Annotated in this window: 71 protein-coding genes (1 of these 71 running past the window's edge); 60 read left to right on the forward strand and 11 right to left on the reverse strand. The window is 41.9% G+C overall.

The features are described 5' to 3' along the window. The 14 genes from PHE37_RS03130 to PHE37_RS03195 form a co-directional block, all read left to right on the forward strand. A partial coding sequence (locus PHE37_RS03130; RefSeq protein WP_300008194.1) for a cbb3-type cytochrome c oxidase subunit I occupies positions 1-329 on the forward strand: 329 nt, incomplete at its 5' end. A gap of 14 nt (positions 330-343) precedes the next feature. Next, on the forward strand, positions 344-1,036 hold the full coding sequence (ccoO, locus tag PHE37_RS03135) for a cytochrome-c oxidase, cbb3-type subunit II (RefSeq protein ID WP_300008196.1): 693 nt from the start codon (positions 344-346) through the stop codon (positions 1,034-1,036). A 10-nt stretch (positions 1,037-1,046) separates the two neighbouring features. Beyond that, positions 1,047-1,250 carry a cytochrome c oxidase, cbb3-type, CcoQ subunit gene (locus tag PHE37_RS03140; protein ID WP_300008198.1) on the forward strand — a complete coding sequence of 68 codons (204 nt, stop codon included), beginning with the start codon at positions 1,047-1,049 and terminating at the stop codon, positions 1,248-1,250. A gap of 9 nt (positions 1,251-1,259) precedes the next feature. Further along, positions 1,260-2,189, forward strand: coding sequence for a c-type cytochrome (locus PHE37_RS03145; RefSeq protein WP_300008201.1), 930 nt, complete (start codon positions 1,260-1,262; stop codon positions 2,187-2,189). 11 nt (positions 2,190-2,200) lie between these two features. Then, positions 2,201-2,407, forward strand: a complete 207-nt coding sequence (locus PHE37_RS03150; RefSeq protein WP_300008203.1) for a DUF4006 family protein — start codon at positions 2,201-2,203, stop codon at positions 2,405-2,407. Between the two features lie 10 nt (positions 2,408-2,417). Next, entirely contained in the window at positions 2,418-2,519 is a 102-nt protein-coding gene (locus PHE37_RS03155; RefSeq protein WP_299997600.1) for a hypothetical protein, read from the forward strand. A gap of 9 nt (positions 2,520-2,528) precedes the next feature. Beyond that, positions 2,529-3,230, forward strand: a complete 702-nt coding sequence (locus PHE37_RS03160) for a 3-dehydroquinate dehydratase (RefSeq protein WP_299997597.1) — start codon at positions 2,529-2,531, stop codon at positions 3,228-3,230. Beyond that, on the forward strand, positions 3,223-3,729 hold the full coding sequence (locus tag PHE37_RS03165; RefSeq protein WP_299997594.1) for a FixH family protein: 507 nt from the start codon (positions 3,223-3,225) through the stop codon (positions 3,727-3,729). The genes PHE37_RS03160 and PHE37_RS03165 overlap by 8 nt, the downstream gene beginning before the upstream one ends. A gap of 139 nt (positions 3,730-3,868) precedes the next feature. Next, complete coding sequence (locus tag PHE37_RS03170) at positions 3,869-6,211, forward strand: PD-(D/E)XK nuclease family protein (protein WP_299997591.1); 2,343 nt, start codon at positions 3,869-3,871, stop codon at positions 6,209-6,211. Then, positions 6,201-8,903: a RecB-like helicase gene (locus PHE37_RS03175; RefSeq protein WP_299997588.1), complete on the forward strand. Its 2,703-nt coding sequence runs from the start codon at positions 6,201-6,203 to the stop codon at positions 8,901-8,903. The genes PHE37_RS03170 and PHE37_RS03175 overlap by 11 nt, the downstream gene beginning before the upstream one ends. Positions 8,904-8,984: 81 nt before the next feature. Next, positions 8,985-9,407 carry a 50S ribosomal protein L13 gene (rplM, locus tag PHE37_RS03180; protein WP_300008205.1) on the forward strand — a complete coding sequence of 141 codons (423 nt, stop codon included), beginning with the start codon at positions 8,985-8,987 and terminating at the stop codon, positions 9,405-9,407. A gap of 9 nt (positions 9,408-9,416) precedes the next feature. Continuing rightward, positions 9,417-9,806: a 30S ribosomal protein S9 gene (gene rpsI, locus PHE37_RS03185; protein WP_294893969.1), complete on the forward strand. Its 390-nt coding sequence runs from the start codon at positions 9,417-9,419 to the stop codon at positions 9,804-9,806. A 144-nt stretch (positions 9,807-9,950) separates the two neighbouring features. Then, entirely contained in the window at positions 9,951-11,552 is a 1,602-nt protein-coding gene (locus PHE37_RS03190) for a phosphoethanolamine--lipid A transferase (protein WP_299997217.1), read from the forward strand. Next, positions 11,539-12,246, forward strand: a complete 708-nt coding sequence (locus tag PHE37_RS03195; protein ID WP_299997219.1) for a phosphatase PAP2 family protein — start codon at positions 11,539-11,541, stop codon at positions 12,244-12,246. The genes PHE37_RS03190 and PHE37_RS03195 overlap by 14 nt, the downstream gene beginning before the upstream one ends. On the opposite strand, the gene PHE37_RS03200 is transcribed toward PHE37_RS03195, so the two are convergent. Genes PHE37_RS03200 through PHE37_RS03210 form a run of 3 tightly spaced genes read right to left on the reverse strand, consistent with a single transcriptional unit; the run spans position 12,233 to position 15,121 of the window. Beyond that, positions 12,233-13,738, reverse strand: coding sequence for an HD domain-containing phosphohydrolase (locus tag PHE37_RS03200; RefSeq protein WP_299997221.1), 1,506 nt, complete (start codon positions 13,736-13,738; stop codon positions 12,233-12,235). The two genes, PHE37_RS03195 and PHE37_RS03200, sit on opposite strands and share 14 nt — an antisense overlap. Next, entirely contained in the window at positions 13,728-14,129 is a 402-nt protein-coding gene (locus PHE37_RS03205; protein ID WP_299997223.1) for a hypothetical protein, read from the reverse strand. The genes PHE37_RS03200 and PHE37_RS03205 overlap by 11 nt, the downstream gene beginning before the upstream one ends. Next, positions 14,129-15,121, reverse strand: coding sequence for a hypothetical protein (locus PHE37_RS03210; protein ID WP_299997225.1), 993 nt, complete (start codon positions 15,119-15,121; stop codon positions 14,129-14,131). Before PHE37_RS03210 ends, PHE37_RS03205 begins: the two co-directional genes overlap by 1 nt. 106 nt (positions 15,122-15,227) lie before the next feature. Between PHE37_RS03210 and PHE37_RS03215 the strand changes: the two genes are divergently transcribed. The 11 genes from PHE37_RS03215 (at position 15,228) to PHE37_RS03265 (ending at position 23,174) form a co-directional block, all read left to right on the forward strand. Further along, a complete protein-coding gene (locus tag PHE37_RS03215; RefSeq protein WP_299997227.1) occupies positions 15,228-16,727 on the forward strand; it encodes a peptide-binding protein in 1,500 nt (499 codons plus the stop codon). Then, positions 16,724-17,368: an HAD family hydrolase gene (locus tag PHE37_RS03220; RefSeq protein ID WP_299997230.1), complete on the forward strand. Its 645-nt coding sequence runs from the start codon at positions 16,724-16,726 to the stop codon at positions 17,366-17,368. The genes PHE37_RS03215 and PHE37_RS03220 overlap by 4 nt, the downstream gene beginning before the upstream one ends. A 122-nt stretch (positions 17,369-17,490) precedes the next feature. Further along, positions 17,491-18,048, forward strand: coding sequence for a pyruvate flavodoxin oxidoreductase subunit gamma (locus tag PHE37_RS03225; protein WP_299997233.1), 558 nt, complete (start codon positions 17,491-17,493; stop codon positions 18,046-18,048). Positions 18,049-18,058: 10 nt separating this feature from the next. Continuing rightward, entirely contained in the window at positions 18,059-18,472 is a 414-nt protein-coding gene (locus PHE37_RS03230) for a 4Fe-4S dicluster-binding protein (RefSeq protein WP_300008208.1), read from the forward strand. Further along, the gene (locus tag PHE37_RS03235) at positions 18,472-19,692 is read left to right on the forward strand and encodes a 2-oxoacid:ferredoxin oxidoreductase subunit alpha (RefSeq protein WP_300008210.1); all 1,221 of its coding nucleotides are present in this window, start codon (positions 18,472-18,474) and stop codon (positions 19,690-19,692) included. The genes PHE37_RS03230 and PHE37_RS03235 overlap by 1 nt, the downstream gene beginning before the upstream one ends. A gap of 9 nt (positions 19,693-19,701) precedes the next feature. Beyond that, complete coding sequence (locus PHE37_RS03240; protein WP_299996174.1) at positions 19,702-20,658, forward strand: thiamine pyrophosphate-dependent enzyme; 957 nt, start codon at positions 19,702-19,704, stop codon at positions 20,656-20,658. A 127-nt stretch (positions 20,659-20,785) separates the two neighbouring features. Next, a complete protein-coding gene (locus PHE37_RS03245) occupies positions 20,786-20,980 on the forward strand; it encodes a hypothetical protein (RefSeq protein WP_299996176.1) in 195 nt (64 codons plus the stop codon). 87 nt (positions 20,981-21,067) lie between these two features. Further along, positions 21,068-21,598: a DUF2202 domain-containing protein gene (locus tag PHE37_RS03250; RefSeq protein ID WP_299996178.1), complete on the forward strand. Its 531-nt coding sequence runs from the start codon at positions 21,068-21,070 to the stop codon at positions 21,596-21,598. A gap of 174 nt (positions 21,599-21,772) precedes the next feature. After that, a complete protein-coding gene (gene luxS / locus PHE37_RS03255) occupies positions 21,773-22,276 on the forward strand; it encodes an S-ribosylhomocysteine lyase (protein ID WP_299996181.1) in 504 nt (167 codons plus the stop codon). A gap of 2 nt (positions 22,277-22,278) precedes the next feature. Further along, positions 22,279-22,581, forward strand: coding sequence for a hypothetical protein (locus PHE37_RS03260; protein WP_299996183.1), 303 nt, complete (start codon positions 22,279-22,281; stop codon positions 22,579-22,581). A 107-nt stretch (positions 22,582-22,688) separates the two neighbouring features. Beyond that, complete coding sequence (locus PHE37_RS03265; RefSeq protein ID WP_299996186.1) at positions 22,689-23,174, forward strand: hypothetical protein; 486 nt, start codon at positions 22,689-22,691, stop codon at positions 23,172-23,174. A gap of 106 nt (positions 23,175-23,280) precedes the next feature. Here PHE37_RS03265 and PHE37_RS03270 read toward each other — a convergent pair whose 3' ends face one another. Together PHE37_RS03270 and PHE37_RS03275 are read right to left on the reverse strand one after the other, a co-directional pair. Then, on the reverse strand, positions 23,281-23,688 hold the full coding sequence (locus PHE37_RS03270) for a hypothetical protein (RefSeq protein ID WP_299996188.1): 408 nt from the start codon (positions 23,686-23,688) through the stop codon (positions 23,281-23,283). Positions 23,689-23,719: 31 nt separating this feature from the next. After that, on the reverse strand, positions 23,720-23,977 hold the full coding sequence (locus PHE37_RS03275; protein WP_299996191.1) for a hypothetical protein: 258 nt from the start codon (positions 23,975-23,977) through the stop codon (positions 23,720-23,722). A gap of 197 nt (positions 23,978-24,174) precedes the next feature. Between PHE37_RS03275 and PHE37_RS03280 the strand changes: the two genes are divergently transcribed. Together PHE37_RS03280 and PHE37_RS03285 are read left to right on the forward strand one after the other, a co-directional pair. Then, positions 24,175-24,822, forward strand: coding sequence for a MarC family protein (locus PHE37_RS03280; RefSeq protein WP_299996194.1), 648 nt, complete (start codon positions 24,175-24,177; stop codon positions 24,820-24,822). A 37-nt stretch (positions 24,823-24,859) separates the two neighbouring features. Next, entirely contained in the window at positions 24,860-25,609 is a 750-nt protein-coding gene (locus tag PHE37_RS03285) for an MnmC family methyltransferase (protein ID WP_299996196.1), read from the forward strand. Here the strand turns inward: PHE37_RS03285 and PHE37_RS03290 are convergent. From PHE37_RS03290 to PHE37_RS03305, 4 genes are all read right to left on the reverse strand, one after another. Next, on the reverse strand, positions 25,584-25,895 hold the full coding sequence (locus PHE37_RS03290) for a hypothetical protein (protein ID WP_299996199.1): 312 nt from the start codon (positions 25,893-25,895) through the stop codon (positions 25,584-25,586). The two genes, PHE37_RS03285 and PHE37_RS03290, sit on opposite strands and share 26 nt — an antisense overlap. 5 nt (positions 25,896-25,900) lie before the next feature. After that, complete coding sequence (locus PHE37_RS03295) at positions 25,901-26,515, reverse strand: riboflavin synthase (protein ID WP_299996202.1); 615 nt, start codon at positions 26,513-26,515, stop codon at positions 25,901-25,903. 104 nt (positions 26,516-26,619) lie between these two features. Next, on the reverse strand, positions 26,620-27,303 hold the full coding sequence (locus tag PHE37_RS03300; RefSeq protein WP_299996205.1) for a tetratricopeptide repeat protein: 684 nt from the start codon (positions 27,301-27,303) through the stop codon (positions 26,620-26,622). A gap of 42 nt (positions 27,304-27,345) precedes the next feature. Next, on the reverse strand, positions 27,346-27,543 hold the full coding sequence (locus PHE37_RS03305) for a hypothetical protein (RefSeq protein WP_299996208.1): 198 nt from the start codon (positions 27,541-27,543) through the stop codon (positions 27,346-27,348). Positions 27,544-27,660: 117 nt separating this feature from the next. Between PHE37_RS03305 and mnmG the strand changes: the two genes are divergently transcribed. The 11 genes from mnmG (at position 27,661) to PHE37_RS03360 (ending at position 38,436) form a co-directional block, all read left to right on the forward strand. Further along, positions 27,661-29,535, forward strand: coding sequence for a tRNA uridine-5-carboxymethylaminomethyl(34) synthesis enzyme MnmG (gene mnmG, locus PHE37_RS03310; protein WP_299996209.1), 1,875 nt, complete (start codon positions 27,661-27,663; stop codon positions 29,533-29,535). 11 nt (positions 29,536-29,546) lie between these two features. Further along, positions 29,547-30,416 carry a hypothetical protein gene (locus tag PHE37_RS03315; protein ID WP_299996212.1) on the forward strand — a complete coding sequence of 290 codons (870 nt, stop codon included), beginning with the start codon at positions 29,547-29,549 and terminating at the stop codon, positions 30,414-30,416. A gap of 60 nt (positions 30,417-30,476) precedes the next feature. Further along, positions 30,477-30,977 (forward strand): Rieske 2Fe-2S domain-containing protein, encoded by a 501-nt coding sequence (locus PHE37_RS03320; RefSeq protein WP_299996215.1) that lies wholly within the window; start codon positions 30,477-30,479, stop codon positions 30,975-30,977. A gap of 10 nt (positions 30,978-30,987) precedes the next feature. Next, complete coding sequence (locus PHE37_RS03325) at positions 30,988-32,238, forward strand: cytochrome bc complex cytochrome b subunit (protein WP_299996218.1); 1,251 nt, start codon at positions 30,988-30,990, stop codon at positions 32,236-32,238. Next, positions 32,238-33,116, forward strand: a complete 879-nt coding sequence (locus tag PHE37_RS03330; protein ID WP_299996220.1) for a c-type cytochrome — start codon at positions 32,238-32,240, stop codon at positions 33,114-33,116. The genes PHE37_RS03325 and PHE37_RS03330 overlap by 1 nt, the downstream gene beginning before the upstream one ends. 25 nt (positions 33,117-33,141) lie before the next feature. Then, positions 33,142-33,537, forward strand: coding sequence for a hypothetical protein (locus tag PHE37_RS03335; protein ID WP_299996223.1), 396 nt, complete (start codon positions 33,142-33,144; stop codon positions 33,535-33,537). A gap of 116 nt (positions 33,538-33,653) precedes the next feature. Next, complete coding sequence (moaA, locus tag PHE37_RS03340; protein ID WP_299996409.1) at positions 33,654-34,619, forward strand: GTP 3',8-cyclase MoaA; 966 nt, start codon at positions 33,654-33,656, stop codon at positions 34,617-34,619. A 1-nt stretch (position 34,620) separates the two neighbouring features. Beyond that, positions 34,621-35,379, forward strand: a complete 759-nt coding sequence (locus PHE37_RS03345) for a 7-carboxy-7-deazaguanine synthase QueE (RefSeq protein WP_299996411.1) — start codon at positions 34,621-34,623, stop codon at positions 35,377-35,379. Positions 35,380-35,636: 257 nt separating this feature from the next. Next, positions 35,637-36,560, forward strand: a complete 924-nt coding sequence (locus PHE37_RS03350; protein WP_299996413.1) for a hypothetical protein — start codon at positions 35,637-35,639, stop codon at positions 36,558-36,560. Positions 36,561-36,562: 2 nt separating this feature from the next. Continuing rightward, entirely contained in the window at positions 36,563-36,790 is a 228-nt protein-coding gene (locus PHE37_RS03355; protein ID WP_299996415.1) for an ABC-three component system middle component 6, read from the forward strand. Further along, positions 36,787-38,436, forward strand: coding sequence for a DUF2326 domain-containing protein (locus tag PHE37_RS03360; RefSeq protein ID WP_299996417.1), 1,650 nt, complete (start codon positions 36,787-36,789; stop codon positions 38,434-38,436). The genes PHE37_RS03355 and PHE37_RS03360 overlap by 4 nt, the downstream gene beginning before the upstream one ends. A gap of 51 nt (positions 38,437-38,487) precedes the next feature. Here the strand turns inward: PHE37_RS03360 and PHE37_RS03365 are convergent, their stop codons facing one another. Continuing rightward, complete coding sequence (locus tag PHE37_RS03365; protein WP_299996420.1) at positions 38,488-39,759, reverse strand: hypothetical protein; 1,272 nt, start codon at positions 39,757-39,759, stop codon at positions 38,488-38,490. Positions 39,760-40,338: 579 nt separating this feature from the next. On the opposite strand from PHE37_RS03365, the gene PHE37_RS03370 reads away from it, so the two are divergent. Next, positions 40,339-40,920: a 6-carboxytetrahydropterin synthase gene (locus tag PHE37_RS03370; protein ID WP_299996422.1), complete on the forward strand. Its 582-nt coding sequence runs from the start codon at positions 40,339-40,341 to the stop codon at positions 40,918-40,920. On the opposite strand, the gene glp is transcribed toward PHE37_RS03370, so the two are convergent. Beyond that, complete coding sequence (gene glp / locus PHE37_RS03375; protein WP_299996425.1) at positions 40,917-42,134, reverse strand: gephyrin-like molybdotransferase Glp; 1,218 nt, start codon at positions 42,132-42,134, stop codon at positions 40,917-40,919. The two genes, PHE37_RS03370 and glp, sit on opposite strands and share 4 nt — an antisense overlap. A gap of 67 nt (positions 42,135-42,201) precedes the next feature. On the opposite strand from glp, the gene PHE37_RS03380 reads away from it, so the two are divergent. The 21 genes from PHE37_RS03380 to PHE37_RS03480 form a co-directional block, all read left to right on the forward strand. Next, the gene (locus PHE37_RS03380; protein ID WP_299996428.1) at positions 42,202-42,612 is read left to right on the forward strand and encodes a hypothetical protein; all 411 of its coding nucleotides are present in this window, start codon (positions 42,202-42,204) and stop codon (positions 42,610-42,612) included. Then, on the forward strand, positions 42,609-43,277 hold the full coding sequence (locus PHE37_RS03385) for a 16S rRNA (uracil(1498)-N(3))-methyltransferase (protein WP_299996430.1): 669 nt from the start codon (positions 42,609-42,611) through the stop codon (positions 43,275-43,277). Before PHE37_RS03380 ends, PHE37_RS03385 begins: the two co-directional genes overlap by 4 nt. Positions 43,278-43,380: 103 nt before the next feature. Continuing rightward, entirely contained in the window at positions 43,381-43,584 is a 204-nt protein-coding gene (gene rpmE, locus PHE37_RS03390; RefSeq protein ID WP_299996433.1) for a 50S ribosomal protein L31, read from the forward strand. Between the two features lie 42 nt (positions 43,585-43,626). Continuing rightward, on the forward strand, positions 43,627-44,430 hold the full coding sequence (rsmI, locus tag PHE37_RS03395) for a 16S rRNA (cytidine(1402)-2'-O)-methyltransferase (RefSeq protein WP_299996436.1): 804 nt from the start codon (positions 43,627-43,629) through the stop codon (positions 44,428-44,430). Between the two features lie 19 nt (positions 44,431-44,449). Then, positions 44,450-45,127, forward strand: coding sequence for a 23S rRNA (guanosine(2251)-2'-O)-methyltransferase RlmB (gene rlmB, locus PHE37_RS03400; protein WP_299996439.1), 678 nt, complete (start codon positions 44,450-44,452; stop codon positions 45,125-45,127). Further along, positions 45,124-45,930, forward strand: a complete 807-nt coding sequence (locus PHE37_RS03405; RefSeq protein ID WP_299996442.1) for a hypothetical protein — start codon at positions 45,124-45,126, stop codon at positions 45,928-45,930. The genes rlmB and PHE37_RS03405 overlap by 4 nt, the downstream gene beginning before the upstream one ends. Positions 45,931-45,940: 10 nt before the next feature. Next, positions 45,941-46,570, forward strand: coding sequence for a hypothetical protein (locus PHE37_RS03410; RefSeq protein WP_299996445.1), 630 nt, complete (start codon positions 45,941-45,943; stop codon positions 46,568-46,570). A gap of 71 nt (positions 46,571-46,641) precedes the next feature. After that, the gene (locus PHE37_RS03415; protein ID WP_299997882.1) at positions 46,642-47,865 is read left to right on the forward strand and encodes an LL-diaminopimelate aminotransferase; all 1,224 of its coding nucleotides are present in this window, start codon (positions 46,642-46,644) and stop codon (positions 47,863-47,865) included. After that, complete coding sequence (locus tag PHE37_RS03420) at positions 47,862-49,121, forward strand: homoserine dehydrogenase (protein WP_299997879.1); 1,260 nt, start codon at positions 47,862-47,864, stop codon at positions 49,119-49,121. The genes PHE37_RS03415 and PHE37_RS03420 overlap by 4 nt, the downstream gene beginning before the upstream one ends. Before the next feature lie 196 nt (positions 49,122-49,317). Beyond that, positions 49,318-49,431, forward strand: a complete 114-nt coding sequence (gene rpmJ, locus PHE37_RS03425) for a 50S ribosomal protein L36 (RefSeq protein WP_013461154.1) — start codon at positions 49,318-49,320, stop codon at positions 49,429-49,431. Between the two features lie 2 nt (positions 49,432-49,433). Further along, positions 49,434-49,805 carry a 30S ribosomal protein S13 gene (gene rpsM / locus PHE37_RS03430; protein ID WP_013461153.1) on the forward strand — a complete coding sequence of 124 codons (372 nt, stop codon included), beginning with the start codon at positions 49,434-49,436 and terminating at the stop codon, positions 49,803-49,805. Positions 49,806-49,816: 11 nt separating this feature from the next. Beyond that, complete coding sequence (gene rpsK / locus PHE37_RS03435; RefSeq protein WP_015654589.1) at positions 49,817-50,209, forward strand: 30S ribosomal protein S11; 393 nt, start codon at positions 49,817-49,819, stop codon at positions 50,207-50,209. Positions 50,210-50,220: 11 nt separating this feature from the next. Beyond that, positions 50,221-50,847 (forward strand): 30S ribosomal protein S4, encoded by a 627-nt coding sequence (gene rpsD / locus PHE37_RS03440; protein ID WP_300008213.1) that lies wholly within the window; start codon positions 50,221-50,223, stop codon positions 50,845-50,847. A 23-nt stretch (positions 50,848-50,870) separates the two neighbouring features. After that, entirely contained in the window at positions 50,871-51,863 is a 993-nt protein-coding gene (locus PHE37_RS03445) for a DNA-directed RNA polymerase subunit alpha (RefSeq protein ID WP_300008215.1), read from the forward strand. Positions 51,864-51,890: 27 nt separating this feature from the next. Then, positions 51,891-52,241: a 50S ribosomal protein L17 gene (rplQ, locus tag PHE37_RS03450; RefSeq protein ID WP_299997196.1), complete on the forward strand. Its 351-nt coding sequence runs from the start codon at positions 51,891-51,893 to the stop codon at positions 52,239-52,241. Between the two features lie 127 nt (positions 52,242-52,368). Continuing rightward, positions 52,369-52,644 carry a NifU family protein gene (locus tag PHE37_RS03455; protein ID WP_299930635.1) on the forward strand — a complete coding sequence of 92 codons (276 nt, stop codon included), beginning with the start codon at positions 52,369-52,371 and terminating at the stop codon, positions 52,642-52,644. Between the two features lie 47 nt (positions 52,645-52,691). Beyond that, positions 52,692-53,285: a hypothetical protein gene (locus tag PHE37_RS03460; RefSeq protein WP_299997198.1), complete on the forward strand. Its 594-nt coding sequence runs from the start codon at positions 52,692-52,694 to the stop codon at positions 53,283-53,285. Further along, positions 53,275-54,570 (forward strand): UDP-N-acetylmuramoyl-L-alanyl-D-glutamate--2,6-diaminopimelate ligase, encoded by a 1,296-nt coding sequence (locus PHE37_RS03465; RefSeq protein WP_299997200.1) that lies wholly within the window; start codon positions 53,275-53,277, stop codon positions 54,568-54,570. The genes PHE37_RS03460 and PHE37_RS03465 overlap by 11 nt, the downstream gene beginning before the upstream one ends. 126 nt (positions 54,571-54,696) lie before the next feature. Beyond that, the gene (locus PHE37_RS03470; RefSeq protein ID WP_299930641.1) at positions 54,697-55,071 is read left to right on the forward strand and encodes a (2Fe-2S) ferredoxin domain-containing protein; all 375 of its coding nucleotides are present in this window, start codon (positions 54,697-54,699) and stop codon (positions 55,069-55,071) included. A 3-nt stretch (positions 55,072-55,074) separates the two neighbouring features. Continuing rightward, positions 55,075-55,440 carry an aspartate 1-decarboxylase gene (gene panD, locus PHE37_RS03475; protein ID WP_299997202.1) on the forward strand — a complete coding sequence of 122 codons (366 nt, stop codon included), beginning with the start codon at positions 55,075-55,077 and terminating at the stop codon, positions 55,438-55,440. A 43-nt stretch (positions 55,441-55,483) separates the two neighbouring features. Further along, a protein-coding gene (locus PHE37_RS03480) for a polyprenyl synthetase family protein (protein WP_299997204.1) crosses the window boundary here: on the forward strand, positions 55,484-55,667 show its start. Its footprint extends 665 nt past the window's final position; only the first 184 of its 849 coding nucleotides appear in the window; it begins with the start codon at positions 55,484-55,486; the stop codon falls past the right edge of the window.

Consider the following 55,667-nt stretch of genomic DNA (forward strand, 5'->3'; position numbering starts at 1 on the left):
TATTCAAACGTGAGATTTATTCTAAATCATTGATGAATACTCAATTCTGGATTCAAACTCTAGGTGTTGTATTGTATTTCACTTCTATGTGGATTGCCGGTATTACACAAGGTATGATGTGGCGTGCACACGATGAGTTCGGTAACCTTGCTTACTCATTCATCGATACAGTTCAAGTATTGCACCCTTACTTCACTATCCGTGCGGTTGGTGGTACATTGTACCTTGTAGGTATGTTCTTGTTTGCATTCAATATGTACAAAACAATGACAAGCTCTCGCCGTGTTGAAGAGAGTGAACTACAAAACGCGTCGCCGATGGGCGCATAACAGAAGGGGGAAATATGTTTCACTGGTTAGAAAAACACCCGTTCTTTTTCGCGGTAGCAGTATTTGTTACCATCGCGTTCGCGGGGCTTATTGAAATTTTGCCAAACTTTGCAGAAGCGTCTCGTCCGGTTATCGGTACGAAACCTTACAGCACGTTAGAATTGGCTGGCCGTCACGTTTACATCAAAAATAGTTGTAATGCGTGTCACTCACAATTGGTTCGTCCGTTTAAATCTGAAACTGACCGTTACGGTCACTACAGCTTGAGCGGTGAATATGCGTATGACCGCCCATTCCTTTGGGGTTCAAAACGTACTGGTCCGGATTTGATGCGTGTAGGAAACTACCGTACGACAGACTGGCATGAAAACCACATGAAAGATCCTGCGGCAGTCGTTCCAGGTTCAATCATGCCGGCATACCCATGGTTGTTCAAAAATACTGCGGATATCGATACTGCATATGCAGAAATGGTAACTGTTAACAAAGTATTTAAAACGCCTTATAACGAAGAACTTCCAATGGCTGACGGTTCTAAAGCAACTGTAAAAATGGCAGCAACCTTGGATGAAGCACATACAGATGCTCTCGAAGAGGCAAAAGTGATTGCAGCAGACATGAAAGATCAAGATGTTAAAGATGCGGTAGCAGCGGGTCAAATCCCTGAAATCGTAGCGCTAATCGCGTACCTTAACAGCTTGAAATAAGGAGCAGTGCGTGGATATTAGTACCTTTCAGTCATATGCGTACTTTTTCTTTACCGCCTTTATGGTGGTAGTTCTGTATGCGTACATATATCATTTGTACAGCTCGCAGTGGAAAGGGAAGCGTGATTACGAAAAGTACGGAGATCTAGCGCTGCATGATGAGATCAACGATCATCCGATCGAAAAGATCTCAGAGAATGAAGAGAAAAAGTAGGAGGCATAAATGAATAAGACAGTACTTGCTGCTATCATAGTTGTAATTGCAATGCTTGGCTTCACTTACGTTGCTGTCGGTGGAGCCGGCGGTATGGGTGGTGAAAATGATTGGGTTAACAAACTCGCCGTTCTCGGTGCAGTTGTCCTTGTCATTGTTACAGCATTCGTAGTCACTAAATATGTTCGACAAATGCAATTTGACCGTGCAAGCGGTAAACTTGCAGATGAAAACTGGGACGGAATCGGGGAATATAAAAACGAACTTCCTTTTGGATGGGCGGTTATCTTTCTCGGTATGACCATCTGGGCGATCTGGTATTTCCTTGTAGGATATCCGGTCAATGCATATTCACAAATCGGTGAATATAATGAAGAAGTAGCGGCGCACGATGCAAAATTCGAAGCGCAATACGCAAATATGGATGATGCAACTCTTAAAGAGATGGGCGGATCAATCTTTATCGTACAATGTGCTCCATGTCACGGCCTTCAAGCTGACGGTATGGACGGCAAAGCGGCAAACTTGAACCACCGTATCGCTGAAGCGTCTATCAAACATGTTATTCAAAATGGATCAAACAACCAACTTCTCGGTATGGAAATGCCTATGCCGGATCGTAACGGTTTGATGAATGCAAATACCGGTGCTTTGATTACCGATGCTGAAATCGATTCTGTAGCTAAATATGTTGCAGGCGGAATGAAAGGCACTGCAGGTGCTGATGTATTTGCGGGCGTTTGTGCTGCATGTCACGGACCTGACGGTAAAGGTATGGATATGGTTGCTCCAAATATCGCTGAGTTCAATCCTACGCTAGTAGCGAATGTATTGAAACACGGTAAAAAAGGTGTAATCGGTCAAATGCCGGCATTTAACAACTTGACAGAAGTTCAAGTAAAAGCGCTTGGTGCCTATGTCACCGGCCTTAGTAAATAAGGAGAGTCATAATGGAAAATCGTAGTATTTTTGCATTGGACGGAATCACTGGTATGTTAATCGCGACCGTGTTGCTCCTCTCTATTCTCGCCGGTTTAACCGTGTGGGGGTTGGGTGTACAACAAGGCAGTGCGAATAACTTTTACCAACTACAAAATGAAAAAGAGATCAAAATGATTAGCACTGAAAACGCTACTCATAAGATCGATGTAAAATAAGGAGTTTAATATGGCAAGTATCATGGATAAACTCATCACCATCGCGTTGGTGATTTCTGCAGCTGTTACTTTGTGGGCAGTTGTTACACCGAATCATCTTTACATCGGGTAAGGGTAGCTTTTGTTACTCTCGCGAGGGCTGGCGGCCCTCACCTTCATCACACTGTTTTCTTTCTCACTCAATGCGGAATATTTATATAAAGACGATGTTGTCAATAATCCTAAATTTGCAGAACAAATCAATGCGATCGGTACAGAACTAAAAGCAAAAACAGGTGTTTCTCTTTATCTTGTTATGACACAAGATGTTGATGAGAATCAAAGCATCGCTGATTTTGAAAAGCAAATTGCTTCACAAGTAGCAGAACCTGCTGTGATTATGACATTTATAGAGCAGAAGCAGGAAATCGATATCTTAGCTCGTCCCGTCTCTTTATACAAACATTTTAACAAAGCTCAAATCCTTAGCCCTAACGCAACCTTTATCGGTTCTGTTGTCAGTGCAATTATGTTTGCACGCAGTTACGATGAGGCAAAGGAACTTATTGCTAATCGAGGCGGAACAATCTTGCCAATTTTAGCCGAAAAAACAAAAGGCAGTGAAACAGTCCAAAAGTATTCGGTTGCGATGTACAACGGATACAGCGATACGGCAGACCAAATTGCCGCAGCGCAGGGGGTTACGCTTAGTTCTTCTGCCGGAAACGGGAGTCAAAATTTTATTGATCTTATTCGGTTAATATTTTACGGTATCATTCTGTACGGTATCTCACGATACGTATACGGGCGCTTTTTTCGTCCAAAGAAGGATAATAATGTTTAAAAATCCAGGCACAAAATGGCCTATTATTATAGCACTGGCAATAACCGGTGTAATCGGTATGTCTGTTGCAACTGTAAAAATTGCTTCTAAATATCCGGTTGAAATGGAAAATTTTGAAATGCATAGTTATCATGATTACGATCATGGTGTCAATGATATTATTGAAGCTAAAATTGCATTTGATAAAAAGTATACTATTTCTTTTGTAACGCCTCAACTTGCAGAAAAAGGGACCGTTGTCGAGTATAAAGTAACGGATAAATCGGGCAATCCTATTAACGATGCAAAAGTGGAAGCGGTTCTTATGCGGCCCGATGTTAATAAACACGATATTAATCTTACGAATCCTGTTGTAAGCGATGGTATTTATGCTTTCGCCCCTGTAGATCTCCCGAAAGCGGGGCGTTGGGATATTACGGCAAAAGTTACTGTCGGGAACGATAAACGGTACTACAATCTCAAAGCGGATACTCGCTACCCGAACACGTTCGAATTTTAATAATCTGCATTATCCCTTCTATTACTTCTCCCCTTTAGGGGAAATTTACTACAATAGTCACTATTCTAACAAATCAACATGTATATAAGTTTCTTTATTAAAATGAGTATTTGTTTTTAGAAATGAGAGGGAGCCTGCAGTGAATAAAGAATGCATCGTTTATCCAACTGCGAGGTGTATCCGTGAAGCGGTAGCAATTTCCGATGAATGTTTTCTTTCGCACATGATGACAATGGGAGAGTTTCTCTCAAGAGCGTATGTAGCAGTCGGGAAAACAGTTCCGGATGAAGATTTACGTCTTTTAGCCATGCACGAAGCGAGCGATTTTTCAGGATTCACGGCACTGAATATTGAACGTAATTTTTTTAGTTTCATCCAAAACTCGGAATATCTGTTTCGTTTTTTTGAAGAGTTGAGTTCGGAACAGGTTTCTGTCGAAACTCTTCAGTCGGTCGATGTATACGGTGAATACGAAGAACACATTACGATACTCAGACGTCTGCGTGAGCGATACGGTGAAATCTGTACGCGAGAGGGGTGGGCTGATCGGATTTTCAATGCGGAACACACGACAATCCAACATGACTTTTTACGTAATTTTGAGACGATTACTATAGTCGTCGAGGGGTATTTAACCCGATACGAGATTGCTCTATTGCGAGAGTGTGCAAGCCATTTAGAGATCATTTTGCTTTACAACACAACGGCGTATAACCGAAAAATGACGGCACGTTTTGAAGAGATGGGATTTGAACTGAAAGAGGGGATGGAATATCGTCTATCTCTCAGCGAAATCCGGATTGTAGACGAAAATCCGCTTCGTATCAACCGCTCCGTACAATGTGAAATGTTTCATACACGATTGGCGCAAATCGGATTTATCAAAGCCTCCGTCGAAACGTTTGTTAAAGAGGGGATAAAACCGGAAAAAATAGTCGTCGTATTGCCCGATGAAGATGCGGCAGTTATGTTGAAAGAGTTTGATAGTGAGGGAAACTTCAACTTTGCGATGGGGGAGTCATTTGCCAATACGACTCTTTTTCGCCAAATGGAGAGTATCACTCTCTTTTTAGATGAAGCAAGCGTACTCAATCGCGAACGCATCCGAAGTATCAGTGTTTCTACGATTGATTGGTTCAAAACGCATTATCCGCAAAAATTTCGTTTTTCGCAGCTGGAAGAGCTGATAGGATTGTTCGATGATGCAGATCCGGAGTCGATTGAAATGATTCTTGACGAGCTGCATCGTTTTAGTCATTTGACCCATGCGTTGGAAGAGATGGATTTTAGAGCGGTATTTCGGATATTTATGAACCGGTTGCATCAACTGAGCATTGATGACGTGCGAGGCGGAAAAATCACTGTGATGGGGTTGTTGGAGACACGGGGTGTCGCGTTTGAGGGGGTAGTCATCATCGATTTTAACGAAGGATATGTCCCTCATAAAAGTGAAAAAGACCTCTTTTTAAATACGAAGACCCGTGAATATGCAGGACTGCCGAGCGCGCACGACCGTGAGTCGCTCCAAAAACACTATTATACGATTCTTTGCAACCGAGCTAAAAAAGTGGTTATCGGATGTGTACAAAATGCCGAATCGGTGCCGTCTCGATTCTTGCTTCAACTGGGGATTAAACACTCTCCGACTGCGTATCGATACGAAGAGGTACTGTTTCCAAAGGCACAGTATAAAGAACGGAATATCGGACACTATGAGTGTGAATACGATTTTACGCTTCATCCGTTGTCGGCAAGCGGGCTTAAAAGCTTTTTAACGTGCAAAAGACAGTTTTACTATCGCTATATTGCCCATCTGCGCGATCATGAGTTGCCGCGTGACCTTTCAGAGGAACGTGATATCGGGAATGCATTGCACAGTGCCTTGGAGAGACTTTTTAGCGAGAATACTCATTTTAACTCGATGAAGCAGATCAAAGAGAACTTTGACGCACTGTGGGAAGAACGAAAAACAGATGATCCGTTGGAGCGTCACATGAGACGGTTGTGGTTGGATAAACTGGACCCTTTTTATGCGAACGAAGCATTGCGTTTTGCATCCGGGGTACAGGTTCTGTATACGGAGAAAGAATCAACCGTTTCGGTCGAGGGGATAACATTGACGGGACGGATCGACCGGATCGATGAGTATGCGGGCACTCTTGAAGTGATCGATTATAAAAGCGGAAAATATCCGGATACGGACAAAGCGCCTAAAGAGAGCGATGTCGATTATCAGCTCAGCGTGTATGCTCTTTTAGCCGGAGCGTTAGGGCAAGTGGGAAAAGTAGGATATTACGATTTAGGCAAAGGGGAGTTGAAAATCGAGCAGTTTTTAGAAGAAAAAACGGCCAAACTGCGAGAAATATTGGCGTTTATGGCATCTCAAAAAAAATGGGAATGGGAGATGAGCGAGGACTTGAGCCGATGCCGTCACTGTCCCTATGTTTACCTTTGTCATAGAGAGGTGATGCGTGGAATTTGAACCGTTTTTAGCGTATGAAGCGAGTGCGGGGAGCGGTAAAACATTTAATCTTGTCGTCCGCTATCTGAGCCTCTTGTTTATGGGGGAAAATCCATCTTCCATCGTTGCTTTGACTTTTACGAATAAAGCGGCCAACGAAATGCTGGAGAGGATTATCCTTACCCTCGAAGAGCTGCCGACACGAGGTGAACTTCCTCATATCGCTCGTCTTAGCGGGCTGGATGAAGCTACTATTTTAGTGGAGAGACCTAGGGTATTGTCGCGATTTTTGCGTTCCGATATCCAAATTTCCACCATTGACAAATTCTTCGGACGGATTTTACGAAAGTTTGCTCTCAATGCCGGGCTGATGCCCACATTTAAAACGATTCAAAACCATCATGAGACGAAACTTTTAGAACGGTTTTTAAATGAAGTGGAAGTATCGCACTCAGAGGGTGCATTGGTGCATCTCTCGCTGTTAAGCGATAAACGCCTTAGCGATTTGTTCGGACTTTTGTCTGCCTTGTACTCCAAATACAAAGAGATGAATCTTGATGCCTATAACACGGCTATCGTGCCTGATGACACCACAGTACAGGCCATGGGCATTGCCCAAGAGCTTTCCGTACTGGTTCAAAGTAAAGGTTTAAGCCCAACAGCCAATAAAGCTGTCGAAATAGAGAGCTTTGAAGAACTTTTAAAAAAAACATGGCTTATACAACCAAGTATGAACTACTGGGTTTTTAAAAAAGGGTACGAACCCCGTATGGATGAGCTGCTTCGGGGCATACAGGATGCGGTTGCTTTGCAAATGCGCCGTCGGGAGATTTTGTATTTCAGAGAACTGTTTTCGATTCTAAAACTCTACATCAAAAGCCGTCAGGCTATGGCGGTCCAGAGCAATGAACTGAGTTTTGATGATATTACGTTGAATGTTCATACTCTGCTACGGGAGAAATTGGAGAGTGAGTTCCTCTATTTTCGGCTTGATTCCCGTCTTAAACATCTTCTCCTTGATGAGTTTCAAGATACCAGCGTTATCCAGTTTGATATTCTCCGTCCGTTGATCGAAGAGATCCGTTCCGGTATCGGAGTCAACGAGGGGGGGAGCTTCTTTTTTGTCGGGGATGTAAAACAGTCCATTTACCGTTTCCGCGGCGGAGTAAGCGCACTGTTTCATCAGGTCGCCGAGTTGTTTGATGTTCAGGTGGAACCGCTGCGGGTTAACTACCGTTCCCTCTCCCAGATCGTCGATTTTGTCAACCGTTCGTTTGAAGGAAAAATCAAAGGATACATTCCTCAGCAAAGCCCGCAAAGTTTTGCGGGAGGATATGTCGAAGTGGTGAGTACGGATGAACTTCTGGAAACACTGAGTGAACGTATAGGATTCTTAATTGACAAAGGGGCAGCGCCTGAAGAGATCGCTATCCTCACCGCCACGAACAAAGACGGCAGTGCCGTGGAAGAGGTTTTGAGTGCGAGAGGATACGATGTCGTAACGGAAACGACTGCCCGGTTGATTGCACAGCGGAGCGTCCGTTCCATCATCGAGTATTTGCGCTATTGTTATTTCGGTGAGCCGATCTACCGTTCCAACTGCGCGGCCTTGCTTGGAACCCAAAGTGAAGAGATAGAACGTTCCGGTATTGAAGATGTGATTACGACCGTTATCGCGTTTGTACGACAATTCAAGATTGCGGACAAAAGTGCTTTGATGTTTATCGAAACATTGCGGGGATACCGTGATATCGAAGAGATTGTTTTTGAGATTGATCGGCTGGAGACCTCTTCACCGCAAAGCGACCTTAAAGGGATTCGTATCATGACCGTGCACAAATCCAAAGGGTTGGAGTTTGAACACGTTATCGTCCTCGACCGGTTGGGAATGGCACGTTCCCGTAACGATGCGATCGTTTATGAGTATGACGGGGCTCAGCTTCTGGGGATGCATTATCGGATAAAAAATCGTGAGTCATTTGATCCCTCCTATGCACGTGCTCTCGAAGCAGAAAAGCGTTTGGAAGATGAAGATCAGCTTAATGCCCTCTATGTGGCACTGACCCGTGCGGTTGAATCGTTGGTGGTGATTATGAAAAGCAAAAACTCCTGGTTTGATCCATTAGAATTGGCCCCATCCGAATGGGGAGTGTTAGAGCTTAAAACGAAACATGTGCAGCCGCCTGAGCCTGAAAAAAGAGTTGATTTCAAAGCGCTCTCGTTTGGCAGACAGGAGGAGACACTTCGACCTGTAAAGGAAGCCACACATGATTACGGTGCGGTGCAGTTTGGATTGGCATTGCACTACACACTGGAGATGATGGGAGACTTTAGTGACACATCACTGGCAATTGCTCTTGAATCAACCCGTAACCGCTACGGTGCAGTCTTATATAAGGGTGCGATAGAGGAGATTGAGTCAAGAATAGGACGATTGATCGAAGATGAAACATTCCGAAGACTAATCCGCGGAAGTTGGCGTAAAGAGCAAATGATACGCCATAAGGGAAATTTGGGCGTCATCGATTTATTGGTAGAACACGATACAGGGTGGAGGATTATCGACTACAAAAGCGGTAGAGAAGAGGAAGAAAAGCACCGTGATCAAATACGGCGCTATAAAGAGGCGATTCGTTCCCTTACCGGAGAAGAAGTTCAGGGATATTTGTGTTATTTGGTAGAGGGCGGTATTGAGTGGATGGAGTGCTTATAAAAAACTTAATTTAAGTAGATTATAAGTTTATGCTGGTACAATTGCGCCACTATTTATAGAGACTTTAAAAGGAGACTCAAGATGAAATTTACTAAAATTGCTTCACCTGAGCAAATCGACCGTAAATGGGTTTTGATCGATGCAGAAGGGAAAACATTCGGTCGTTTGATGACAGATGTTGCTACTCGTCTTCGTGGAAAAGATAAACCGTATTTTACCCCAAATGTTGACTGTGGTGACTTTGTTGTAATCGTTAACGCGTCTAAAATCGTTATCAACGGTAACGGCAAATTGGCAACTAAAGCATATCACACACACAGCGGTTACTTCGGTAGCGTTAAAAGTGAAAAATTGACAGAGCTTTTGGCTACTAACCCAGAAAAACTCTTTAAACTAGCAGCTCGCGGTATGCTTCCTAAAACAAAATTGGGTCGTGCGATGTTGAAAAAACTAAAAGTCTATGCAGGTGCTGAACACCCTCACTCTGCACAGATCGCTAAGTAAGGATAAACGATGGCAAAAACGTATGCAACCGGAAGAAGAAAATCTTCAATCGCTAAAGTATGGCTTGCTCCGGGTACAGGTAAAATCACTGTAAACGGTCTTTCACTCGATGCATGGCTCGGTGGTCTTGAAGCAAAAAAATTGCGTGTTACTCAACCGCTTTCTTTGACTAAACAAGATACATCGGTTGATATCACTGCTTCTACTATGGGTGGTGGTTTCTCAGGACAATCCGATGCACTTCGTCACGGTATCTCTCGTGCACTTTGCACATTTGATCCGTCATTCCGTGCTATCTTGAAACCGTTCGGTATGCTTACTCGCGATTCACGTATCGTTGAACGTAAGAAACCGGGTAAACGCAAAGCGCGCCGTTCTCCTCAATTCTCAAAACGTTAATCGTTTTTTCTCCTCTATGGGGGAGAATTTCCTCCTTTCTTTTTTTCTAAAAAATCCTCATTTTATCTTTACTGAAACCAATCAACAGCAATCCTGTTAGTATTTACTGACTATAATACCGTAATTTATTTCAGCGGAGTCGCAGTGTTATTTTCTTTTTCCAAGCCCCTCAGAGCACGAACAGTTATCATTTCCGTTGCATTAATGCTGGTCGTTTTTGCGAACGGAGTCTTTTTTAAGCACGTATCTGAAGTCTATCCTCTTGCAGGCGGGAACATTCTATTCGTTCTCTCATTGGCGATTGTGTTGTTGTGTGTAACCGTAATCGTTTTAACCTTATTGAGTTGGCGCTACACCCTCAAACCAGTCTTAATCACTATTTTGCTCGTCTCATCTTTAGTCGCCTATTTTATGGATGCCTATGATGTCGTTATTGACAACCATATGATCCAAAACCTCTTAGAGACGAATATTAAAGAATCGGTTGATTTGCTGAGCTTCAAACAGGTGCTCTATTTTGTCCTTTTAGGGGTTATCCCCTCAGTGATTGTCTATCGCCTAAAAATTGTACCTACATCGTTTAAAGAGACTCTTGTTGACAAGGCAAAAGTGATAGGGATCGCACTTGTTTTTGCTATTGTGGTGATTTTTTCGTTCAGTAAATATTACACCTCTTTTTTCCGGGAACATAAACCGTTGCGCTATTACGCCAATCCGGCCTACTATCTCTATTCGATCGGCCATTATGCGGCTGAAACGTTTTCTCACCCGTATTCCGGAATTGCGCCGATCGGTCAGGATGCAGTGATTTCTCCCGCCAACGAGCCGCGCAAACTGATGATACTTGTAGTCGGTGAAGCGGTGCGATGGGATCATTTCGGCCTAAACGGGTATGCACGCGATACGACGCCGCAGCTTCGAAAAGAAGATATTATCAATTTTACCCAGTTTACCTCATGCGGAACCGAAACGGCCGTTTCGGTTCCATGTATGTTCTCTCCGTTTGGACGTGAGCATTATGAAAAAGAGCAGGCGTTGCATACGGAAAATGTTTTGGATGTACTCAAACGTGCCGGTGTGAATATCTTATGGCGCGAAAACAATTCCGATTCAAAAGGGGTTGCAAAGCGGGTTCAGTTTGAAGATTATCAAACGTCAGAAAAAAATACGATGTGCGATGACGGAGAGTGTCGTGATGAGGGGATGTTAGTCGGATTGCAAGAGTATATCGACACCCATCCGAAAGGGGACATTGTAATTGTCCTACATCAGATGGGCAATCACGGTCCTGCGTATTACAAACGGTACCCGAAAGAATTTGAGAAATATACTCCGGTGTGCAAGACCAATCAGCTCGAGCAATGTACAAAAGATGAAATTACCAATGCGTATGATAATACCATCCTTTATACGGATACCTTTTTGTCAAAAGTAATCGGATTGCTTAAAACGAATGATGAGCATTTTGCAACAGGGATGTTCTATCTCAGCGATCATGGTGAATCGTTAGGGGAAAACGGTTTGTATCTGCACGGATTCCCTTATAGCATTGCCCCGGAAGCGCAAAAACATGTTCCGGCCGTAATGTGGTTTGGAAAACACTCCAACATCAACAAAGCACAAATGACGGCTTCTGCCAAAGAACCTCATAGTCAAGATTCACTCTTCCATACCCTCTTGGGCTTTATGGATGTGAATACCACCATATATCAGCCTGAACTCGATTTATTGCATGTCCGCCGTTAAAAATATTTGGGTTAGTGCCCTGATATTGCTTCTTTCGATCCTCTTTTTCGGATTGAGCGGAACCGATATCTGGGTGCAAAAACATTTTTATAATCCTAGTACCCATCAATGGATCGTGGATACCAACAATCCCGTTCTCAAATTTATTTTTTATGACGGGATCAAGCGTTTATTGATTATTCTCAATGTGTTGGTACTCATCGGATTGATTGCGTGGTGGAAAAAACCGTTTCTGCTCCCCTATAAAAGAGGATTGGTAATCGTTGTCTTATCGTCTATTTTTGTCCCTTTGCTTGTCAGCAGTTTGAAAGCGGTGACGAATATTCCATGCCCTAAAAGTTTGGAAATTTTTGACGGAACCTATCCGCACACGTGTGTTTGGGAAAAATATCCGAGTGATTTTTGCCAAAAACAGAAACAAAAATGCTGGCCGGCAGGACATGCCAGCGGTGGATTCGCTCTATTATCGCTTATTTTTTTGTTCCGGACCCGCAAAGCGAAAATCGCCTCTGTCGCTTTGGCTATGGTGATCGGGTGGAGCATGGGAAGCTATAAGATGTTGATCGGAGATCATTTTCTGAGCCACACGTTTATAACGATGATAATGGCGTGGCTGATTATTTCAATTATTGTTGCAATTCTAAATCGTATGGAACAAAAAGGTGTGATAGCTCTGCATACTAGAGGTCTTTAAATTGTTCACGTATAGTGAGGAATTCCTCTAAATGGGCAAAAAAGATATCAATAAGCTGCGGATCGAAATGCCGTGCACGCTCTTCCCTGAATAGAGAAAAAATCCGTTCATCATCCCATGCTTTTTTGTAAACACGATCGCTTCCCAGTGCGTCAAATACATCTGCCAATGCAGTAATACGGCCATAAATATGTATCTCTTCTTCTTTTAGTCCTCTTGGGTATCCGGTCCCATCCCACTTTTCGTGATGTTCGTATGCTACTGTCGCGGCCATAAGAAGCAGTGGGCGATTCGAGTGTTTGAGCATTTCATAGCCCAATGCAGCGTGTGTATCCATGATACGGCGCTCTTCGTCATCAAATCTTCCCGGTTTGTTGAGGACTGCATCGGGAATAGCAACTTTGCCGATGTCATGCATCGGAGAAGCCTGTCTGAGCATTTCTGCCTCTTCTTCACTGAGTCCATAGTATCGTGCAAGAAGTTTTGAATATTCTGCGACCCTTTTTACATGGTTTCCCGTTTCTTTGGAACGGCTCTCACCGATTGAACCCATCGTGAAAACGACTTCGCGCTGAGTTTCTTCAATCTCTTTGTTTAGCGTGGTAATTTCATGTAGCGCTTTATCCATACCGCCGGTCATGGTATTAAATGCATCAGAAAGCTGGCCGATTTCATCGTCCCTGTCAACGGATACCTGTTGTGAATAGTCTTGGGTTCGAGTAATTTTTTTCGCAGTATTGGATAGGGCAATGATAGGACGAATAAGACCGGTCGCAACATAATAGGCGGCAGTGGCAATAAAAAGAGCCCCCATGATAAGAAGCAAAATAAACCACTGTTCGTATTTATACAACAATCTATAAGCATACCCTTTTTCCTCTTCTAAAACGATTGTTAAATCGGGTTTGTTTTGAAGGGGAAGGGAAACTTTGAGGGACTCTTCAAATATATTCGGCTGAAGTGCGATAGTTCCGTCACGGTGGCGGATGTAATAATGACGTTCAGGCGAATTGGAAAAATAGGGACGAAAATTTTCAAGTGGATACGTAACGACGAGCATACCGATCTGTGTTTTAGTAAAACTCGAATAGATGGGAATTGAAAAAAATGGATCCAATTTTTTGATTTGAGATATGGAGCTAAAGTCACTGGATGCAATAACTTTGTTATTGGAATCCAGCACAAAAAAATTGCCTTTCATCTTCATATCATTTTTTTTGGAGAGCAATGCGGTGCTGATTCGATGGTCCAAATCCTGAGTATAAAGGTCATTCATGACGTCTGATTTGGCAATGTATGCCATATCGTTTTGAAGCGTTCGTAAGGATTGATCGATACGCTCGACCGTTAGACGCAACTGGGTATTCATCTCCCGTGTTACGGCGTTATACTGTTCCTGACGAAATGAATTCCCGAGCAAAACCATTGTTACGGCATACGGAATAATGCTGATACCTAAAAAAAGGAGAATGGTTTTGAGTTTAAAACTCATAAATGGCCTTTACACTGTTATCAACCATTGAGGATGGAACATATCCGATGGCACCTTCGACATTTTGGACAAACGCTTTGATCGATTCAAAGGACGGCTGCGTTATCGGCGGGCTGTTTCCTTGGAAATGCTGCTTTACCCAATACGCGTTTAATCTATCTCTATCCATGCCTAAAACCGTATTTTCAAAAGCGATGCGGGAGGGTTCCTGTCCGACTAAATTGAGAGGAATGATTTTCTGATCTCCCAACGAGTGACGTTTCTGTAAAAAAATATCCCGCACCTGTCCCGTAGTTAATGATGTTATAGGAACTTTTTTAGAGATAATAATACTGTATTGAGCCCCGAAAAGTATTGATCCGAGAGCCAAAAAGAAAACTACCTGTTTCATCAGAACAACACCGAAAGTGAAAATAATGCACGGTTTTCGTCATTTTGGGAGTGCCATTGGTATTCTCCTTTTAAAGAGACGGGATACCAGGGGCGATAGCTGTATCCGAGGATAAATATATTATCTTTATAATCGGTATGATGATCGTTGAAATATTCATATCGGCTTATAACAGCGTGTTCAGGTGTATATCGATACATGGCTTGAGCATAGCCTGAGAGAGCAGAGCTTTCTGTTTGATCCGGGTATGCACTTTTTGCGATCAGCCCTTCTGCCAATATCTGCCATCGTGCATCATCGTATTTAGTGCCTGCTTGAATAAAACGGGTGCGTTGATTGGTATTTGTAATGTATTCGCCGATACTTCCGTCGTTGCTCCAATCCATGGAAATTTCGTTTTCAAGTGCTAAACCGAAAAAATGCGTATTGGGGATATTGATGTATTCTTCATCTAAATCTCGGTTGTTTTGTCCAAAGAGATGATAACGTACTCCCTGTGTTTGTGGAACATACCCGTTAAAATCAACTCCGGTGAGGAATTTTGGAAAAAGTAACATACTGTAGAGCGGGTTGGATGTAGTATCGCGTAAAACATTTATCGGTTCTAGATTCCAATACCCGATAGGGGTAATTTGCTTTCCGAATCGGAGATTAACCGTGTCAGACATCCATAAATCGCCATATACACGTTCAGCATGAAACTTTTTGTGACTCTCTTCTGATCCGTCGTTGAAATTTTTGTGGTAAAAACCAACTGCTTCAAACTCTGCCAAATACGAAAACATTGGATTAATATCACCGTATGCCATCACGGCCACGTCATCGAGTGTAAAGCTGTCATTTTGATGATTCGAGTCTAATTCGGATGAAAAATAGCCTCCTATATTCATAGCATCATTGACTGAAACACCGTGGCCCAATTGATATGGTTCAGCATGAAGAGTGAAGATCAACCCTAGGAGGCTTATGAGACTGACCTTCATGTACTGCATTCGACGTTCCCTTTTGAGATTTTAAATTAATAGAATTATCTATAATAATACCGTATTTTGGATGAGTTTATAAAATGCTATAATCTCATCAAAAAGCAGGCATTGATTGAAATTTGTACTACTTCTTTTACAAAGTGTTTGGCTGATAGCATCGACACTTCATCTCAGTGCCTCCACGAATCCGGCACGCCTTAATCCCCTTATCGCAACCGATTCGGCGAGTGCTTCTATCTCCGGATTTATCTTTAATGCACTGGTCAAATACGATGAAAGCGGTCAAAAAATTATCGGCGATTTGGCCGAATCGTATCGCTTCGTCACCCCTACGATTATTGAGTTTAAGCTTCGACACGGGGTCAAATGGCAGGATGGAGAACCTTTCACCGCCGCAGATGTACTTTTTACGTATGATCTGATTAAATCCCCTAAAACGATTACCCCTTATGCCTCCGACTTTCGGGTCATAAAAAACGTCAGAATCGTAGATGATTATACGGTGCGTGTAACGTATGAAAAACCGTATTTCAAAGCATTGGAAGTGTGGATGATGGGGATTGTACCGCGCCATATTCTGATTCATGATACCGATATAATGAGTTCAACGTTTAATACTCATCCCATAGGGACGGGTCCCTATATTTTGAAACAGCTGGAGTTTTCAAAACAGATTGTTTTAGAAGCAAATCCGGAATATTTTGAACACAGACCGAAGATTGATAAAATCGTTTTTCATGTCATCAGTGATCCGATGACACGGTTTTTGATGCTGAAATCGGGTCAAATCGATGTGGATTCGCTCGAGCCGATGCAGTATGAACGGCAGCTGGATAAAAGCTTCAAAAAGAATTTTGCAACGCTGGAACTCCCTTCGCACAGCTATACCTATTTGGGATTCAACCTCCGGCTTAAAAAATTTCAAGATCCCCGTGTCCGTCAAGCCTTATCTTTGGCCATTGACCGACAGAAATTGATCGATATTTTGTTTTTAAAACACGGACGTGTATGTACGGGTCCTTTTTTACCCGGAAGCAAAGGATTTAATGATTCTATACAAGCGCCGAAACAAAATCTGAGTCAGGCAAAAGCACTGCTCAAAGAAGCAGGGTATGATTCGGTGCATCCGTTTGAGTTTGAGATAGCAACCTCCAATTCAAATGCTATCCGTCCGTATGCCGCAGAGATCATACAACGGCAATTGCTCGAAATCGGAGTTAAAGTGACGTTGCGGGTCATGGAATGGCAGGCATTTTTAAACACGGTTGTCGCTCCGCGTAAATTTGATACCGTGTTGCTCGGATGGTCGCTCTCCCTAACCCCTGATCCGTATGCGTTGTGGCATTCCGAGAGTGATGTACAGGGAGGGTTCAATTTGGTCGGGTATCATTCTGCCTCCACGGACAGATTGATTGAGCGGATGGAGAGTTCAACCGACCCTGAGACGATTGCCGCATTACAGCGTCAGATTTTTGCCTCTATCGTCGGGGATAATCCTTATTTGTTTTTGGTCATCCCGAATGAGATTAATGTGTACAGCCGTCGTCTTTCAGGAATCAAACCGACGATTAACGGAATTTGGGAAGATTATATTGATTGGGAGAAGAAATGAAAAAAATTATTTTGTTTGATTTAGACGGAACTTTGATCGATTCGACCGAAGCGATTTTAGAGAGTTTCCATCATACGCTTAAAGCTCATGGTATGGCAAAAACAGTAAGTGACGAGATGATCACATCACAGATCGGACATACGTTAGAAACAATGTTCGCAGCTGTAGGAATAGATGCCGAACGTATCGAAATGCATGTGACGACCTATAAATTGTATTACCGTAAGATATCGCGTCAAAAGACGGTGTTGCTACCCGGTGCTGCAGAAGCGATTCGTGAAGCATCATCCTTTGCACGATTAGGAATTGTTACGACGAAGACAGGGCTGTATTCACGAGAACTGATGGAACATTTTGAGTTGATGCACTATTTTGAGACATTGGTAGGGCGGGAACATGTCGAATATGCAAAGCCCCATCCTGAGCCGATTTTTAAAGCTTTGGAGCAGATGGGAAATCCGTCTTCTCATGTGTGGATGATCGGAGATACGCTTTTGGATATCGAAGCATCCAACCGTGCAGGGATCAACTGCGTTGCGGTTACAAGCGGTTATGATAATGCAGAACAATTACTCACATTAACAGATATTATAAAATCTGATGCTCTCGAAGCGGTTAGATACATTGCCCAGAGGGGCTGAAAGTAACACTTCATCTTTGGTTTTAAAGCTCGTAGCGGGCGAAAAGCTACATTTAAGAGCAACTTTCATAGAATACACGTATTGATAAAATTCAACTTAAACTTAAGTCAGAGGGAGAATTCATGCTAGAAATTCGATGGCATAGTCGAGCCGGACAAGGTGCCGTAACAGGTGCAAAAGGTCTTGCTGACGTTGTATCTACCACCGGTAAGCATGTTCAGGCATTTGCGTTTTACGGTTCAGCGAAACGTGGAGCAGCTATGACAGCGTATAACCGTGTCGACGATAAAGTGGTTATGAACCACGAAAAATTTATGAGACCTGACTATGTTTTGGTTATTGACCCTGCGTTAGTATACGTAGCAGACATTACGGCAAACGAAAAAGATAATACTATTTATATCGTTACGACCCACATGAGTACGGATGAGCTGATTGCGTCTCAACCAAAATTGGAAGGTAGAAAAGTTTATACGGTCGACTGTATTAAAATTGCTCAAGAAACAATCGGTAAAGCGATCCCTAATACACCTATGTTGGGTGCATTGATGAAAGTATCCGGTATGTATGATATTGAGTTTTTCAAAGAGAGTATGATTAAAGTACTTAAAAAATTGCCTCAAAAAATTATCGATGCTAATATGATCGCGATTCAACGCGCGTATGATGAAGTGAAATAAGGAGCACATGATGGAAAAAAAAGGATGGGATGGGTTCGAAATCGGTGCCATGCTCCGATCGTTTGACGGAGCTACACGCGATATCGCGACTACGCTTCCCGAAAATCGCCCTTATTCAGTATCAAACTCATTTACGGCGAGTGTTGCTGACTGGCGTATTGAAAAACCTTTGTTTAACAAAGACTACTGCATTGATTGTCAGTTCTGCTGGGTTTATTGTCCGGATATGTCGATCATTGCTCGTGATAAAAAAATGATCGGAATCGATTTTGACCATTGTAAAGGGTGCGGGATCTGCGTAGAAGTATGTCCGACAAACCCAAAATCATTATTGATGTTCCCTGAACAAAAAGATGAAGAAACAGCGCTTGCCGAATGGCCTAAAAAAGAGAAAAAAGCTGATACCGAAGTGAAGGAAGACTAATGGCAGATACAATGGAACTACGCGATATTGAAGTCTGGGACGGTAATATGGCGGCAAGCCAAGCGCTTCGTCAGGTACAAGTTGACGTTGTTGCTGCTTACCCGATTACCCCATCGACTCCTATCGTAGAAAATTATGCCGGTTTTACGGCAAACGGCTATGTTGACGGTGAATTCGTTATGACAGAATCAGAACACGGTGCAATGTCATGTTGTATCGGTGCTGCTGCTGCGGGCGGACGTGTAGCAACTGCTACCAGTTCACAAGGATTTGCGTTGATGGTAGAGACTCTTTACTCTGCATCGGGAATGCGCTTACCGATCGTTCTTAACGTTGTTAACCGTGCTATCGGTGCGCCGTTGAACGTAAACGGCGACCATTCGGATATGTATATGGGACGCGATAGCGGTTGGATTCAACTTGATTCGTATTGCCCGCAAAACGCATATGATTTGAACTTCATTGCGTTTAGAGTATCAGAAGACCATGATGTCCGTTTACCGGCTATGGTTCATCAAGACGGATTTATGACGTCTCACACGGCTCAAGGGGTTCACACCCTAACAGACGAAGCGGCATACAATTTCGTGGGTCAATACAAACCGATGAACGATATGCTCGATCTTGACCATCCGGTAACCCATGGGGTACAAACGGAAGAAGATTGGCATTTCGAACACAAAGCACGTCAGCAACATGCTTTGATGACCGCAGTATTGCCAAAAATCCAAGCAGCATTTGATGATTTTGAAAAATTGACCGGTCGTAAATATAACATTGTTGAAGCTTACGATATGGAAGATGCGGAAGTAGCAGTCGTCTGTATGGGTACGTCGGTTGAAACGGCTCGCGAAGTGGCTGAAGAGATGCGCGCTCAGGGTATCAAAGCGGGTGTTGTCGGTATCCGTGTATTCCGTCCATGGCCGTTGGAACAACTTGCGGCTGTACTCAAAGACGTTAAAGCGATTGCAGCATTGGATCGCTCAAGCCCGCACGGTACGGTTGGAGCACTTTTCAATGAGATTTCAGGTACGTTGTTTAACACCGATACCAAAGCGGTATTGACGAACTATATCTACGGATTGGGCGGACGTGACTTGACCAAAGCACACTTAGTGAGTATCTATACAGATCTTAAAGCAAATGCGGATGCCGGTAAAGTTACCACTCCGTTACAGCAGTACATCGGTCTTCGCGGACCGAAACTCTCTTTTTTCTAAGGAGCCCTTATGTCAGAAATTAAAAAAATTAAAAACCTCAAAGAGTTCTCCACTTCGGCGGATCGCTTTGAAGGGGCTAACCTTCTTTGCCCGGGCTGTGCCCACTCGATTATCGTCCGTGAAGTGTTAAATGCAACGAACGATGATTTGATCCTTGCAGCTTCAACAGGATGTTTGGAAGTATGTACGGCAGTTTATCCATATACTTCATGGGATGCTTCATGGATTCACATCGGATTCGAAAACGGCTCATCTGCAGTAGCAGGTGCGGAAGCGATGTATAAAGCGCTTAAAACCAAAGGTCGTTTAAAACAACCGGATCGCGTACCTAAATTCGTCGCATTCGGCGGTGACGGTGCAACGTACGATATCGGTTTCCAATGGATTTCAGGATGTTTCGAGCGCGGACATAACATGATGTACGTATGTTTGGACAATGAAGTGTATGCAAATACCGGTGGACAGCGTTCATCATCTACACCTATCGGTGCGTCGGCTACTACAACTCCTGCCGGACGCGTGAGCTACGGTGAGAAGAAAAACAAAAAAGACATGATGGGAATTATGGCGGCACACGGTGCTCCATACGTCGCGCAAGTCGCTCCGAACAAATGGAAAGATATGGTCGCAAAAATCCAAAAAGGATTTGCAGCAGAGGGTCCGGTTTTCATCAATGCGATGTCTGCATGTACGACCGAGTGGAAATTTGCGCCGGAAGATACAATCGCCATCTCTGATTTGGCAACCGATTCATTGGTATTCCCATTGTATGAAATCATCAACGGTACGGAATTGAACATTACGTACCGTCCTAAAAATATTATCCCGGTTCGTGATTATCTTGGTGCACAAGGGCGTTTCAAACACCTTTTCACCAAACAATACGAATACCTTATCGATGAGTGGCAAACACGTGTCGATAAAGAGTGGGAACGTCTTCAACGTCGTGAAGAGGCACGTGTCTAACAGACACCTGCTTCCACGCTTTACCCCCGCTTTTCTTCTCTACATACCCTTTTTTTAAATTATCTTGGAACTCTCTTTGCTTTATCGTTATTACTAAAACAATTATTGGATTATTATAATGTATCGTATGACCTATAACCACCTAAATGCTACCGGATGTTCCGCCCGAGGGATTGCCAAACGAGAAAGTAAAGAAGAACTGTTAAAACTGGCCGAAGAACTCAAAGAATCGATTTGTAATGTCGAAATTCGTCCAATTGAAGGAACGATAGAAAAAAGATTGCCAATGGAACTTTTTTCTAATATGAAAGAACTGCGCTGAATTTTTTATAAATCATTGACAAGTTGCTAACACTTCGCTAACACATCAATGGTATCTTTTCTCTAAATAAAAGAAAAAAGGTTAAAGATGAAGAGAAGTATACGACTTGCCATAGTTACGTTGTTTGTGTTGGTTTGGTCTTTATATGCAAAGACGACAACTTCAAGTGTTGGATTGTCTGATACGCAAAAAGCAGCATTATTATTTATGTATCAGGAAGAGAAAGTTGCCCGAGATGTATACATTACCTTGGGTACTAAATATCCGAGTGCATCTACATTTTCAAATATTGCTTTATCAGAACAAACGCATATGGATTCTGTAGAAAACCTATGTAAGAAATACAATGTAGATATTTCAAAAATAAATGAGGCTGTGATTGGAGTATTTGTACTTCCGGAATTGCAAAATTTATATAATATCCTTATCGTTCAAGGATCGACTTCTTTATCTGCAGGATTAAATGTCGGTGTGGCGATTGAAGAAAAAGACATTACCGATATCGTTACATATGAGCAAGGTATGCCTGCAGATGTAGTGCAAGTATTTGAAAACCTGCGTGCAGGTTCCTATAATCATTTATCAGCATTTCAAACTGCCTTGACGGCTATTAAATAAATCAGGAGCGCTTGATTGCGCTACTGATTTAAATCTTCCCGCACTATTTTTTATCTTCCGGTATCTTCTAACATTCGAAAAATAAGATCTTTTTATTAGTCATCAAATTACAGTGATGTAAGGATGAAATATGTTACTATTGCCAAAATTAAAGATCGTTTTTCAAGGATTTTCATGCCATTACTCGATAGCTTTACCGTTGATCACACTATTATGCCCGCACCTGCCGTACGACGTGCCAAAGGGATGAAAACGCCCAAAGGCGATGATATCACCGTATTTGACCTGCGTTTCTGCCGTCCTAACGAAGCCATCTTGTCACAAGAGGGCATCCATACGATGGAACATTTGTTTGCAGGATTTATGCGAGATCATCTCAACTCTGATAAGACGGAGATTATCGATATCTCTCCGATGGGATGCCGAACCGGTTTTTATATGAGTGTTATCGGGACTCCTAGCGAAGAAGAGGTCGCGGAAGCGTGGGAAGCATCGATGAAGGATGTTCTCGCCGTTGAAAAACAAAGTGATATTCCTGAGCTGAACATTTACCAGTGCGGGACCTACACAATGCATTCACTCGAAGATGCAAAAGCGATAGCAACCGAAATCTTACGCAAAGATATCGATATCATGGATAACGAAGCGTTAAAGCTTGATATAGCAAAGGTCGATTGATCATGCTGCTTTTATTACCGATGAACGGGGATGATACCCAAGGGAGCGAACTGACCGGAATTTTATCGGCAACCCATTGGGCAACGGTCGAAGTTGAAGAGGGACAAGTTGTCGAGATTAATTTCTACACCGACCGGTCCGAAATCGAAGGATGGCTCGATGCGGTAATCGTTACAGGGAACTACGAGCCGGTGATGGAGTTTATCGACAATCAGATGATGGTCTTAGTCGCCCATACACAGCGTAGTATCGATGACATCGTCGAAGCCTATTTATTCAGAGAACTTCACGATTTATCATTGTGATTTTAACGCCATCGGAATGCATCCCGATTGGCTGCGTTAACACTGGGTTTCCCTCAGCGGGAAGCTCACGCACATAAGTGCTTGAAAATCCACTAAAAGTGAATTTTATGACTTCATTTTGCGATCTGTTTCAAACCTCGCCTCAGATGAAGATTCTGGTGGCGACTTCTCATGCCGATAGTCTTATTGAAGAGGTATGTACCTTTTTGGAACCGTTTAATGCGACGGTCGATCTTTCCCTTTACCCGGGGGAGCATGATGAGTATTCTTCTGCCGTTATCGGTAAGTGTGATGCGATTAAAGATTTTAGTTCTCCGATCCGTTCGGCCACACGTGATTATGAAACCATCATCCTCCAAGATGTTTTACACCTTCATACCTTCCCGCTAAAACTATTACAGCTTGTATACCGTTCTTTGGAAAACTCCGCTGAGGTTATTATTGTTCAAGAGCGCGGAGTGATGGAGACTTCAGACATCGAAGCTTTATTGGAAAAAGCAGAATTTCGTGCGGCAAATACGATCATCGATTTGATAGAGGGAAATGATGTGATTGTAGCTAAAAAGATGCATATGTGGGGTAATGGGCTATGATAAAATTTTAATGCAATGAAATCCGAAAGGTGTTGTATGGCTGGCTATAAAGGTATCTCCAGAGAAATAATGAAAGATGGCTCGAAAACTATTATGTTCCGCTGGATCAAGGCCCAATTTTTATATCACTTGTTTTCATACAAATTTTATTGAACTCGTCATACTTATCGCACGTAGTTCGCACAAATAACTTCTTGGCCGGATAGAAAGTACACTTTGTTTGATAATGACACCTGCTGAAGAACTCTTCCCAGTGCTGACATTCTTCAATACATTCAAGATTTTTGTATGTATACGTCGTTGTTTCAAACAGACACTTTTTATTAAAATCGTCCCAATACTGGCAGTCCTTAAGAGCCAAGGCTACACCATCAGTTAACGGTTGACCGCAAGTGACGGTGAGGTCTCCCTGATGGTATTTTTCTCCCGTTTCGAGAGTGATTTTTTTTGCTTCAACATGACCCGCCAAAAACATCAGCACTGCAATTAAACTTATAAACACATGTCTTTTCATACTTGGATCTCCTGTTATAATAATTTATTTATTATCTAGATTCTCTGGGATCAATCAGTTTTTTTTTCTCTAAGTTTTTAGCCCCATCATTGACCGTGTCTTTGCTCCATTGGGCGTTATCAATCGTATCATTTTTTGCACCTTGCCATGTCTCACCACATCCACTAATCATGACTACCACGAAGAGAAGCATTATAAACGTTAAACTCTTTTTCATTTTGAATGAGTAAAAATGTTGTAGCATTGCAAATAACAATACTATACAGTAATTTTTAATTTTTTGAAACATACTAAATCTATTTTTAGAGGCAGATTTTATTAACCGTTACCGTATCATCAGAAAGTAACAGGTGGCAAAGTGGATTATGTGGTCGATGAAGTGGAGAAATGGTTTGCCAAATATAGTTTGTGAAGGTAAAAAGGTAGAATAGGTTTGAAAAGATATAATACGAAAAGTTTCGAAGTGTCACAATCAAGGAAAAACAAATGGAGTTCAATTATTTTGTCCACTTACAGACACTCCTGCATTATTCGGTCGGTTTGATCACCATCCTAAACCCCATCGCAGCTGCGGCCATTATGATTTCCTCCTCCCCATCTGCTCTTACTAAAGAAGATACGGAAGAGATTAGTCAAAAAGCTACATGGACGGTTATGATTGCTTCATTTGTAACCATTTTTTTAGGGAATGCTATTTTTGAACTTTTTGGGATTACCCCCTCTTCTGTGATGGTGATCGGTGGCATTGTTTTGCTATTGATGTCTATTAATATGCTGCAGGGAAAAATCCCCGAAACATCACACTCACTCGAAGAGTCAAAAGAGGCGATATTGAAAGAAAATATCTCTATTATCCCTATCGGAATCCCCATTTTATTTGGTCCGGGGCTGATATCTACCCTCATGATTTTTAAAGCAAAAAGTGTTAATTTCATAGATATTTCTTTACTCGTTATGGCTGTGGTAATCTCCGGTTTGATTATTTATTTAACATTGAAAAATGCTATCTTTTTGACAAGAGTTCTGGGTGTTGTCGGATTGAAAATTATGACGAGGATTATGGGATTGGTGGTCGGAGCGATTGCGGCTCAATTTATCGTTTTTGGGATTAAAGCTCTGTGGCAGCCTCTTTAAAGATATAATTTGATGAAGAATAAATGTGGAGAAACCGATGGCAAAAGAGTGGGTAAAGAGTGAAGACGGCAGTTATACCGCATACAGCAGTGAATATGACGAACATTACCATTCGACCAAAGACGGTGCTCTGAACGAATCGCTCAAAAAACATATCGAACCCGCCTTTACACTTTATAGTAAAAAAGATCACCTTCGACTCATCGATATCTGTTTCGGTTTGGGGTTTAATACCCTCCTTAGTCTCTATTATCGTGATACCTTTTTCCCAAATACGACTCTCGAAATCTACTCCCCCGAACTCGACGGTGATCTTGTATCCTCACTTGTCGACTTTCCCTATCCCGAAATCTTTGAACCGTATCGAAACATCATCACCGATATTGCGACGCTGGGCGGGTATGAGGATGAACGGACACAAATTACAGTTGAGATTATCGATGCGCGAGTTGCCATGCGCGATCTCGATGGTGAGTGGGATATCTGTTATCAGGATGCCTTTAGTCCTTCGGTTAATCCCGTACTCTGGACACGGGAGTATTTCGCCGATATTGCTAGGCTGATGGGTGACGATGGGATTATTACGACGTATTCGACAGCGCTTGCGACGCGGCTGGCCCTGTATGAAAACGGATTGAACGTCTATTTGAATAGGGGTGAGGGGTATCGTAATGCGACGATTGCTTCAAAACGGGAATTCGTTGAGTATGAGAAGGTCGATATGGCGCATAAGATCACTTGCAACCCCAATGCTAAAAGTCTTAGCGACGAAAGTTTGGCTCTTTAAGGCGATAATGCTCGATGAGGTGGCGCAGGCGGTTTTCGTTAAAGCGCCAAAAGTGTTTCGAATCAAAATCATGGTGCACTGTCATCATTTGAAACAGAGATTCTTCGTCCAGATGGGAGTGGGAATTGTTACACTCGACCATAATCCGCTCTAACAGTTCTACTGATTCGGGTGTCGTATCGTCATCGGCCAATCGGGTTTTCGGGAAAAAGAGATAGAGTTTGTAGAAGGCAAGCACAAGCCCTCCGACAAAGGCTCCCATCATGATCCATTCAATGGTTTTCATAACGGTTAATATAAGGCGCTGATGTGGTCAACATCATTCCAACTCATCGTTTTTGTATTGGATGAGGTGAGGATATGACGCATATAGCGGGCAAATACATCGGTTTCGATGTTGACCCGCGTCCCTTTTTTATAGGTTCCGAAGAGAGTTTCACGCATCGTGATGGGGATAATGGTGAGTCGGAACGCATCCCCCATCACTTCATTGACTGTGAGACTGATACCGTCGATGGTGATGGAACCTTTCGGAGGGATGAGAGGGATAAACTCGGCATCGACATCGACGATCACGTCATAGCTGTTACCGTTGTCGGTGATGGATCGGATCGTTCCGATGGTATCGACGTGTCCTTGGACAATATGTCCCTCAAATCGATCTCCCATCATCATAGCCGGTTCGATATGAACTTTGCCGGAGAATTTTTCGGTGGCGATATGGGAGAGGGTTTCGGGGGAGAGTTCGACGGAAAAACCGTCACTCTCGATACTGACCACCGAGAGGCAGGTACCGTTGATTGCGATGGAGTCGCCGAGTTTGGGTTTATGGGCGGCTTTCAGAGCTAGACGGTTACCGCCGAAACTTTTTACTGTTGCCATCTCCCGAATCAAACCTGTAAACATCAAACCCCTTTTACCACTAATTTTGAACGCCAAAGGAATAAAATCCCTTTGACTGCGCTAGCCGCTAAGGCGCTAAAGCTTGCCTCATTACGAGGCAGAATTATTTAAAAAACTATTTTACCCTCTTCTTGCAAAGAACGGATAATGCTTTTCGCTTTTTCATGACCGTTGTAGGCTGCTTTTCGGCACCATTCCAGTGCAGTGTCGTTATTCATATCGCATCCGAGCCCCTGATCGTACATCAGCCCAAGATTGTACTGTCCTTCGGCGAGGTTGGCATTGGCGGCACGGGAAAAACAGATAAAGGCTCTGGCGTAGTCTTGCGGTACGCCATGCCCTTCTTTATAAAGGACACCGAGGTTGTTGAAGGCATTGGCATTCCCCCGTTTAGCGGCCTCTTCGTACCAAAATGCCGCTTCGGAGAAATTTTGGACACATCCGAGACCCCGCTCCAATGCCAAAGCCGCTTCAAATTGTGCCTGAGGGAATTCGAGTATGGCGGCACGAAGCATCAACTCATACGATTTGAATTGATCGTGCTCAACGACCACGCCATCCGCGTACATGAGTGCAATATTGTAAAGTGCGGCAGGTTCATTTAACTCTGCAGCCTGAGAATAAAGGAGAAAGGAACGCTCTAGCGAACTCTCAACCCCCAGCCCTTTTTGGTGCATGTATCCCAGCGAGGAGAGGGCCGTAGGGTTGTTTTGGATAGCCAGTGTTTCGAAAAGTTCTAAAGCTTTAGAATAATTTTGGGCATTAAATGCGTCGAAAGCTTCTTGGATCATAGTTCTTTTTTCTCTTTTTCGCGGATTATAGCCAAGTGCACTTTAGCGGCGCACTTTTCTGCTTTCGCGCTGTTTTTCTTTAAGCTTGCTCACAACGTCTTTGAGTTCCTCTTTCTTTTTGAGGAGCTCTTCTCGGACAAGGTACTCATCTCCGCCGTCGACTTCGGGGTCGTATTCGAGGGGTTCGGGGCTGTAATTTTTCAGCATCTCTTCCAATGTTAGGGCTTTGTCGTTATTCATGGCAATCACTCGTCATTAAAAGTTTTGCTTAATTGTAGAGTATTTTTCCTTTGTATTTTTATAGGTTTCAACATGAGAAGCTATAATTGCATTAATAATCTATGTAAAGAAGTAATAATGACATATGACGTAATCGTCGTTGGCGGAGGACACGCCGGAATCGAAGCGGCACTCGCTTCGGCACGTATGGGACAAAATACCCTGATGGTCTCGATTTTAGCTGAGCAGGTGGGAGCGACGAGCTGTAACCCTGCCGTCGGCGGACTGGCAAAAGGACATTTGGTACGCGAACTCGATGCGCTTGGCGGAGAGATGGGATTACTCACCGATGAAGCGGGTATCCAGTTTCGTATTCTCAACATAACGAAAGGGCCAGCTGTGCGCGGAAGCCGTGCACAGATCGACATGGATCGCTACCGTGTGATTGCCCGTAACAAGATACTCACAACCCCGAATATGTCTTTGATACAGGAGACAGTCAATGCCCTCATCATCGAAGAGGGGACAGTCGTCGGAGTCCGCACCCATTTGCTAAACGAATACCGCGCAAAGAAGGTGATTTTGACGACGGGGACATTTCTGAATGGGGTGGTGCATATCGGAGAGATCACTCAGGAGGCGGGACGTTTCGGCGAATTCCCGGCGAAAGGGCTTACCGATTCTCTCCGCGAAGCGGGACTGAATGTCGGGCGGCTTAAAACAGGAACCTGCCCACGCGTCGATAGCTCATCCATCGATTTTAGCGTCATGGAGATCCAAGACGGCGATGAACTCCCGAATCCGTTTAGTTTCCGCACCGATCGAGTTGAATTTGCACGGACGAAAAAACAGCTCCCGTGCTACATCGCCTACACTAACGAAGAGACCCATAGCCTGATCGAGGGGAACTTCCACCGCGCGCCACTTTTTACAGGTCAGATCGAGGGGGTAGGGCCGCGTTATTGCCCTAGCATTGAAGATAAGATCAACCGCTTCCGTGACAAAGAGCGTCACCATCTCTTTATCGAACCTCAAACAGCAGAGAATACCGAATGCTATATCAACGGGATGTCCACGTCACTTCCCCCTGATGTTCAGCGTGCCATGATCCATTCGGTACATGGGATGGAGAATGCGAAAATCGTTCGATACGGCTATGCGATCGAGTACGATTACGTCGATCCGACCGAGCTGAAACACACGCTGGAGACGAAAAAAGTCAAAAATCTCTACTGTGCCGGACAGATTAACGGAACGACGGGGTACGAGGAGGCGGCTGCACAGGGGATGATGGCGGGGATCAATGCCGCTCTTAGTCTCCAAGGCAAAGAGCCTCTCGTTTTGCGCCGGGATGAAGCCTACATTGGGGTATTGATCGATGATTTGGTGACCAAAGGGACGAAAGAACCATACCGCATGTTCACCTCCCGCGCCGAATATCGACTGTTGCTTCGTGAAGAGACTGCCGATTTGCGTTTGGGACGTTACGGTCATGCGTTGGGGCTCATCGATGATGCCCAGATGGCACGTATCGAGATGAAACGAACTCAGATTGCTGATGGGCTGAAATTGCTCGAAGAGACCGTCTATACTCCGAACAAAGAGTTTTTGGCATTTTTGGCTTCAATCGATGAAGAACATATCACCGATAAACTCACCGCTACGCAGCTTGTCTCGCGTAAAAGTTTTGAACTCGAAAAATTGGTAAAACTGATCCCAAGTTTTGCGGAACTCGATCCCTATATCCAAGAGCAGATCCTAATCGAAGCCAAATACGCCCGTTACGTCGAGAAACAAAGCGATGATATCGAGCGGATGTCCAAAATGCTTCATATCGCTATTCCGGAAAATTTTGATTTTAAAACGGTTTCGGGACTCTCCAATGAGATCGTAGATAAACTCTTTAAATTCAATCCGCCGACGTTGCAGGCGGCATCCCAAATCAGCGGTATGACCCCTGCCGCTCTTGATATACTCCATATCTACATTAAAATGGCACAACGAAAAAATTAAGGATATCTAATATGCGTTATTTTTATTATGTCCATACGGGACACCGTATCGGACTTGACCGTTTTCACCGTGCTGTTGCTATTGTTACCGAACTGCAAAAAGAGATTGATATTACCCTCCTTTGTTCCGATTTTCGGATTGCGGCAGAAGCAAAAGAATTTGGGATCAAACGCTCGGTCGGAGTCGATTTGGTTCGGAATATCCCTCAAATCGCTCATCACGGTGACAAGATCATTTTTGATTCGGCAGAGATCAACCCTACGCTTTTGGAGGATATGACGCAGTTCTTTTCCACTTTTATCCGTATCAGTGATGATGTTTCAGATACCAAGCACGACAAAGAATTTCTGATTTCTCCTTATCTGGAAGGTGAGGGGATTTGTAAAGCGGTTATCGTCAATGAACGTTATTATGAAGCACTTCCCAAAACAATTCCCCTTTCACTCTTTTACGGAGATGATGATTACGAAAAAGATTTAGAAGCCAACCAATCCCTTTTTGCCCCATTACATATGGATTTATTGATGGGCTTTTACCATTTTCTCGGATATGACAATGCTCTAAAAGAGAGTTTTAAAACGATTTACGACTCGGAATCGTACGATGAAGTAATTCGAAAAAGCGATATTTTGGTCAGCGGATCTCCCCAAGCGGTACTTCAAAACTTAATAAGCGGCGGTAAACCGATTTATTTACAACGCGTTGACTATACAAATGATTTTATTCCGTTATTTGAGTCGCTTTCAATCCCGATTATTACAGAATTATCCCAAGAACAGCTTATGCAAACGATAAATAAAGCTATATCAAATTCTTATCACACATTTGAAAAAAGTAACACTAAAGTAATTGAATTCATAAGAAAAACTTTCAATTTATAGAAACTTAAACCTTTTTAACTTATGATGTAGGGTTAAATTTCCAAATTAAGTGAGATGGCTATGATGGACGAAAGCAGAAGAGGGTTTATTGGTAAAGCCTTTGGTGCCGTTGCCGCAGTCGGAGGGGTTGCCTCTCTCATTGCGATGAAAAAAACATGGGATCCGCTTCCAAGCGTTATGTCTGCCGGTTTTACAACGGTAGACGTATCAGGCTTGGAAGCCAACAAACTCGATATCGTTGTATGGCGGGGTAAACCGGTATTTATCCTCAAATACACCGAAGATATGAAACCGACAGATGGCCGCAGTGTCAAAGTCGGTGATCATTACTATGCTGTTATGATCGGTCTTTGTACACACCTCGGTTGTATCCCGGGTTATGAAGAAGACAAAAAACTATTCAAATGTGCTTGTCACGGTGGTGAGTACAGTCCGGACGGTGTTAATACGTTTGGACCTCCTCCGCGTCCGCTCGATATTCCTCCGTTCAAAATTGACGGTACAACCCTCGTCCTAGGCGATGAAGGTCCGGAATACAAAAAAATGACGGCGAAAGCGTAAGGGGGGCGAAATGGCAAAATTTAAAAAAGCAGATTCTATGCTTGAGTGGTTTGACCAACGCCTTGGCGTTGTCAATTTCGCGAAAGTGATGATGACGGAATATTGGATTCCGAAAAATATCAATTTCTTGTGGGCAATGGGTGTATTGTTAACCATGCTCTTTACGATGCTTTTAGTATCAGGTATTTTCTTGTTGATGTATTACAAACCGGACGTTAATATGGCGTTTGACAGTGTAAACTACACTATCATGCAAGAAGTAGCGTACGGCTGGTTGTTCCGCCATATTCATGCGGTAGGTGCTTCGGTTGTTTTCTTGATTATCTATATCCATATGTTTACAGGTATCTATTACGGCTCTTACAAAAAGGGACGTGAAATGATCTGGATTTCAGGGATGTTGTTGTTCATGCTCTTCTCGGCAGAAGGGTTCAGCGGATATATGCTTCCATGGGGGCAAATGTCATATTGGGCGGCATACGTTATTACTGAAATCTTCGGCGGTATCCCTTTCATCGGTGATGATTTGGTTGTTTGGATTCGCGGTAACTTCTATGTAGCGGATGCGACGTTGACTCGTTTCTTCATGTTGCACGTATTGTTGATTCCATTGGCGATTTTGGGTGCTATCGTATTCCACTTCTATTCACTTCGTTTCCCTCACGTTAATAATGAAAAAGGTGAGTTCTTTGATTATGAGGCAGAATCAGAAAAATACCTTGCAGGTGATAAAAAAGGGTCTAAAGTTATCCCTTTCTGGCCGGTATTCTTGTCAAAAGACGTATTCGTTATGGGTGTGTTTTTGATTTTCTTCTTCTATTTGGTGTTCTTCCATTACAGTTTTGCAATGGATCCGATCAACTTTGACAAAGCAAACGGTCTTAAAACTCCGGCACATATTTATCCTGAGTGGTATTTCTTGTGGAGCTACGAAGTATTGCGTGGTTGGTTCTTTGAAATTGCGGGTATTTCAGGTAAATCTCTTGGATTGATGGCGTTTGGTTTTGCTAACGTTATTTTCCTTGTAATTCCTTGGTTAGATCGTTCGCCTACGGTTAAACCGGCTAATCAACGTCCATTCTTCAAATATTGGTTCTGGATTTTGATGGTAGATTTAATGGTATTGACAGAGTTTGGTAAATTGCCTCCGACCGGTCCTAATGCATGGGTTGGTTTCGGTGCGTCATTGACGTTCTTGGTATTGTTCCTCTCATTACCGTTCATTACGAAGATGGAAGCTAAAAAGGCAGGTAGAAAATAATGAAAGAATTTAAAATTTTAGCCGTAATCCTGATTCTTGTCGGGATTACGTATTATGGAATCGAACCGTATGCACATAGCGTCATGCATCCTGAAGTGGCTCCAGCCGATTTTACGTTCCAAGATGTTAAAAATGTAGATACCAAATTAACCGGTAATGCTGAAAACGGAAAAGCGCTTGTAGAAGCAAACTGTATCGCTTGTCATGCGATCGAAGCGGCAGGTCACCCTGCTGTTATGAGTAACGCCGATGCGGCTGCATCATACGGTGTTGTTCCGCCGGATTTGAGTCATGCAGGACGCATCTATGATGCAAACTTCTTGGCGAATTTTGTATTTGATCCGGTCAGTGCAATGCATTTACAACACAAATACAATGCAGAGAGTGGGAAACAATTCCCGATGCCTGCTTACAACTGGATGGCTCCTCAAGACATTATGGACATTGTTGCTTATTTACAATCAATTGCTGTAAAAGTAAGCGATGATAAAGCGGGCCATAAAGCGACTTTTGAAGCAGCATGCGGACGTTGTCACAATATGCAATATGCCGGAATTGAAGCAACGACTCCTGAAGAGAACCTAAAAACCTATATGGGTACAACACCTCCGGATTTGTCTCAGTACATTAAAAGCCGTGGTGAACACTACCTTCACAGTTTTGTAAACGATCCTCAAGTATTGCTCAAAGGGACTTCAATGCCGCGTGTGGGCTTGAATGAAAAAGCGCAAGAAGAAGTTATCGCGTATATGGAAGAGATCGGTGACTCTAAAAAAGCAGAACGTAACAGTCTCGGTATCTGGGTAATGGCATACATGGTAGTGTTCGCGTTCCTTGCCTATCTATGGAAACGCAAAATTTGGGAGGAGGTGCACTAAGGTGCACCTTTACGAGGAGTAACAGATGAAAATGATTAAAATTTTGGCTCTCTCTGCCCTTATCACTTCAGGTGCTATGGCAGACGATACTTTGGCTCTTAATATGAGTCAAATGGAAAACGGTTTGAGCAACGTTCAGAAAGGATTTCTTTACAATTCCCCTGCATTGATCAAAGGCGGAGTTAGCGAGATTCAAAAAGCAGATGCTCTTTTCCACGATGTCGATGCCACTAAAAAGTATCTTCCAAAAGACAAACAGCATATGAGTAATATCGCGTTTAATGCGGCAAAACGTATTGACAGCGCATCCAATGATTTAATTAAAGCATTGGATAAAAAAGAGTATTCTAAAGCTCACAAATCGTATTCTGAAATCGTGGATGCGTGTACCGCATGTCACGCAGTCGTCCGCGGCTGGTAATATTGTAACCCCCTCCGGGGGTTCTTCCTCTAATTCCCCCAATAAATAAAACTCAAAACAACTTTTAGGTACTATCGCGCATTGCTCCTAATTTTAGGATTTTTTCAAGGATATATGTGTTAATAGATAGTTATGGCAGAACGGTCGATTATTTACGTGTTTCAGTGACGGAACGGTGTAATTTTCGCTGTCAATACTGCATGCCGGAAAAACCTTTTTCATGGGTTCCAAAAGAAAATTTGCTCAGTTTTGAAGAGTTGTTTGAATTCATCAAAGTTTCAATAGATGAAGGAATAAAAAAAATTCGTATCACCGGCGGTGAACCGCTGCTTCGAGAAGATCTCGATAAATTCATCAAACTGATTTATGATTATAAAAACGATATTGATTTGGCGATGACTACCAACGCATTTTTGCTAAAAGGGTCTGCACAAAAACTTTATGATGCAGGATTGCGTCGTCTGAATGTGTCGATCGATTCGCTCAAACCGGAGGTTGCCGAAACCATTGCAAAAAAAGATGTACTTCGACAGGTTCTTGAAGGCGTTGAAGAAGCATTGCGCGTCGGTTTGAAAGTCAAAGTGAATATGGTTCCGATGAAAGGGCTCAATGAGTCCGAAGTTCTCGATGTTTTGGAATACTGCAAAGCCAGAGGGATGGTAGTCCGGTTTATCGAATATATGGAAAATGTCCATGCCGAAGTAGATATCAAAGGGATGAACAGCATCGAATTACTAGACATAATCGGAAGCCGTTATTCGTATGTAGACGAAGGATTTGACGGTCACTCACCGTCGCACTATTATAAACTTGAAGACGGTTATGAGTTCGGGATCATTGAACCGCATAAGGACGATTTTTGTACCAAATGCAATCGTATCCGTTTAACGGCTGAGGGGAATTTGATCCCATGTCTCTATTTTGATGAAGCGATGTCGATCCGTGATGCGGTAAGACGCGGAGATATCAAAGAAGCGGCATTAGTGCTCAAAGAGGTGATTCGGACGAAGCCGGAAAAAAATCGCTGGAGCGAAGGAGATTCCGAAGTTTCAAGCCGTGCGTTTTACGAAACCGGGGGGTGAGATGCTTTATTTAGTAGAACATTTTTACTCCGTTCAGGGTGAGGGTAAATATACGGGCGTTCCGTCTTTGTTTTTTAGATTTGGCGGCTGCAATCTCAAATGCGAAGGGTTCGGATGCCGCGAGAGTGCACCGGACGGTTCGGAAATTTTGGGATGTGATACGGTTTATGCCGTCGATCGCAAAGCATTCGGCGAATTGTGGCAGGAGATTGAAGAGCTTCAAACATTGATTTGGATTATGAACGGATACCGTTTGCCCCCTCATGTCGACGTCGTACTGACAGGTGGAGAACCGCTGATCTATGCGAATGAGCCGATTTTTGTCGAATTCATCGATTATCTGATCGGTCACGGCCATCGGGTGACATTTGAGACCAATGCGACGATTGCTCCCGATTTTAAACGTTTTCCTTTTTACAAACAGGCAACCTATGCTCTTTCGGTAAAACTCTCAAACAGCGGTGAACCAATAGAGAAACGGATCAAGCCTGAGGTGTATGGGGAAATTATCGCTAACGCAAAAGAGAGTTTTTTTAAATTTACCGTGGATGAACCCTCTCTGGTAAGCCATATCGAATCCGAAATCGATGAGATCATTGCCCTTCATCCTTATACGCCGGTGTATTGTATGCCGCTCGGAGGCGACAAAGCCCACATCGAAGCGAACTGCGAAGCGGTAATCGAGTTTTGCAAGCTGCGCGGATTTATCTATTCGGATCGATTACACATTCGCATCTGGGATCAGAACCACGGGGTATAATTTTCAAAAGTCCTACATATAGGGCAAATCCCCCTAAAATAGGCACTTCAAAGACCTTCAAAATTTAAGAAAAATCAATTTAGTTAGTCAAATTTAGTCATTTTTACCCATCTAAAGTGGCAAAAAAGTGGCAAAAACTAAAAATTTTTCGGATAATTCAGCACTCATTAGAATTGCTATAAGCCATACAATGATTCGTTCATAAGCATAAAAAGATATAATTTTTAATATACGCATATTATGAAACGAGAATAGCAATGGCTTCAATAGAAACATTGACAGATAAATTAAAATTATCTTTTTTTGAAAAAGATGGTAATGAATTTGAAAAATTCGTTGTAAGTGCATACAAAATATCTTATCCAGAATTAATGGCAGTCAAACCTCAAGGTTCAAAAGGTGATGGTGCTAATGATGGATACATGTCAGGTGAGTTGCTTTTACAAGTGTATGCTCCAGAAAAAATTGAAGCAGATACTGCTATTAAAAAAATGAATCATGATTTTGATAGAGCGAAATCATATGGATGGAGCTTTAAAGAATGGCATTTTGTACTTAATGATAAATTGAAAAACTTGCCAACAGATATTCATTTGGCTATCGATCAACTGAAAACTGATAATCCAGATTACATTATCAAACTGATAGATGGGCAAACTTTTCAGAATAAAATATTAGGTCTATTAAATCATAATAGACTAATGGTGTATATTTTGTTAAATGCCGACAAAGATATTAGTGAGTTTGGAGACTTTGAAAAGGTAGAAAAAGTCATAGATGCAATATCTCAGGAAAGTGGAATTAGAAATATTAAAGCTACGGAATACTTGAATTTTTCAAAAGAAGTCTTTCTCCCTGATGGCATAAAAAAACTTGAAATCAACATAGATGAAGAAAACAATCCCGAATTATTCAAATTTTTTGGATCACATATTGAAAAGTCTCAAGAAGTTATGGAAGAATTCATTCCTCAGATAGGACTTGACCTATTCACTTCTATTGGAAATTACATTCAACAAGATTATAAAAAATATGAACGTATTATGAAACCTGAACAAGCGCTAATTAAAACCTGTGAAGCTATATATTCAAAACTTGAAAATGACAAAAATTTAGAAACAGCATTATGGGTTGTAATGGCTTATTTCTTTGACATATGTGACATAGGAAAAATAGAATGATAATGGGCAATAAAATTATCAAAGTTGAAGATGCCTTTATCACAATAGGAGGATATATTTTATCAATCCTAAAAAATAAAGAACTTCAAGTGGATACTTTGTATTCTAAATTTTTAGAAATCTATCCCAAACATATTAGTTTTGAACAATTTACATATGCAATAGATTTTTTATTTATGATTAATAAAATCAGAATAAAACATGATGATGTTTTGGAGATTGTATTATGAGACTGATTCAATTAAGTAGTAGCGATCCAAGATTTAAAGCTATAACTTTTACACCCGGACTAAATATAATAGTCGGTGAAAAGGTTTTAACTGACGATAAGAAGAAAACATCTAATGGGATTGGTAAAAGCTTATCATTAATTTGTATTGATTTTTTGTTGGGAAAAGGCAGTCAAAGTAAAGAAATCAAAAAACTAAAAGAAGTTTTGGAAAAAGAAAAAATAATTTTAACTCTCAATTTTGAACATAATGGCGTATTTTATGAAGTTTCAAGAAGTCATAATAAAATATGGCTGAATGATGTTGAATATAAAAAAGATGGTGACTACACTGATTTTTTAAACACATTGGTAAAAGAAGATACTTTTAGAAATATTTTTTGTCGATTTTTTAGAACTGATAAAAAGAGTTATCAAGACGCCATATCTCAAGTTAGTCAAGAAGCACCATATAGTAATAATAAAATTAATGCATATTTATTAGGTTTAAATTTATCATATTTAGAAAAGAAAAAAGAGTTAAAAGTAAAAAATGATAGGTTAAAAGTTTTAATCAAAGAACTTAATGCTATTGAAAAAACTATCAATAAAGAAAAAGAATTTGAACTTGGCGAAAGATTACAAAAAATTGAAAAAGATTTAGAAAATTTTGAAATAGCAGAAGATTTTAATGATCTAAAAAAAGAAGCAGATAGCTTAACTGCCGAACTTCAAAAAGTTAGAAATCTTATTGCATTCAATAATAGGGAAATACGAAATAAAAAAAATATAATTAGCGTAAATCAGCAAACTAATATTGATATAGACAAACTTACTAGTATGTATGAAGAAGCAAAGTTCTTCTTAGGAGAAGATGTTTTAGCTCATATTCAAGCCGTAAAAGGATTTCATGAAACTCTTTTTAGCAATAGAAGAACTAAAGCCATCAACGACATTGCAGTTCATGAAAAAGAAGTAATAGCACTTGAAAGTCAATCAGTTGCTATTGATTTAAGAAGAAGTGAGATTTTCAAGTATCTTGAGAATAAAGGTGCATTAGAAGAATATCATTCGCTAAACAAAGAAAAAGATAAAATAAAATTGACCCTTGAAGAAATTCAAAGAAATCAAAAAACACTAAAAGCTTTTAAAAAAGAACAAGCAGATATTAAAATTGAAATAGATCAATTTAAAAGAGATCTTATTGAACTTGAAGACAAAATCAAAGATAGAATAGAGTTTTTAGGAAAAAGTTTTAGGGAAATATCAGAAGAACATTATGATGATAAGCCAGGGCTTTTAGAAATCAAAATTAATGAAGATTTTAAGACCGAAAAGCTTTACAACATAGAAGCGAATATCAAAGGAGATGGAAGTGACGGCATTAATGAAATGAAAATATTCATTTATGATATGCTCATTTATAAATTAAATCCAACTCTTATTTGCTTAGTAGGACATGATAATAGGCTTTTTGATATGGTTGATGAAAGGCAAATAGCAAAAGCATTTCACTATGTTTCCAATAATTTGTCTCAATATATTTGTTCTATTAGTGATACGAAGATAGATGAAGTGAAAAAACATATATCATTAAATTGGGACGAAGTGATAAAAAGGAATCTAAGTGAAAAAGATAAACTTTTTGGTTTTGACTTTGATCAATAAGATTTACAACAAAGAAAAAATCAAATAACCTTTTCAGTCAAATAATAAAAGTTATACTGCTTCATGACTTATTTTTCGTAGGTTTTCTACATAATCATCAATAATGATATCAGGAACTTTTACACCATTAACTTCTTTTAAAGTTGATAGCTTTTCAATAATTAATTCTATGCTAAACGATGCAATTACTAAAAGTGCAATTATTTGATGCATAGCCATGGATTGGAATTGTTGATCTTTTTTTACTTCGTTAAAATGTATTTTGGCAATATCAAATTCGTGAATATCTTTATTAGAAGCACCGTTTGAATGTAATGAATTTCTCATATCAATTATTTTCAAAAACATATCAATTAGGTTAATATTTTGTTTGTTTTCTTGCTTGAAAAGTTCTATATATGCAGGAGATGACTCTTTACATCTGTGCATTATCTCTTTGGAAATTATTACAAAATCGATAGAGTGATTGATATCTAATTCATTAAAAATACGAGCTATATATTCTTGTTTTTTGGTAATTTTCTTTTTTCCTATGCTCTCATCAGTCATTTTAAAAGTTTTAATAATTACACTTAAAAAATGTTCGAAATTAAAATAAATTTCATTTAATACACTGAGTCTATACTGCACTTCTTTTTGTATAAATATTATGTCGATAGTTTCTTTTATTGTATAAGAAAAATTGGTAATACTATCTAATAATTGATTTTCAATATTATTCATGTTTAATTTATAATCTTGATATTTATTCATAGTAGTAAGTTCTGTTCTGCCGAAAGTTGTTCTTCGAATATCATTACCTTTAAAGTTATATACATTTTGATGCACAGGAGAGCGGTATGAAAATTCATGTAATAAAAACAACATTTCATATTGAGGTATATTGTTATGACCAATTAGAAAAGAAGTTTTTGTATGGTCTATTATCTCATCTAAAATATATTCATTTAATAGTTTTCTAGTATTAATATACTGTTCTTGTGAAAAAAAGCCATTGTGGTATTGTTCGGTTAAAGTTTGTAAAAATTGTTTTAATCCATAATCCAGTTCTTTCATATGAAGTATATTATGCTCTCTAGCATAAAAGTGTCCGATGATTTTTAGTTCCCCGATTATTTTTGTCATAAATAATGAAGTTCTTAAATCTTGATGAGGTTTAGTTGTAGTTTGTCTATGAACATTTACTTGAAGTGGCATGCCCATATGATCTTCTAATATTTTTAAAGTTCCTTCACAATATGTATCAATGATTTCAATCGGGGATAAAGACAATAACCATTGTTTTTGTTCATCATTGATTTCTATAATTGGATCAGTTTTCAATAGGATTTCCTAAACTATATTTATTTTAATGATTATAGATAGAAATTCTTTATTTTGGGATGGCTTTAACGAGTGATAATATTCTAAACTTTGGAATAGTGATAGACTGGTAGAAAATTTTGTCTAAGCAAAGTATATATTAAATGATAAAACAAGCTCAAAGGAAGAAGCTATTAGACTTCTATTTTAAATACCAGCATTCGGAATACAGATGCGAGTGTTCCTACATTGAATAATATATGTCGGCATAAAAGTGGCAAAAAAACATAGTTATACCCTTTGAAAGTCCGTAAAATAGGGTGTTTAATTTTTATATCCGTATCTGGGCATGAAATCATAGTATTCAAAATGGATAAAAGGTAGCAAAAAGTGGCAAAAAGTGGCACAATTTTTTAATAGCACCTTTAAAAACCCTAAAATAGGTAGTTTATGATAAATTTCCGTATCTGGGTTATGAATGCGTATGTTAAAGAGTGGCAAAAAAGTGGCATATTTTTCCCACTGTTTTTACAAATCCCTAATACAGGTGGTTTCAAGGGTGAAGTGCCTATCAGGGATCAAAATCATGGGGTATAGTTTATGATAATCCGAAAACTTTTTAAATTTGAAAACGCCCATATCGTTCGCGGATGCTCTACACAGCGGTGCCGTGCTTCGATTCATGGCCATTCATACAAAGTCGAAGTGCTGTTCGAATCCAAATATCTCGATCACGGTCAGATGGTATACGATTTCGGTCTAATGAAGCAGGGGATGAAAGAGCTGATTGACAGTTTTGATCATGCGGTCGCTATCTGGGACGGTGATGATGGCGAGTATATCGAAGCGATGAAAGAACATTCCAATCGATGGGTACTTCTTCCTGTGTCCCCTTCATGCGAACAGTTTAGCCGCGTGATATTTTTGATGCTGGATCGTCTGTTGTCTTCCACCGACATGATCAACGGAGAGCAGGAAGTGAGACTTCACAGTATTATCGTGCACGAAACCGAAACGGGGTATGCGCAATGTTTTGAAGAAGATGCCTATTCGGAGCGGATGGGAGTCATACCGTTGGAATCGATCCTGTTTAGTGATGAAGTCCGCCAAGGGTGGAGCGATCCTCGGTTGTGGCAGAAAATATTAGCCGGTGAAACGTTTTTAAATCCTCAAACTGTTTAGAAGGTAATCAGGGAGTTCTGTACCGGAGAACTCATACACCAACGCGTAGGGATAACTTTGATCTCCGCATCCTTCTCGAACCCATCCACTGATGCATCTACCATCATATACGCGTTCGCCTGTGACAGCGGCAATACCATTCCGGGCCCGAATTTAGGGCTTGGGGTAAATGCCGTTCCGTCAAACCATCCGGGAATCAAAGCACGACGCCCTTTTTTCATTTTAAACGGTTCTACGATTTTAGTGGTGATCGCAGAGAGATACTTGTCGGTTCTGCCGCTTAGGGCAAGGATGGCACTTTGACCGAAAAGCTCGAAGCAAAGCGCTGCTGCAAGAGGATTCCCGGGGAGGTTGAGAATCACCGTTTTCCCGATCCGTCCGAATGTCGTCGGTTTACCGGGTTTGATGTCAACCGATTCAAAAGCACTTTCGAACCCGAGTGATTGAAACGCTTTTTTGGTGAAATCGGCATCTCCGACACTCACTCCGCCGGAGGTAATGATCAAATCGGCATTCAAAGCGCTTTTGATGTGATTTTGGATCGATTCGAGAGTGTCTTCCGCTGTTGCGGTAGAGATGACATCACACCCGAGTTCACGGGCGCGTGATGCAAATGTAGGGGTATTGGTATTGTAGAGCTGATTGGCACCTAAGGTCTCATAATGCATTTTAAGCTCATTGCCCGAAGAAAAAATAGCAACACTCGGACGGCGATAGAGCTTGACATGCGTAATCCCCTGAGATGCCAAGAGGGAAATATGATGGGCACATAGAAAGGTTCCCTTAGTCAGAAGGGTCGTACCTGCTTGGATATCTTCACCTTTGAGACGGATATGTTGGGAGGGCTTGATAAAAGTAGGTAAGGTGACCTGATCTCCATGGACGACGACCTCTTCGATGGGGACAATCGCTTCACACCCCTGCGGAATTTTGGCCCCGGTCATAATGCGGATACATTGGTCTTCCACAAGACGGAATTCATCTTTGTCTCCAGCAAATATTACACATGACTGCAGCAGAGTTTTTCCTGCATCTGCGGTACGTACGGCGTATCCGTCCATGGCGGTATTGTCAAAAGAGGGGAGGGAATATTCGGCTACGATGTTTTCAGCCAGTACACGATGGATACTGTTTTCGATCGGTGCGATTTCGATTCCCAATGGCAAGGAGAGTTTGTATACCTGTTCAAATGCCTCTTCTACACTGATTGCCATGGAGATCCTTTTTGCAACTGCTATTTTCTAGTATCAATTATAGGGGATTTTAGGTAAAATCCCCTTTATGGAAGAAATGTATAAAATTGGAATAGAAATCCACTATGCGGGTGTTATTGTCCTGATGGGGATAGTCGGTTTTAATATCGCTATGCTTGCCTTGTCACAGCAGATTGTCCGTTATGCACAACGAATGCGGGTTGTAATGCCGATTTCAGGCTCGTTGATTGCGATGCTGATATTGACGGGCGCAGTTATGATGGCGGCAAAACATTTGCATTTTACGTTGCCTAACATTGCCATGATCGTCGCAAGCATCGTGATGATCATCTTGGAAGCCAAACGGTATAAAACCCTCAAACGCCGAACGGACATTACCAAAGAGGGCGCTTTTGCAGAGTATAAGAAAAAAGCGTTCCGTTTTTTGGGTATTGAAATGGTGATGCTTCTTTTGATTACTGCGTGGATGTTGGCGTGAAATTTGTTTTGAATCCGGATGCGGGCTCTTCGGAGCTGAGCATTTCGGGTGAAGATTATAAATATTTGATTAAAGTTCGTCGGCATAGGGTCGGGGATACGGTATGTTTTCGCACGAAAGAAAAATTGAGCGAGGAGTATCGCTACCATTTGGAACGGACAGATGGGAAAAATGCCTATTTTTCTCTTCAAAGTCACCATCACGCCCCATGCGTCAATGCACGGAAACTTCATATCGGATGGTGTCTGATCGATCCGAAGACGGTCGAAAAAACGTTGCCGATGCTGACTGAGTTGGGGGTGGAAAAAATCACCTTCATTCATTGTCACCGTTCGCAGCAGAATTTCAGACTCGATTATGAACGGATGACACGGCTTATGGAAAGCTCGATTATGCAATGCGGACGAACCTCTTTAATCGAGTTGGGCGAATCCCCGGCATTAAGCACATTTTTAAAAGCGCATCCAGATGCTGTTATTTTTGATTTCGGCGGAGAGACCTTAAAATCGGATGAGAACATCGAGACCGTCGTGATCGGATGTGAGGGGGGATTTGATGAGAGTGAACGGAAACAGTTTTCGGATTACCGCGTACGGCTCTTTTCTTCACCGATGATTTTGCGCTCCGAGACAGCAGCCGTTGCAATAGCATCACGGATATTGTAAAAAAAGAAATTTTTCGTTATAATTCGCCTCCAATTATCCGCCCCCGTACGGATATAAAACTATACAGACCGACGTACAACGCCGTCGATCACAAGGCAAACTTATGAAAAAAGATCTTCACCCGAACATCGTAGAATGTTCTGTTAGCTGCGCATGCGGTAATACATTCACAACTACAAGTACTAAAGACGCGATCCGTGTCGATATCTGCAGCGCTTGTCATCCGTTTTATACCGGTTCTGAGCGTCAAGTAGATACAGCAGGACGTATTGATAAATTCAAAAAACGTTACGCATTAAATTCGTAATTTAAACCTTTGCCTCTTTGGGGGCAGAAACCGAGCACTCTTATGCTAAGCCTCGTTCCCACTCCCATCGGAAATATTTCTGATATTTCGCTTCGTTCCCTCGACGTTTTATCCGCTGCTGATGTCATCCTTTGTGAAGATACCCGTGTCACCAAAAAACTGATTCATTTACTTAAAGAACGCCATAATCTGACAACTGCGGAACCGCAATTTTTGAGTCTGCATTCCCATAATGAAGCGGATTTTGTTTCCAAACTCACTCCCGAATTTTTTAATGCCAACATTGTCTATGTGAGCGATGCTGGAATGCCGGGGATCAGTGATCCTGGGCAGATACTGGTACGTTATTGTTTGGATCAGGGTATCGATTACGATATCCTACCGGGTGCAAATGCGGCACTTACCGCTTTCGTAGCCAGCGGATTTGTGGAGACTAAAATGCTCTTTTTCGGGTTTTTGCCGCACAAAGGGAATGACCGTTCTTCAGCGCTTCAAGAAGCACTATTTAACGGATATACGACGATACTGTACGAATCCCCTAAGCGTCTCGATAAATTGCTCTCAGAATTAGTGATTGCTGCTCCTGAACGGCAGGTTTTTTTAGCAAAAGAACTTTCCAAACGGTATCAGAAATTTTATCGCGGAACTGCATCCGAGTTGATTCCTCAAATGGAGAAAGAGATACGGGGGGAGTGGGTCGTAGTGATCGAAGCGTCCGAAGCCAAAGGTTCATCTTTGAGCGAGCAGGATATTCTTGCTCTGGATATTCCCAAAAAAGCCGCTTCAAAATTGATCGCCAAGATTACCGGCGAGAATCCCAAAGAGTGCTATCAACGCCTCTTATAATCTTAGGATATAATACAACATGCTTATATATGGAAAACAACCGGTTTACTACGCACTAGAACGTCATAAAGAGCGCATCAAAGTTCTTTATCTGGCAAAAGAGATTGAGAAAAAAGAGTATTCGCTGCTTATGAAAATGGGCTTTGAAATTAAACGGATCCCTGAAAAAGCCGCTCAGGCAATGGTAAAAGGGGGAAATCACCAAGGTTATATTGCCGAGATTTCCCAAGTTGTCCCATACGCCTCTCCTTTTCTCAAAAAATGCGATTTTGTGGTGATTCTCAGTTCGATTACCGACATGGGGAATATCGGTTCCCTCATACGCAGTGCTTATGCACTAGGGGTACAGGCAATCGTGATCAGCGGTATTAAAGAGCCGAATCTGGAGCCGATGATCCGTACCAGCAGTGGTGCCGCACTTGATCTTCCGATTGTCATTATTCATAATATTCATGACGTACTGCATGAACTGAAACAATCAGGATTTCAGGTGTACGGAGCGGTCATGGACGGACAGGATATACGAGAGACTACGTTTGCCGCTAAACGTGCATTGGTATTGGGTAACGAGGGAGAGGGACTCAGCGGCAGAGTTCAAAAAAGTCTCGATGTCGGTGTTTCTATACCGATGGCCCATGATTTTGATTCTTTAAATGTCGGTGTTGCCGGCGCAATTTTGATGGAGAGAATGAGATGAAACAACCTAGTACGTTCGAAGATTTACAGGCTCTGGGGACAGAGAAAATTCATGAACGAACCCACATTTCCCGTGATAAAGTAGAATTGGTTTTGACCAAATCCTTCGGGGAGATAGGGCGTGTTCAATTTATGGGTTTTATGTCAATTTTAGAGCGTGAATATGGGATTGATCTGAATGAAATCAAGGAAGAATACACAAAGTTTTACCAAGATCATGTAGCCACACTTCCCCCTAAACAGTCGGTTATATTGCAATCTTCTTCAAACTCTAAACCCAAATGGATACTTATCGGAGCCGTTTTAATTGCGATGCTGATGATCGCCGGATACATTGCGCAAAGCAAAATGTCCAATGAACCTCATGAAGAGGTGATGAAACTGACGGTACCTCCAATGGTGCTCAAGGACAGTATGATCGATACCAACGTGACAGATACCAATGAGACAAATGTGACGGTAACGGCGGTAAGCAGTGAGAAAAACACGACCAAGTCGAGTATACCGGAACCCACGATCTCCGGAAAAGAGCTTGTTATCCATCCGATTTATAAAGTTTGGTATGGGATGATCGATATGGCATCCGGCAAGAGAATTCAAAAAATTACTGCGGATCCGATCCGCATTGATACCACAAAAAATTGGCTCATTTTTTTAGGGCACGGACGATTGGAAGTTGAGTCTACATCGGGGAAAATTGAGTTTAAACAAACGGATCCGATCCGCTTTATTTGTGAAAACGGTGTCTTGAAAGAATTGAGCAAAGATGAGTTTATCGAACGAAACGGTGGCCAAGACTGGTAAAGGTTGTTGCATGAAACGTTTACTCCTATTTCTTTTTGTCCCTTATATTCTTTGGGGGTATTCGATACATACACAGATCACGTTCAGCGGTGAACCGAGAGTGAGTTTAAGAACCATTACCCAAGCATTTAACGCCTTGGGATATAAGTTCGATGTTGCGTCTTTGAATGTTCAAAACGGTTCTGGATTGATTGAGGGGACAGCGAGCGGAAATAGAACGTTCACACCGGAAGTTCTGGGTGAGAACCTAAAAGAGCAGGGGATTCAGATTGACAGTGCTAATGCAGATCAAAACGGACTCACCTTAGTTTTAAATACCGAAAATGCCATCTGGAATGTTCCCTTGATCGGAAGCGACGAAGGTTCAGAACTTAAACGGGTCAACAGTGCCCAGTGGTTCCGCGTTGAACAGGGGCAGAATATCCGCATTGTAGCCCCTTATACAAGTAAATGGTATCCGGAAATTGCCGTATTGGACAGCTCAATGCACGTCTTGGATTCATTTCGTTCATTGGAACCTAAAGACGAGTATCAATTTGAACTTCCGCAAAATGCCTATTATCTTAAAATTTCCAATGCACAGGGGATGAAAGTGATTCATGAAGGGATGTGGATCGAGTCGATGAGTCCGGGACGATAAGTCTGCACATTATATAAAAACTAAGCCTCTTATGCTAAAATGGCGCAATTTTTTAATCACAGGTTGTAGCCATGTTTGATGAAATCCAATTTGACCGGATTAGACGCCTCCCGAAATATGTATTTGCCGAAGTAAACGAGCTTAAAATGGCGCGCAGACGTGCCGGAGCCGACGTTATTGATTTTAGTATGGGAAATCCTGACGGGGACACGCCGAAACATATTCGCGAAAAGTTGATCGAATCGGCGCAGAAAACCAAAACACACGGATATTCGGTTTCCAAAGGGATACCAAAACTGCGACAAGCGATTTGTGACTGGTACAAACGCCGTTATGACGTTGACCTTAATCCGGATACCGAAGCGGTAGCGACTATGGGTTCAAAAGAGGGGTATGCCCATCTTGCCTACGCCATCACTAATCCGGGAGATGTAGCGGTAGTTCCTGATCCGACCTATCCGATTCACTCATACGGATTCATTTTAGCGGGCGGAAACGTTCAAAAAATGGAATTGCCGTTTGATGAAGATTACAAAGTCGATGAAGATCTTTTCTTTGAACGATTGGAACAAGCGTTTCATATCTCTTTTCCTAAACCGAAATTTGTGGTAGTCAACTTCCCGCATAATCCGACTACCGCAACGGTTACTCCGGAATTTTATACCCGTATCGTTGAGATGGCAAAACGCGAGCGTTTCTATATCATCAGTGATATCGCGTACGGCGATTTGACGTTTGACGGATACAAAACTCCGTCAATTATGTCCGTTCCGGGTGCAAAAGATGTAGCGGTTGAAAGTTTTACCCTCTCTAAAAGTTACAATATGGCGGGTTGGCGTGTAGGATTCTTTGTCGGAAATCCGAAGCTGATCGGCGCATTGCAAAAAATCAAAAGCTGGTTGGATTACGGGATGTTTACCCCGATCCAAGTAGCCGCAACCGTGGCACTTCAAGGCGATCAAACGTGTGTTCAGGAGATCACCGATAAATACGACCACCGTCAAGATGTTTTGATCGAGGCGTTTAACCGTGCAGGCTGGCCGGTCCGCCGTAACCAAGCTTCAATGTTTGTATGGGCAAAAATTCCTGAATGTGCCCGTCATTTGGGAAGTTTGGAATTTTCAAAACGTCTTTTGGTCGAAGCGAACGTAGCAGTGGCTCCGGGGATCGGATTCGGAGATTACGGCGATGATTATGTCCGTATTGCACTGATCGAAAATGACAAACGTATCCGTCAAGCGGCTAAAAACATCAAACAGTTTTTAAGTACCTTGGATTGTAAGGGTGCTGAGTGACACGTGTCGGCGTTATCGGAGTCGGCACGGTCGGGCGTTCTGTCGTACAGATTCTTGAAGAGAATAAAAACATCATTTCAGCACGTGCCGGGGATGAAATCGTAGTCAAAAGCGGTGTTGTACGAAATCTTGAAAAAGCATCCGGTCTCTCTATCGCATTGTCGCAAAATCCATACGATATCGTCGATGACCCTGAAATCGACGTTGTTGTTGAGTTAATGGGAGGCGTTGAACTTCCATTCGAAATCGTTAAAAAAGCATTGCAAAACGGCAAAGCGGTGGTAACAGCGAACAAAGCCCTTTTAGCTTACCATCGTTATGAGCTTCAAGAGATTGCCGGGGATATCCCTTTTGAATTTGAAGCGAGTGTCGCCGGCGGAATTCCGATTATCAATGCGCTGCGCGACGGGCTTTCGGCGAATCATATCCTCTCCATTATGGGAATTATGAACGGCACGTGTAACTTTATGATGACAAAAATGATGTCGGAAGGGGTTGCATTTGAAGATGTGTTGGCCGAAGCACAGCGATTAGGATATGCCGAAGCAGATCCTACATTCGATATCGGCGGATTTGATGCAGCACATAAACTTCTTATTCTCGCATCGATTGCGTACGGTATCGATGCAAAACCTGAAGAGATATTGATTGAAGGGATCGAAGGGATTACGCAAACGGATATCGCATTCGCAAAAGAGTTTGGATACACAATCAAACTTTTAGGAATTGCCAAACGCGAGGGTGACGAAGTTGAACTTCGAGTTCATGCGGCGTTGGTGGACGAAGATGCAATGATCGCAAAAATAGACGGTGTGATGAACGGCATCAGCGTAGTGGGTGACCGTGTCGGTGAAACCCTCTATTACGGACCGGGTGCCGGCGGAAATGCAACGGCGAGTGCGGTAGTGGCGAACATTATCGATATTGTCCGTTCCGGTAAACGCTCACCGATGCTTGGATTCAATCATCCGCTTGAAGAAGGGCTGCGGCTAAAAAATCGGGACGATATCCGCTCAAAATATTATCTCCGTCTCAGGGTGTCCGATAAACCGGGGATATTGGCACAAATCACGAGACTCTTCGCCGATCAGATGATATCGATTGAGGCTGTTATTCAACGCCCTTCCGAAACCGAATGCGCTCATTTGCTCTTTGCCACGCACGAAGCGACAGAACGATCCATTCATGCGCTTATGAATCAACTTGAAACGTTGGATGCCGTTCTTGAGTCTCCGTTTATGATACGAATTGTGTAAAGACGATTCGTATACCTCCTCCATTTTATACCTTAATAAAAATTTAACCTTAAATACTGTATTATACGCGTCCACTTTGCCCTCTCGGACAAATAGAATTGAATGTTTATAACTGCGTTCAATCGTAGTTACAAGTATTGGTGTGATCAATTTCCACCTACGAGAAGCAAGTGATTTAAATCAACGGAGCCTACCGATGAAAGTACGTTCTTCAGTGAAGAAAATGTGCGATGATTGTAAAGTCATCAAACGTAAAGGGATTGTGCGCGTAATCTGCAAAACCCCAAAACATAAACAAAGACAAGGATAAGCATGGCACGTATTGCTGGTGTGGACTTACCTAAGAAAAAACGTTTGGAGTATGCATTAACTTATATCTATGGTATCGGTTTACATACGTCACGAAAAATTTTGGATGCTACAGGGCTCGATTACAACAAGCGTGTATTCGAACTCAGCGAAGATGAAGCGGCAACAATCGCTAAAGAAATCCGAAGCAGCGGAATCGCTGTAGAGGGTGACCTTCGTAAGCAAGTCGCTATGGATATTAAAGCGTTGATGGATCTTGGTTCTTACCGTGGTCTTCGTCACCGTAAAGGTCTCCCATGCCGTGGTCAAAAAACCAAAACCAATGCTCGTACACGCAAAGGTAAGAAGAAAACCGTCGGCTCAGCCACAAAGTAAGGGATTAGAGTATGGCAAAAAGAAAAGCAACCCGTAAAAAAATCGTAAAGAAGAATATTGCACGAGGTATCGTACATATCTTGGCATCATTCAACAATACCCTTGTAACGGTAACAGATGAAATGGGTAATATGATCGCATGGAGTTCGGCTGGAGCCCTTGGTTTCAAAGGTTCTAAAAAATCGACTCCGTTCGCTGCGCAACAAGCAGTAGAATCAGCGTTGGAAAAAGCAATGGTCCACGGAATTAAAGAAGTGGGAATTAAAGTTCAAGGTCCAGGTTCTGGACGTGAAACAGCAGTTAAAAGTGTTGGTGCGATCGAAGGTTTACGAGTTTCATTTATGAAAGACGTTACTCCACTACCACACAATGGATGTCGTGCGCCTAAGCGCCGACGCGTCTAAGGAGGTTTGTAATGGCAAGATATAGAGGACCCGTAGAAAAAATCGAAAGAAGATTCGGTGTAAGCCTTGGACTAAAAGGTGAGCGTCGTCTTGCAGGTAAAAGTGCCCTTGACAAACGTCCATATGGACCTGGCCAACACGGTCAACGCCGTACAAAAATTTCTGAATACGGTACACAGCTTCGCGAAAAACAAAAAGCGAAATTTATGTACGGTTTGAGTGAAAAACAAATGCGTTCATTGTTTGCTGAAGCAAAACGTCGTACAGGTAATACCGGTACGAACTTGGTAATGCTTCTTGAGCAACGTCTTGATAATGTTGTTTATCGCATGGGATTTGCAACAACTCGTCGTTTTGCACGCCAATTGGTTAACCACGGTCATATTTTGGTTGACGGCAAACGTGTTGATATTCCATCATACCGTGTAAAACCGGGTCAAAAAGTGGAAATCCACGAGAAAAGTAAAAAGAACAACCAAATCGTTCGTGCGATTGAATTGACAAACCAAACCGGTCTTGCGGCATGGGTTGACATCGATCAAGAAAAAGCGTTCGGTATTTTCACACGTCTTCCAGAACGTGAAGAGGTTGTTATTCCAGTTGAAGAACGTCTAATCGTCGAGCTTTACTCGAAATAATCATTAAAGAAAGGGCGTTCAGCATGAAAAAAATTAAGACATCACCACTTCTTCCGAAAGAGTTTGTCGTCGAGCAAATCAGCGCGAATGAAGCGAATATTATCGCCTATCCGTTTGAAACCGGGTTTGCGGTTTCACTCGCTCATCCACTTCGCCGCTTTTTGCTAAGCAGTTCGGTCGGATACGCACCTATCGGTATTAAAATTGAGGGTGCTAAGCATGAGTTTGACTCTGTGCGCGGTATGCTTGAAGACATTTCGGATTTTATCATTAACCTCAAAGGGGTTCGTTTCAAATTGAAAAACGGACTCAAAGAGAAAGAGATCACTTACAGCTTCGCAGGCCCTTGTGAAATCCATGGAAGTGATTTGGATAATGATGATGTTGAAGTGGTAACGCCAAATGCATTTTTGGCAACGTTGAATGAAGATGCAACGTTGACTTTCTCCGTTAAAATTCATCAGGGTATCGGTTACGCACCGAGTGAAGATGTACGGGATGTTTTGAGTGAGGGTTATATCGCTTTAGATGCGTATTTTACACCGGTACGCCGTGCAACGTATGCAATCGAAAACGTTCTTGTCGAAGACAACCCGAATTTTGAAAAAGTGGTCATTAACATTCTTACCGACGGACAAATTTCTCCGGTTGATGCATTTAAAAATGCATTGGAAGTAATGTACGCACAAATGGCTGTATTTAACAGTGAAGTGAGTATCAAAGCACCAGCTGCAGCTGAACGCGGTGACGAGCATCCTGAACTTAAACGTTTGGGTGCACGCATTGAAGACCTTGGTCTAAGTGCTCGCAGTTTCAACTGTTTAGATCGCTCTAATATCAAATACATCGGTGAAATCGTAATGATGAGCCAAAATGATTTGAAAGAAGTGAAAAACCTCGGCAAAAAATCGTTTGAAGAGATTTTAGAAAAAATCACAGAATACGGTTATGCTGTCGGACAAGATTTGGCTGATGATTTGATCAGTGCAATTAAAAAGAAAATCGAAGCTGAATAAGCTTTAATACAATATAGGAAGTATCTCATGAGACATCGTCACGGATACCGCAAGCTAGGTCGAACGAGCGCACATCGTGAAGCTTTGTTGACTAACCTTAGCATTGCGTTGATTGAACACGGTAAAATCGAAACTACGTTGATCAAAGCAAAAGAACTTCGTTCATTTGCTGAAAAATTGATTACAACTGCACGTGTCGGTGATGCTAATGCACACCGTTCAGTGTTTGCTGTATTGCAAAATAAAGAAGCAACAAAACAGCTTATTAATGAAGTTGCTCCTAAATATTCTGAGCGTAACGGCGGGTATACTCGTATCGTTAAAACTCGTATCCGCCGCGGTGATGCTACACCGATGGCATACATTGAACTCGTTTAACGAGTTCAATAACCATCACCCCCTTAAATCGAGCTTCGCTCTAAAACTATCCTTTTCGCATTAGTGCATGTTTAGCCCATTTCTTATACTATACCGCGATATTTGAGCTTTAAAAGGTACAATAACCATGATTCCATTTAGCGATGAAGAACTGATTCAGCCGGTTCGTAACGTCATAGATAAAATTCGACCAAGCCTTGCACTAGACGGTGGTGATATAGCATTCCTTACAGTAAAGAATGGAACGGTTTATGTACAACTACAAGGTGCATGCATTGGATGTTCAAGCAGCGGAAATACATTGAAATATGGCGTTGAGCGTCAGCTACGGATGGATATCCATCCAGAATTGACTGTCATTAATGTACCGCAAGGTATGGAACATCAAATCGATGCATTATAATTTAAAGAAATTGAGCCGATATTAGAATAAACATAGGAGGGATTACTATGAAAACAACTAATTTAACCAAAACCCTCAATCAAGCAAATGAACATTTTTTGGCGGGTAAATACAGTGATGCACTGCGTGAGTATTCGTTGGCACTGAAGGATTATCCTGAGTCCAAAGAAGCCTATAACGGTGCAATATTGTCGGATATGGCAATGAGTGGAGAGAGTGCAGGTGAAGCACTGTTCGATTACTATACAATTCTCCGCAATGAAGACGTGGAATCAGCCGATATTATTATTTCTGAAATTTTAGAGACTATGGACGGTACACTCGATCAGCTCTCAGGGCTGTTCGATGATACGGTTAAACAACGATTGGCATATGAAGACGGTATTATGTATACTGAATTCAAAGAACTTGTAAAAGATGAAAACGATTTTAATCGTATTTTTGAAAACATAATGTTTTCAACTCGTGTTATTATTACCGAGAAAGAAGATTTCGTCGATTTTTTAGATAATCTAATCGATCATGGATACAAAGAGATGGCGCTTAGTTATTTGGAAAGTGCTCTCGGTGTCTATCCGAACGATCGACAGCTTCGAAATTTATTACGCCGTTTAGCGAAGGGGAAAAGAATTGAAAATTGAGATTGAGGGTCAACCCTATCAATATATCAGTGAAAATTCCGGAGATTGTGGGTCAGAATGCGCTTTTTTACTCACAAAACAAAATGAAAAATACAAACAAGATGCGATTGCTCGTGGTGCTCACTCGATCATTACACCATCAGAGTGCTGGGATCTTTTTGGATTAGAGCTAATCTGTGTTATCGGGATTACCGGTACAAACGGTAAAACGACAACGGCCAGTGCAATTTATTCATTGATGCTAGATTTGGGTCATAAAGCAGCGATGCAAGGGACTCGCGGATTTTTCATGAATGATGCTCCAGTGGAGGGAAAAACACTTACAACCCCTACTGTATTGAATACCTATCGACATATGGCACAAGCGATTTCAGCTGGGTGTGAGTATTTTATTATGGAAGTCAGTTCACATGCAATCGAGCAAGAACGGATTGCAGGTATTACCTTCGGTCTAAAGATTTTGACCAATATCACCCAAGATCATCTTGATTATCATGAAAGCATCGAAGAGTATACCCGTATCAAAAATCTTTTCTTCCAGGATGAATCGAAAAAACTGATCAATAGAGACGAACCGAAGGCAGATTTTAATATTATCAATGCTTTTACGTACAGCGTCGAAAATCCTTCAACGTATAAAATTATTGCGTATTCATTGAATAATGGTGTCAGCGGTATACTCAAGCATTTTGAAGAGCACGTTCCGTTTGTTACTTCATTGCACGGGTTTTTTAACCTCTATAATATTACTGCCGCATTTGCTGCAGTCCATATAGTGACCGGTGAGAGCTTGGAAAAAATTGCGGATGCGATTGAGAATTTCGGAGGGGTCAGCGGACGGATGGAAGTTGTCAGTGAATCCCCTTTGGTTATTGTTGATTTCGCCCATACTCCAGATGGAATGGAGCAGGTACTGAACGCTCTTAAAGAGAAGGAAGTGTTGGTCGTTTTTGGGGCAGGCGGTGATCGTGATCGCACTAAACGCCCGTTAATGGGACGTGTTGCCTCCATTTATGCGAAAAAACTGTATGTAACGAGTGACAATCCTCGTTTTGAAGACCCGGATGCTATCATTGAAGATATTTTATCGGGGATTGAAGATAAAAGTAACGTATATGTTGATGTCAATCGGCGCAATGCTATCGCACAGGCCATAAAAGATCGCACCGGCGATGAAGTCATTTTGATTTTAGGCAAAGGGGATGAAACGGCTCAAATCATTTATGACCAATATTTGCCGTTTGATGACCGTGTTGTTGCTAAAGAGCTCTTGGCAACCCTTTAGAAGTACTAAATTAACCCTTAAACAGTATAATTGTTTGATGGAGCTTAATATGCACTCTTTTATTTTGGCTATAATGCCGTAATTATTTTGCGGTGTATAGTACATCGATTTCACAAGGAGCGTTTGATGGGTATCCCTCAACCGGCATTTTATATTTTCAAATGTGAGCAAAGTTCCCCTCCGGGCATGCCAAAACCAAGTTGTGTTAATCCACAAACTCAGGATCTTTTTCAGCATTTGGCACAAACTTTGATGCAAAAAGGGTTGATTGCTACGGTACAACCGATTCGTACTTCATGTATGAACCGCTGCAATGTCGGACCAATTATGCTTGTTGAGCCGGGACATGTGATGTATTCAGGATTGACGAAAGCTAAAATTGATGAAATTATTGAAAAACACATTATCGGTGGTGAAGTGGTGAAGGAGTACGTTATTCCTGAAGAGCTATGGGATGCACCGATCACACCAGCCGATATGATGAAGCAGATGGGACGCTAATCGATGTTAATCGAAATGCTTTATAGTAAAATTCACCGTGCTACGGTTACCGACGCTAATCTTAATTACGTCGGTTCCATCACCATTGATGAAGAACTTCTTGAAGCCTCCAAAATGCGTGTCGGCCAAAAAGTTGAGATACTGAACATCAATAACGGTGAACGCTTCTCAACCTACATCATTCTCGGTGAACGCGGCCAACGCGATATTTGTCTAAACGGTGCTGCGGCACGAAAAGTGCATAAAGGCGATAAAATTATTATCGTCGCATATGCCACTTACAATGATCACGAACTCGAAAACTATAAACCTACTGTCGTGTTGGTTGATGATGAGAATACTATAACCGAAATAATCGAGAAGATATAAGCTCCGTCATGGTACTATTTCGCTAAAAAATAGTGGGATAATCATGGAGCAGTTTGAATCGTTTTTGGTAGAGCATTTGCCTTCTGCTGCGAGTTTCCACCCCCATTATGAATTATCGTTACATCAAATGCTAATCAGTGGCGGAAAACGGTTTCGGCCTGCACTTCTCCTCGGGGTTGTCCGTGCGTATAATCCCCTATTAACCCAGAGTGCTTATCATGCCGCAT

It is taken from the genome of Sulfuricurvum sp. (assembly GCF_028681615.1).
Taxonomy (GTDB): Bacteria; Campylobacterota; Campylobacteria; order Campylobacterales; family Sulfurimonadaceae; genus Sulfuricurvum.

What these genes read in the sequence shown, in the direction of transcription:
- ccoO (WP_300008196.1), top strand. Translation starts at nt 344, where the DNA reads ATGTTTCACTGGTTAGAAAAACACCCGTTCTTTTTCGCGGTAGCAGTA.
- PHE37_RS03145 (WP_300008201.1), top strand. Translation starts at nt 1,260, where the DNA reads ATGAATAAGACAGTACTTGCTGCTATCATAGTTGTAATTGCAATGCTT.
- PHE37_RS03150 (WP_300008203.1), top strand. Translation starts at nt 2,201, where the DNA reads ATGGAAAATCGTAGTATTTTTGCATTGGACGGAATCACTGGTATGTTA.
- PHE37_RS03155 (WP_299997600.1), top strand. Translation starts at nt 2,418, where the DNA reads ATGGCAAGTATCATGGATAAACTCATCACCATCGCGTTGGTGATTTCT.
- PHE37_RS03165 (WP_299997594.1), top strand. Translation starts at nt 3,223, where the DNA reads ATGTTTAAAAATCCAGGCACAAAATGGCCTATTATTATAGCACTGGCA.
- rplM (WP_300008205.1), top strand. Translation starts at nt 8,985, where the DNA reads ATGAAATTTACTAAAATTGCTTCACCTGAGCAAATCGACCGTAAATGG.
- rpsI (WP_294893969.1), top strand. Translation starts at nt 9,417, where the DNA reads ATGGCAAAAACGTATGCAACCGGAAGAAGAAAATCTTCAATCGCTAAA.
- PHE37_RS03195 (WP_299997219.1), top strand. Translation starts at nt 11,539, where the DNA reads ATGTCCGCCGTTAAAAATATTTGGGTTAGTGCCCTGATATTGCTTCTT.
- PHE37_RS03200 (WP_299997221.1), bottom strand. Translation starts at nt 13,738, where the DNA reads ATGAGTTTTAAACTCAAAACCATTCTCCTTTTTTTAGGTATCAGCATT.
- PHE37_RS03205 (WP_299997223.1), bottom strand. Translation starts at nt 14,129, where the DNA reads ATGAAACAGGTAGTTTTCTTTTTGGCTCTCGGATCAATACTTTTCGGG.
- PHE37_RS03210 (WP_299997225.1), bottom strand. Translation starts at nt 15,121, where the DNA reads ATGCAGTACATGAAGGTCAGTCTCATAAGCCTCCTAGGGTTGATCTTC.
- PHE37_RS03220 (WP_299997230.1), top strand. Translation starts at nt 16,724, where the DNA reads ATGAAAAAAATTATTTTGTTTGATTTAGACGGAACTTTGATCGATTCG.
- PHE37_RS03225 (WP_299997233.1), top strand. Translation starts at nt 17,491, where the DNA reads ATGCTAGAAATTCGATGGCATAGTCGAGCCGGACAAGGTGCCGTAACA.
- PHE37_RS03230 (WP_300008208.1), top strand. Translation starts at nt 18,059, where the DNA reads ATGGAAAAAAAAGGATGGGATGGGTTCGAAATCGGTGCCATGCTCCGA.
- PHE37_RS03235 (WP_300008210.1), top strand. Translation starts at nt 18,472, where the DNA reads ATGGCAGATACAATGGAACTACGCGATATTGAAGTCTGGGACGGTAAT.
- PHE37_RS03240 (WP_299996174.1), top strand. Translation starts at nt 19,702, where the DNA reads ATGTCAGAAATTAAAAAAATTAAAAACCTCAAAGAGTTCTCCACTTCG.
- PHE37_RS03245 (WP_299996176.1), top strand. Translation starts at nt 20,786, where the DNA reads ATGACCTATAACCACCTAAATGCTACCGGATGTTCCGCCCGAGGGATT.
- PHE37_RS03250 (WP_299996178.1), top strand. Translation starts at nt 21,068, where the DNA reads ATGAAGAGAAGTATACGACTTGCCATAGTTACGTTGTTTGTGTTGGTT.
- luxS (WP_299996181.1), top strand. Translation starts at nt 21,773, where the DNA reads ATGCCATTACTCGATAGCTTTACCGTTGATCACACTATTATGCCCGCA.
- PHE37_RS03260 (WP_299996183.1), top strand. Translation starts at nt 22,279, where the DNA reads ATGCTGCTTTTATTACCGATGAACGGGGATGATACCCAAGGGAGCGAA.
- PHE37_RS03265 (WP_299996186.1), top strand. Translation starts at nt 22,689, where the DNA reads ATGACTTCATTTTGCGATCTGTTTCAAACCTCGCCTCAGATGAAGATT.
- PHE37_RS03270 (WP_299996188.1), bottom strand. Translation starts at nt 23,688, where the DNA reads ATGAAAAGACATGTGTTTATAAGTTTAATTGCAGTGCTGATGTTTTTG.
- PHE37_RS03275 (WP_299996191.1), bottom strand. Translation starts at nt 23,977, where the DNA reads ATGTTTCAAAAAATTAAAAATTACTGTATAGTATTGTTATTTGCAATG.
- PHE37_RS03280 (WP_299996194.1), top strand. Translation starts at nt 24,175, where the DNA reads ATGGAGTTCAATTATTTTGTCCACTTACAGACACTCCTGCATTATTCG.
- PHE37_RS03285 (WP_299996196.1), top strand. Translation starts at nt 24,860, where the DNA reads ATGGCAAAAGAGTGGGTAAAGAGTGAAGACGGCAGTTATACCGCATAC.
- PHE37_RS03290 (WP_299996199.1), bottom strand. Translation starts at nt 25,895, where the DNA reads ATGAAAACCATTGAATGGATCATGATGGGAGCCTTTGTCGGAGGGCTT.
- PHE37_RS03295 (WP_299996202.1), bottom strand. Translation starts at nt 26,515, where the DNA reads ATGTTTACAGGTTTGATTCGGGAGATGGCAACAGTAAAAAGTTTCGGC.
- PHE37_RS03300 (WP_299996205.1), bottom strand. Translation starts at nt 27,303, where the DNA reads ATGATCCAAGAAGCTTTCGACGCATTTAATGCCCAAAATTATTCTAAA.
- PHE37_RS03305 (WP_299996208.1), bottom strand. Translation starts at nt 27,543, where the DNA reads ATGAATAACGACAAAGCCCTAACATTGGAAGAGATGCTGAAAAATTAC.
- mnmG (WP_299996209.1), top strand. Translation starts at nt 27,661, where the DNA reads ATGACATATGACGTAATCGTCGTTGGCGGAGGACACGCCGGAATCGAA.
- PHE37_RS03315 (WP_299996212.1), top strand. Translation starts at nt 29,547, where the DNA reads ATGCGTTATTTTTATTATGTCCATACGGGACACCGTATCGGACTTGAC.
- PHE37_RS03320 (WP_299996215.1), top strand. Translation starts at nt 30,477, where the DNA reads ATGATGGACGAAAGCAGAAGAGGGTTTATTGGTAAAGCCTTTGGTGCC.
- PHE37_RS03325 (WP_299996218.1), top strand. Translation starts at nt 30,988, where the DNA reads ATGGCAAAATTTAAAAAAGCAGATTCTATGCTTGAGTGGTTTGACCAA.
- PHE37_RS03330 (WP_299996220.1), top strand. Translation starts at nt 32,238, where the DNA reads ATGAAAGAATTTAAAATTTTAGCCGTAATCCTGATTCTTGTCGGGATT.
- PHE37_RS03335 (WP_299996223.1), top strand. Translation starts at nt 33,142, where the DNA reads ATGAAAATGATTAAAATTTTGGCTCTCTCTGCCCTTATCACTTCAGGT.
- PHE37_RS03345 (WP_299996411.1), top strand. Translation starts at nt 34,621, where the DNA reads ATGCTTTATTTAGTAGAACATTTTTACTCCGTTCAGGGTGAGGGTAAA.
- PHE37_RS03350 (WP_299996413.1), top strand. Translation starts at nt 35,637, where the DNA reads ATGGCTTCAATAGAAACATTGACAGATAAATTAAAATTATCTTTTTTT.
- PHE37_RS03355 (WP_299996415.1), top strand. Translation starts at nt 36,563, where the DNA reads ATGGGCAATAAAATTATCAAAGTTGAAGATGCCTTTATCACAATAGGA.
- PHE37_RS03360 (WP_299996417.1), top strand. Translation starts at nt 36,787, where the DNA reads ATGAGACTGATTCAATTAAGTAGTAGCGATCCAAGATTTAAAGCTATA.
- PHE37_RS03370 (WP_299996422.1), top strand. Translation starts at nt 40,339, where the DNA reads ATGATAATCCGAAAACTTTTTAAATTTGAAAACGCCCATATCGTTCGC.
- glp (WP_299996425.1), bottom strand. Translation starts at nt 42,134, where the DNA reads ATGGCAATCAGTGTAGAAGAGGCATTTGAACAGGTATACAAACTCTCC.
- PHE37_RS03380 (WP_299996428.1), top strand. Translation starts at nt 42,202, where the DNA reads ATGGAAGAAATGTATAAAATTGGAATAGAAATCCACTATGCGGGTGTT.
- rpmE (WP_299996433.1), top strand. Translation starts at nt 43,381, where the DNA reads ATGAAAAAAGATCTTCACCCGAACATCGTAGAATGTTCTGTTAGCTGC.
- rsmI (WP_299996436.1), top strand. Translation starts at nt 43,627, where the DNA reads ATGCTAAGCCTCGTTCCCACTCCCATCGGAAATATTTCTGATATTTCG.
- rlmB (WP_299996439.1), top strand. Translation starts at nt 44,450, where the DNA reads ATGCTTATATATGGAAAACAACCGGTTTACTACGCACTAGAACGTCAT.
- PHE37_RS03405 (WP_299996442.1), top strand. Translation starts at nt 45,124, where the DNA reads ATGAAACAACCTAGTACGTTCGAAGATTTACAGGCTCTGGGGACAGAG.
- PHE37_RS03410 (WP_299996445.1), top strand. Translation starts at nt 45,941, where the DNA reads ATGAAACGTTTACTCCTATTTCTTTTTGTCCCTTATATTCTTTGGGGG.
- PHE37_RS03415 (WP_299997882.1), top strand. Translation starts at nt 46,642, where the DNA reads ATGTTTGATGAAATCCAATTTGACCGGATTAGACGCCTCCCGAAATAT.
- rpmJ (WP_013461154.1), top strand. Translation starts at nt 49,318, where the DNA reads ATGAAAGTACGTTCTTCAGTGAAGAAAATGTGCGATGATTGTAAAGTC.
- rpsM (WP_013461153.1), top strand. Translation starts at nt 49,434, where the DNA reads ATGGCACGTATTGCTGGTGTGGACTTACCTAAGAAAAAACGTTTGGAG.
- rpsK (WP_015654589.1), top strand. Translation starts at nt 49,817, where the DNA reads ATGGCAAAAAGAAAAGCAACCCGTAAAAAAATCGTAAAGAAGAATATT.
- rpsD (WP_300008213.1), top strand. Translation starts at nt 50,221, where the DNA reads ATGGCAAGATATAGAGGACCCGTAGAAAAAATCGAAAGAAGATTCGGT.
- PHE37_RS03445 (WP_300008215.1), top strand. Translation starts at nt 50,871, where the DNA reads ATGAAAAAAATTAAGACATCACCACTTCTTCCGAAAGAGTTTGTCGTC.
- rplQ (WP_299997196.1), top strand. Translation starts at nt 51,891, where the DNA reads ATGAGACATCGTCACGGATACCGCAAGCTAGGTCGAACGAGCGCACAT.
- PHE37_RS03455 (WP_299930635.1), top strand. Translation starts at nt 52,369, where the DNA reads ATGATTCCATTTAGCGATGAAGAACTGATTCAGCCGGTTCGTAACGTC.
- PHE37_RS03460 (WP_299997198.1), top strand. Translation starts at nt 52,692, where the DNA reads ATGAAAACAACTAATTTAACCAAAACCCTCAATCAAGCAAATGAACAT.
- PHE37_RS03470 (WP_299930641.1), top strand. Translation starts at nt 54,697, where the DNA reads ATGGGTATCCCTCAACCGGCATTTTATATTTTCAAATGTGAGCAAAGT.
- panD (WP_299997202.1), top strand. Translation starts at nt 55,075, where the DNA reads ATGTTAATCGAAATGCTTTATAGTAAAATTCACCGTGCTACGGTTACC.